Here is a 57,671-nt window from a genome sequence, read left to right on the forward strand (position 1 = left end):
CTTGTATTCTTAGCGACTCTCGCTCTATGCCACGTTTAATGCCTTTAACTGCATGTTGGTGCTCATTTACTGATAACGCTTCAAGTGCGTTAGCTAAATCATGTGTTGTCAAAAAATCTTTCCTCGGGCCACGTGGCTTAATCATAAGGTTATGGGGGCTAATTACTTAGACTCAAGATTAATACCAATTTTATTGAAAATATGATCATTCTATCGCATTAAATAGCGCACTCACTGCGTTAAAAATTATTCATATAGAACAACTACATGTCATAATTTTCGCCTTGTTATTGTGCTATTTTCTTAGCGCTATAATTGATCACTTATTTAATGCAACTGGTATAAATTGCTAGAACAATATAATTTTTCTAAGTTAATAATTATTTACCCACTCTATACATGCGCTCAATATGACCAACATCATTATATTAAGTCGTAATATTGCCATTGCTCTGGGCATTATACAAATGCTTTAAATGCGTATTTAAGTATAAATTAAATACGCAAAATATAAGCCTAAAATAATAGACCGGAACTTATTTAAAATGAGTTCAACTTAGCTACTCGATATTTAAATTTGATCTAGATCAATAAAAACAATTATTTGCCTTATGAGCATAAAAGGAAAGACGCTATTTTTTGCTTTGTAGTGTGTAACCAATATAATGACAGCAACAATAAAGGATGATAATAAACATAATGCACAATGATAAAAGCTTAAAAAATGAAGAAGTATACTTTGATGAGTCACAAGAGCTTGTTTCTACTACCGACCTCAAGGGTGTAATAACATACGTCAATCAAGAGTTTTGCTCTGTAGCAGGTTATAGCGTACAAGAGCTTATCGGTCAGCATCATAATATTGTTCGTCACCCTGATATGCCAAAAGCGGCCTTTAAAGAAATGTGGGCAACATTAAAACAAGAGCACTCGTGGCGCGGCATGGTTAAAAACCGCTGTAAAGATGGCCGTTATTATTGGGTAGATGCCTTTGTAACCCCTATTTTTGAGCATAGCCGACTTGTTGGTTATCAATCAGTAAGAACTAAAGCAAGCTCTCAACTTAAGCAACGTGCACACGCTCTTTACAACAAAATAAATGCCAATAAGTCATCATTTAAACTACGAGAACACACCACAATAAGACAAGGCATTACTTTTATATGCCTATTACTTTGGCTGATTTTTATTGCTGTTACGGGATCAATCTCTTTAGCTGTAATTAGCCTATTGATGTGCGCCTTAGTTATTGCGCTAAATTATGACGAACTGATTGTTACCCCTAAAATATTACGCGAACAAAAAGCAAAAGCCGATTCAATCTCTCGCTATATCTACAGCGGCCACACACCGCATAGCGTAAGTGATTATAGAGAGCAAATGCTAAGCGCAAAATTGCGTACAGTTCTTGGCCGTATGAAAGACTCTACATTAAGCTTTAATGGCATCGCGACTGATCTAGATAAACAATCTACGCTTACTGAAAAAGGCATTTCTTCGCAAGGTGAGCGTTTAGAACAAATTGCATCAGCGATGACTCAAATGAGCTCTACCATTGGTGAAATATCAGTAAATACCGCTCAAACAGCTGATAAAGTGAATAACACCCATCAAAGTTGCTCTGAAATAAAAGACCATATTGCAGATAATAGTAAAATGGTATCTGATTTAGCTTTTCAAGTAGAAAAGGCTGCAACCACAGCCACCAGCTTAGCCTCTGAAGCAGATAAGATTGGTAAAGTAATGAGTGAAATAGAAGGAATTGCCGATCAAACTAACTTACTTGCCCTTAATGCAGCGATTGAAGCAGCTAGAGCGGGAGAGCATGGTCGAGGCTTTGCTGTAGTAGCCGACGAGGTAAGGACCCTTTCGTCACGTACTCAAAATGCTACAACACAAATCCACAGTTCTATTAAAGAAATACAAGATACTTTATTTAGCTGGTCTAAAGTAATGCAAAGCACTAAAGCACAAGCCGATAATTGTGTGCTGACAACCGATAAAACTCAAGTTGAATTAGAGGGGATTTTTATCCAAATCAGTGAAATATCTCATTTAGCAATACAAATATCATCTGCTGCAGAAGAGCAACAAATGGTTAGTAATGATATTAGTAATAATGTTTCGCAAATTAAAGACTTTGGAGATAACAACTTAAGCTTAAGCTTTAATGTGGCAAAAGGAGCAGCTGAACTTGTTGAAGGTTCACGTAGGGTGAACGATTTATTACTAACTTTTAAAGTTTAACAAACATAAAAAAGCCGCTATTTTAGCGGCTTTTGAGTTTAATTATTTACAATTAACGCTTGGAAAATACAAGACCGTCGTCATTTGCATCAATAACGATCACGCAACCTGGTAAGTAGTCTCCATTAAGTAACTTTTGTGCCAGCGGGTTTTCAATCGTTTGTTGAATAGCACGCTTAAGCGGACGTGCACCGTACACAGGATCAAACCCACTTGCTGCAATTCGCTCAAGAGCAGCATCGCTTATTTCAAGCAGATACCCCATCTCTCTTAAACGCTCACGTAATTTCATTAACTGAATATCAGCTATTTCTTTTATATGCTCGTTTGCTAACGGGTGGAACACGACAGTCTCGTCTATACGGTTAATAAATTCAGGCCTAAACTCATTAATTAATACTTCCATTACTTTAGCTTTAAGGGTCGTGTAATCATTATTACCCGCTTGCTCTTGGATAATATCTGAGCCTAAATTTGAGGTCATGATAATAACGGTATTTTTAAAATCAACGGTTCTACCCTGCCCGTCAGTTAATCGGCCATCATCTAATACTTGCAGTAAAATATTAAACACATCAGGATGTGCCTTTTCTATTTCATCAAGCAATATCACTGAGTAAGGTTTACGGCGCACTGCCTCGGTTAAATAACCGCCCTCTTCGTAACCCACGTAACCTGGAGGAGCCCCTACTAGACGTGCAACTGAATGTTTTTCCATAAACTCAGACATGTCGATACGCACCATGGCATCTTCAGTATCAAACATAAAACCAGCCAGTGCTTTTGTCAGCTCTGTTTTACCCACACCTGTTGGGCCTAAAAATAAGAAAGAACCAATAGGGCGATTAGGGTCTGCAAGCCCGGCACGTGAGCGTCGTATTGCGTTAGAAACAGCAACAACCGCTTCATCTTGCCCTATTACTTTACTGTGTAACTTATCTTCCATTTGCAGTAGCTTTTCACGCTCACCTTGTAGCATTCTTGCAACAGGAATACCTGTCCAGCGAGACAGTATTTCAGCAATTTCATCCTCACCTACTTGGTTTTTAAGCAGGGTCATTTCTTGCATTTCAGCTTGTGAGGCTAAATCAAGTTTTCGTTCAAGTTCTGGAATTCGCCCATATTGCAGCTCTGACATACGCTGTAAATCACTTGCTCTTCGCGCTACATCTAAATCTAATCTTGCTTGTTCAAGCTCGGCTTTAATTACTTGCGTGCCTTGAAGTGATGCTTTTTCAGCATTCCATATCTCGTCTAGCTCACGATATTGCCCATCAAGGTCGGTGATCAACTCTTGCATTTCAGCTCGGCGTTTTTGACTTGCTTCGTCTTTTTCTTTCGCTAGCGCATTATCTTCAAGTTTTAATTGAATAATACGACGTTCGAGTTTATCTAATGACTCTGGTTTTGAATCAATTTGTAATCGAATTGAAGAACCCGCTTCATCTATTAAATCAATCGCTTTATCGGGTAACTGACGGTCACTAATGTAACGATGAGATAACTGCGCCGCAGCAACAATCGCGGGGTCAGTAATTTCTACTGAATGATGTAACTCATATCGCTCTTTTAAGCCACGTAATATTGCAATGGTATCTTCAACAGATGGCTCTTCAATAAGTACCTTTTGGAATCGACGCTCAAGAGCTGCGTCTTTTTCTATATATTTACGGTATTCATCAAGCGTGGTTGCGCCAACACAGTGTAATTCACCGCGTGCTAATGCTGGCTTTAACATATTGCCTGCATCCATGGCACCGTCACTTTTTCCTGCACCTACAATAGTATGTATTTCATCAATAAATAAAATGACTTGGCCTTCTTCTTTAGCCAATTCGTTTAATACTGATTTTAAACGTTCTTCAAATTCGCCACGGTATTTAGCACCCGCAACTAACGCCCCTAAATCAAGTGATAGTACGCGTTTATTTTTTAATCCTTCAGGTACTTCACCATTAATAATACGCTGTGCTAACCCCTCGGCAATTGCTGTTTTACCAACACCTGGTTCACCGATTAATACAGGGTTATTTTTAGTGCGGCGTTGTAGTACCTGAATCGTGCGGCGAATTTCGTCATCGCGACCAATAACAGGGTCAAGCTTACCTTGCTCTGCTCGCTCAGTTAGATCAATCGTGAATTTTTCAAGCGCTTGACGTGTTTCTTCGGCATTTGGGTCATCAACTTTTTGACCGCCGCGAATCGCTTTAATTGCAGTTTCAATTTTAGTCGAGGTAATATTTAACGACCTAAATATATCGCCAAGTGGACCTTTATCATCGCATGCCGCCAGTACAAATAATTCACTTGAAATATATTTGTCTTTGCGTTTTTGCGCGTACTTATCACATAGATTAATAAGTGATGCCATATTGTTTGATAGCTGGACGTCGCCACCTACACCTTCTACTTTAAATAATTTTTCTATTTCTTGTGAAAGCTTGGTGTTGAGTTCGTCAGCGCTGACACCCGTTTGTGCAAATAATGCACGTACACTAGAACCACTTTGCTTTAGCAATGAATACATTAAATGTACGGGTTCAATAAATTGATGATCGCGACCAAGGGCTAGCGATTGCGCATCAGAAAGCGCAGATTGAAATTTACTTGTAAATCTATCTAAACGCATGGTGTTACCTATTAAATAATCTAATTGCTTAATTAATGGGTATGTTTAGGTGTTTGTTCAAGGTGTAGGGGGAAATATAATGATTAAAGATGTGAATTACTTGCGCCAGATCAAACTAGCCATACGTCCAGTTTGTCCATCTCGTCGATAAGAAAAAAACAAGTCACTTTGAGAGACTGTGCAGTAGTCGCCACCCGTAATATTTTTAACGCCTTGCTGGGTAAGTAAAGTACGCGCGATACCATAGATATCAGCAAGATATTTACCATTAGTTTGTAGTGTAAATGCGTGAATAAATAAAGGGGACCTTTTTTGAAATAACTCAAACACTTCAGCCCCAACCTCAAATCGAGTTGGCCCAATTGCAGGCCCTAGCCACGCATTTATATTTTCACACTTTGAACTAAAACATTCCAAAGTATTTTTAATAATTCCCTGCTCAAGCCCTCGCCAGCCGCCATGTATAGCTGCAACTTCCTTTTCATCATCACTCACTAATAAAATAGGTAAGCAATCGGCGGTCATGATAGCCAAAGGCTGATTTAATAACTGAGTATAAAGCGCATCAGCATCGTGTAACTCATCAAAATCAAAATGTTCATCAACAATAACAACATTAGAGCTATGAACTTGATTTAGCCACACGGCAGGTTTAGGTAGGAGATTTGTTAATAATGAGCGATTTTTTGATACATGATTTTGATTATCACCAACATGGAATCCCAAATTAAAACTTTTAAATGGGATTTTTGAAACACCACCTCCACAAGTAGTACTTAACGTTCCTACTTTATGAAGGTTTTGCCATGTCGCTGACAATAAGTGCATTATCTATCGATATCAGGATTAGCTTTAGTATCTTCACGTAATGCGAGTGTCATAGCAACCATATCGTCTGGGATAGGTGCTTGCCATGTCATCATTTCACCCGTGATTGGGTGCGCAATACTCAATTTTACAGCATGTAGTGCTTGGCGTCTAAAGCTACGAAGTAACTCAAATAACTCAGGTGTTGCACCTTTAGGTGGACGCGGACGGCCGCCATAAGATTGATCGCCAATTAGCGGGTGATTTAAATGTGCCATGTGCACGCGAATTTGATGCGTACGACCTGTTTCTAAGCGCAGGCGTAAACGAGTATGAGCACGGAATTTTTCAGCAACACGGTAATGTGTAATTGCCGGTTTACCCAGTTCATGTACTGCCATATGCGTACGTTGAGTCGGATGTCGGCCAATCGCTTTTTCAACCATACCACCTGCAGTCATAGTACCATTACACAATGCTTCATATTCACGCGTGAAGTTTTCACGCTTTTGTAGCGCTGTTACTAAATGCGTTTGTGCTGGAATCGTTTTAGCTACAACCATTAAACCGGTCGTGTCTTTATCTAAACGATGCACAATACCCGCGCGTGGTACGTTAATTATTTCAGGGTAGTAATGTAGTAATGCGTTTAGCACTGTTCCATTAGGATTACCCGCACCAGGGTGAACCACTAGGCCCATTGGTTTATTAATTACCAAAATATCATCGTCTTCATAAACAATGTTTAATTTGATATCTTGTGCTTCGTATTCGCGTGGTGCTTCAATTGTTGTTTCAACACTTACAACTTCACCACCTAGTAGCTTTTCGCGTGGAGTGTTGAAAATTTCACCGTCTACGGTGATTTTATCATCCAATATCCACGTTTTTATACGAGAACGTGAATAATCAGGGAACAATTGTGCTAATACTTGGTCTAGACGTTTACCACCTAATTCGGTTGGAACGTCGGCTTGAAGAGAAATTTGCTCTGACATTAGTAACTTTACCCAATTTACCAGTGCAAGCTTTGCTCGACTGGGTTAGAATCGCTTTTAATAAAAGCATAATATAATACGCATAGTTTACTCGGTTTTACCGACTTGGCCTAGCCGAAGACATCGAAGGTAACAAATAAAATGATAAATAAAATAGGGAAACGTGCATTTGCCATTGTTTTTTCAGTTTCTGTACTTAGTTTAGGTGCTTGTTCGTCTGCTCCAGACCAAGAAGACATTCAACGTGTACCGAATAAGTCTGCACACGCTTTATATGAAGATGCAAAAGAAACACTAGATTCTGGTTTATATGCTCGCGCAATTGAACTTTTGAGTGCAATAGATTCTCGCTACCCGTTTGGCCCATTCTCTAAACAAGTACAAATGGACTTAGTGTATGCACATTACCAATCAGGTAATACTGAACAAGCACTTGCAACCATTGACCGCTTTATTCGCTTAAATCCAAACCATAAAGACCTAGATTACATGTATTACATGCGTGGTTTAGTAAACATTAAAGCAGATAAAAATGCGTTCCAAGAGTACTTTGGTGTAGATAGAGCCGACCGTGATGCAAACCGTACACGTGTTGCATTTACCGATTTATCGACACTAGTAAAACGCTTTCCGAAAAGTGATTACGCGCCTGAAGCTAAGCGTCGTTTAGTATGGCTTTTAAATCGTATGGCACGTTATGAATTAAAAGTAGCCACTTACTATTATGAGCGTGAAGCTTATTTAGCTGCTGCTAATAGAGGTAAGTTTGTTGTTGAACACTACTCACAAAGCAGTTACTTGGATCCCGCGCTTGAAATGATGGAAAAAAGTTACGACCAATTAGGTTTAACTGAGCTTAGTGAGCACGCAAAGCAAACACGAAGACTAAATAAAAGAACTAAATAAACAAAAAGGCGCTTAGTAAGCGCCTTTTTACTGCGTAGAAGAAAATCTTAAATAGCTTCTTCATCTTCCTCAGCAGTACGAATACGTATTACACGCTCAACATCAGTGACAAATATTTTACCGTCACCGATTTTTCCTGTTTGTGCCGTTTTTACAATAACTTCAATTGCACGGTCTACATCTTCATCAGTCAATACAATATCAAGTTTTACTTTAGGTAAAAAATCAACCATATACTCTGCGCCACGATATAACTCAGTGTGACCTTTTTGACGTCCAAAGCCTTTAACTTCGCTTACCGTCATACCTGTTATACCTACATCCGACAACGCTTCACGCACATCGTCTAACTTAAAAGGTTTGATAATTGCTTCTATTTTTTTCATATTAATTACTTTTGAAAGCTCCAGTTGCCTCGATTTTAGACAATCATGATGTTCATAGCAAACAAAGCGATTGAATTACGGTGATAAAACAACCGATCATGGTATAATTTATTGTATAAAAATAGCTATACTTAAATGACTAGCAGTAAATGAGATTAATATGAAAAACAAACAAAACGGATTCACTCTTTTAGAACTCATGGTAACCGTTGCTATCGTTGGGATCATTGCATCAATTGCGATTTGGAATAGCAGCGATATGCTAGAAGAAAATAGAGCTGAGAACTTTTTGTTGGAATTAAAAAGAAACATTGCATATGCCCGCTCACAAGCAGCAAGCACCGATGAAATAGTCATTGTGTGTCCTGTTCCCAGTGCAAAAAATCTTGGCACTTCCAATCTCACATGTAAAAGTGGGTGGGGCTCAACTAATACTGTGATCTTATTTATAGATGCTAATAATAATGATAACTATGATAGTGCAAATGATAGCCTACTACGCGTAATGTCGGATGTGTCTTCTAATGACAAAATAAAATTCACGGGTGATAGCTATCTTCGTTTTGATACTAGCGGACGAATTACAACAAATCTTATCGACCCAGAAGTTGATGAGTTGACCGGTTTTATTTATTGTCCTAATAGTGATAACAAAAGCAATAAAGCACTTAACGTATCTGTCTCTGGTACAGCTTTTTATCTTGGTGATACTGACGAAACGTGCGACTAAAAAACATACAAACTTATCTTGTCATATTTGTATCATTTACTAGACTGAGTTAATCATTTATTAACTCAGGTCTTCAAGGATGAGATTATCAATATCAAAAAACAAGGGAGTGACACTTCTTGAATTAATGGTTTCAATTGCTGTTGTCAGTGTAATCAGTCAATTATCGATGTGGTTTTATCCAGACTTCTTGGCTAAAAACCGATTAGATAACCATGTGAATCTGCTACACCGAAATATAAATTATGGCCGCCTTTACGCAATTGAAAATGGTACTTACGTCACGCTTTGCGCACTAAAAGGCAGTCAATGTACAAAGGACGAGTGGGATGGTCAAATGTCACTATTTATCGATAAAGATAAATCAACGACTCTAGATGATGATGAGTTACTCTTAAGCACTTTCGAGGATGTTCATGATGCTGATACTTTAGAGTATCCGCGCAACGCCATTACATTTCGTCCAGATGGTTCTTTAAATGGTTTTCAAAATGGGACTTTTATATATTGCCCCAATAGCAATAAAGCCAATCTCGAAGGATTGGCTTTATCTGTAAGTCAAACGGGTAGAATTCGCATCAAATCAACTGATAAATGCCAAAAAAGTAATTTTAATTATCTTCCCCAGCAGTAATCAATATCTGCTCCCTTGTTTGTTTTCCCCCCTAGTGCGCCTTTAGTACCTATATCAGTTATAGATAATGCAGTGCAATCACCATCTCCTTTTACCGGCCCTGCCACAGGTTTTGCAATGATTGTAAAAGCATTCTTATTCGTCACTTTAATCGTTAATTCAAAATGTTTATTCTCGGTTTTGTCTTGCAACCCTAAATCAGTAAATTTCTCTGTATATTCCCTATTATCAACAAAATACTGCTCTTCCTTGTTTGCTGCATCTAATAATGCTGCAACTGCCTCTGCACGTGAGGCACGTTTTACATATTCTGTATAATTAGGCAGCGCAATTGCTGCAAGTATGCCGACGATAGCAACGGCTATCATCAGCTCAATTAAGGTAAAACCACGTTGTTTTTTTATCATTTAAGCCTCCTTAATCGTCTTCATTCTGTATATTTTCATCATTCTCTTCACGCTTATATATATAAGTTTGCTGAGTTTTAAAACCAAACCCTAATGCTTTGTCATTAACAAGTTGTATTTTACCGTTAATAGCTTTTAATCCTGGCCCTGTTATTTCAAGTGGTTGCAGAGGGTTTTCTGCATTTTCACCTTTAATGCCTGGGCCAATTAAATAAAACTGACTTTTTACTTCCTCATCAGGATCATCATCGCATTTTCCGTTATCATCACTATCTGCACATGAAGAACCAAAATAAAGTTGGGGCGTATCTGGCACCTCTGTACTTGTAGCAAATTTCAGATCGTCATAAACTTTAGTACCATAGTGCAAATGAAATGCGTAAAGAGAGCCCCCTCCTCCACTTAATGAACATTGATTTTTAATTGATGAATCCAACGTCGGAGTAAAAGATGTAAAATAAGCAACACCACCAACAACGGTTGCCGCAGCTAACGACTTTTCACCAGTAGCGAGTTTATAACGCCACCCAACAAAATCATTCGCAAGTTCATCTTCTAATTTTACAAACTCAGTTACACTATTTAAAGCGCTGCCAAATTCATCATCATTCATCTCCATTAACATACTATGCGTTATAGCTTTAGGCGCAGATTCGAATAATTTAGTAACTGTATTTTCATCTCTAATCATAAATAATTCATCAGCAGTGCGTTCTCCATTAGGATTTGAACGATTACCACTACCAATCACAATTGCATCATAAGGTGTATCTAATCGAGTGACTACACCATCTTTAATAGTTACTTTACTAAACATAGTTCTCGCCACTACGGGCTTGTAAAAAAAACGTCTATCTGCATCATTACCAAGATCTGCTAACTGAAAATGACTAAATTTTCCTTCATCTGATATATCTATACGCCAGATACCTCCACCAGTATCTGCCGCATATATCCGGTCTGTATAGCCATCATAATTAGAATCCAATAACGTTACATCAGCAGCAACACTATATTTTCCTTTAAATTCGGCATCCTTAGATGCATCTCCCTTAGGTGCTAAAATCCAAACTTTTTCACCTGTTTTTGCATTAACGATATAAATGCCGCGGCCAACTTCGTCCTCAGTTTTTACATTAGCGTTATCGGCGTCATTCGAATCTTTATTGGTATCATAACCAGCCCCAAATATTAAAAGGGGAGTATTTCCTTTTGATTTTATATAAGCAACTTGGGGCTTAGACCACGTTTGGCCAAGGTTTTTAAATTTCCCTTCACCGCCTTTAATAGTCCACATTAAACTTGGAGAGTCTGGCTTTGTAATATCCAAACCATAATAATTACGACCACCTCTGCGCATACCTACAGCAGCCCAGACTTGGTCACCTTTAGTTGCGTTAATAGTTCCATCATTTAAACCTTCACCATTAAGGCTCTTATTGTTGAAATAAACACTAATAGGTCCATCTATGCCGTATTCTTTAGTACTATGTTCATCACGAAGAGGTTCAATAATTTTGTATAGTTCAGATGGAATAAACGCCCAGCTTTCACTAACTTTATTGTTAGTGTCATCATCTTTAAACATATGTAAAAAGCCAGCATTAGTACCAATTAGAATACGAATATCATCATTACCATAGTCTATCGCAACTGGTTTTGAGTGCAGTGGGTCACCAAATATATCATCGCGTAAAGCGTCAGATTCGCTATTTTGTTTATTATCATACCCGCGAGCCCAGTTAATAATATTTTTTAAGTCAGATTTATCAACATCAAAAGCAACCGCTGCTTTTTGCTTATTGCCATAGGCATTTTTAATCTTATTAAAATTAAAGTCTAATAATGTATTAGTATTTGCATTTGTAAGTATTTTACGAGCTTTGTCACTACTTATTAATGCAGCATTGACTCCACCCTCTTTTACAGAGCTACCATCGGAAGTTCCATCAGGACTCCAAAATGTATGCGCACTCGTCTTTATAAGGCCATCACTATCAAACGCTTCTATATCTTTGGAATCAATAACTTTGTTACCTGATAATTTCAGTTTTTTTAGATTACCACGCCATCTAGTATGCTTTTCAGGATAAAACATACCTAAGTATATGGCGTCTCGACTACGCGTTTGATCTACATTATTACTTGCAACAGAAGGGGCTGTAAAAGTACTATTTTCCTGTCTAATCTCCGCTACGGCATTATTTAAAGCTTCAGAAAGCTTTTCTGGTGTAGTTGCAGGTAAATTTTTACCGCCGCCTAATGTTGAGGCTTGTTTTAATAAGTTTTGACCATCTGCAGTCATACCAGAGCCAAAGCCAATCGTATATAGACGCCCTGTTTCATTAATATCAGGGGTAGATGGATACAAATCAACAATAGTGTCGCCTGTTCCATGAATTATTTTAGCTAATAGATGCAAACGGTTACTGTATACATAATCATCGATAGTTAAATAACGACCAAAATACTTATTATGCTCAACGCTAATGTCATAATCGCTCCCATTATCACTGCTAGGAGACGGATCACCATCAGTCATATAGATAATATTGACGGAATTATCACAACGCTTAGCTTCAGCTGCGCTATCAGCAAAAGGTGATATATAAGAATAGCTAGAAACAACATCTTCTAAAACAGATGTGCATTCCTTTTTAGTCCCCCAAACCCATCTTCCGTACCATCTATATTGATAAGGAACATCTTCGCATCTTTGAACTTGTTCTTGAGTAATAATTGCAGATTCTATACCTGTGTCTCTTTTGTTTCTACTCACATCAAAAGCATAGTCCAACTCTTTTCCTGTAATATATAAATAAGCCTCCCACAATGTTTCAGCTAATGGAGTCCCCCCACTTGCAGGAAGATCATTAATAGATGCTTTTATGGAATCGGGCGAACTACCGATGCCATTTAAAACATAACCTCCTTCGGTACCATTAAAGCGCATTAAGCCAAAATCGATTGAACCTGCATTGTCTGTTACCAGTTTATCCATAGCCCCTTGAGCTGCTTCAAGTCTACTATCAGGACAAAGAATATATGGGCCATTACGATACTCTTGCCCACAGTCGTCCCCTGTACTTGAAGAAAAAGCCATGCTCCCGGAGGTATCAAAAATTAATAGTACTCGCGGTTTTTCATCTGAGTTAGCATCTTTATTTACGTAAAGCTCGATATCCTCAGCGTATGCATGCATATTAATTGCTGATGTAAATAATAAAACTAGTGCTATATAAAGTTTAAACTTCATCTTAAATCCCCTTACCCGTACTGGCCATCTCTTGAGCTATACCTGTTACAATAGTTAATTGGTGCTTGCTTTTAGAGCCATATTCTATCGTAGTGGATACTTGAACCATGTTGCATGAAACACCCGCTGTAAAACTATAACTACGAGGGCAATTAAGTTCTAGCGAACCATTATTTAAGTTCGTCATTATGCTTTTCATTTCGTGTCCAGACTCTGTAATGTCCTTCTCTGGTATAGTGACTTTATTACCATCACCATCAAGCTTACCCGAATCTGTAGCGATCTCATCTGGAGTAAGAAAAAAGTCACTATCACCACCTTTTTTAGCTTCTGACGCAATAACTCTTAGCACCTCGCCAATCAATTGATTTTCTGCAACTTCTCGCTCTTGCGCTGCATTGGTAATCTTAATATCAATCGTACTACTACTCATAAGGGTAACTGCAATGCCGGTAACAGCTATCACCATAATTAATGCTGTGATAAGCACAACACCTTGTTGTTTAGTTGGTAAAGACTTTAAATTTTCCATAAATTTCCTCCAACATTACTTAAACGAATAGTTGTTGTAAAAACTGTTCTTCTATAGTTATCATCAAAATTTAATTCTCGCTTTCCAGCTCCCTCACCTAAAATATATTTTTGGTTTTTAAGTTTAATCCCTGGGTCTGGTTGAAGTGCACGGATTAATAAAAAAACTTGCACCGTTAAGATACCTTTGCGGTTTTCCCATTCAGCGGCAGTAATTGTGTTGGGGCTTTTGTAAGTATCAACTCGACTGTCGCTATTAGTGTCTAATCCAAACAAAAAACGCATATTTTCGACCCCTTCCATTATCGTTTCAGAGGTCATTTTTCCATTTACTAATCGTTTTCGTCTTAATACGGGAACTTTTATTTCTTGATTATTTACTACATATTCTTCTTCTTTAATATAATAAACATGATGGCTATATGGCCAAATAGTTGCATTGATATTTGTCGGGGTATATTTGCCAGTTACAAAGCGTGCTTGTTCTTGTTCTGCGATAAAATAATTTATTTTATCGCTAGTAGTATTAGTACCAGCAACAGCATCATATTGAGGGTCACCTTGTAAAAACTTTAGTTGAAGAATATCGGTCTCTTTATCATCAACAGGAATAATGCCATCGTTTATGCAATTCAGGTTATCTTTGCTCTTAGTAGTTTTTGCATAAATAGTGCGAAAATTACTACTACTGGTTAGATCTGGAAAGCTGCCATTATTAGCTCCCTCTGAGCAATCACCTGCTACCCCCGTCGCGGTAACCGTTGTGTTTGCTGCAGTAAATGAATCATCGTAATAAGTTCCCCAAAAGCCCACTTGCTCTATATCGCGCTGCATAATATTAATGGCTAAGCGGCCAGACTCTTGGAGTTCACCTATGCTCATCGTGTCTTTTGTGGTGACTTTCATACTAATAAAAGTGAACATGACACCACCTAAAATCAAACCACCAATAAATAGCGAAATCATAACCTCTACAAGAGTAAATCCTTTTTGCTTCATGCTAACTCCTCACATATATATAACTGGTTAAAACCACTAAACGGCGTTTATTGTTAGGTTCATCACCACAAGTTACTTTTCCTGTAACTGTATTTGCTTTAAACTCTTGTCGCCCTTGCCATGATATAATTACTTCAATGTTAAACCCTTTGCCTCCAGTATCTGCCACTGAGGTTGGATTTATACATATTGTCGCATCATCTAAAGTACCCGTATTTTCACTAGCTCGAATAGCACGTTTCCATTGTGTTATATCTAATTTTGCTATATCAGAAGAGCTACATATTGCACCAAAGCAACTTGAGTAAGTATTACTATTCGCTGAGCTTTGTATAACGCCTCCGTAATCTTTTATCATATCAATAGTGTCATTAGCACGAATACGTTGAATAATGTCATTTCCCAGAGCAACTGCAGCAGCGCGCTGCATAGAATCAAAGCTTGCTTGCTTTGCTTTTGCTTGCAAGGCAACTGCGCCTAAAAGGCCAAAACTAAGAATAATAAATGCAATTAACACTTCAATTAGAGTGAAGCCTCTTTGCACTTTTGTTTGAGATGACTGCATAGTAGAACCAAATAAAAATTATCTGATTATAAGTTTATGCTATTTATTTGAGGAATCAATGAGGACTAAGACAAGCGGTTATATTTGTTGATAAACGGTTAATTAAATCGGCTCATTCAACAAAACAGTAGTAATTAAGCGTAAATGTATTTAAGTCAGAGGCAACTTAATTGCGAAATAAGTCTAAAGCGTATTTTTAACTAATTTAAGCTCGCGGCGGCTCACTGGCAATAACTCACTGCACCCTTGTAGCTCAATCATATGATTGCCATTCCCTTTTGAATGCAAGGCTATTACTTTTTGTTTATTCACTAAAGTATTGCGGTGAATTCGTAAAACATATGCGGGATATTGCAGCTCTAATTGCTTTAGGCTTTGCTCCAGTAAAGCTTCTCCACCCGAGAATATCATTTTGGTATACTTTTCTTCGGCACTAAAATACAAAACATCATTTATATCAACACTACGTAGAGTACCCGCTAACTGATAAGATACTTTTACATTTTGTTGTTTTTGAATATGTACTTTATTTAAACGGCCTACTTGCTTAAGTACCTTCTGCAGTGATTGCTCTGAAATAGGTTTAACTAAATAACCTGCAGCGCTTAATTGTAAAGCATCGAAGGCATGTTCAGGGTGGGCAGTTATAAAAACAATAGCAGGCGGTAGAGCTAGACTATTGAGCTCATTAGCAACTTGTAAACCATTCATACCAGGCATATCAACATCTAAAAAAATCAGATCTGGCGTTTGCTTTTTAGCAAGTACTAGAGCTTCCTTACCATTACTTGCCTCACCTTGCACAACTATACTTTTATCGTGTGTTAACAAACGGATTAAGCGAGATCTCGCAAGAGGTTCATCATCAACAATGAGCACATTCATACACGGCCCTCAATTAGCTTAGGGATAACGACCTTGACCCTAAACACATCATTTTTATTAGTAATTGTTAGCTGCGCTTTATTTTTATAATAAATATTTAATCGCTGGCGAATATTTTCAAGCGCCATTCCGTTATTAGGCCTAGTTTGAGCATTAGAAATTGTTATAGGGTTAGAAACAATCATGGTTATATAGCCGGTAGTGATATGTAGCTCTACTTTTATTTCTGCACCATGCTCACTTGTTTCAACGCCGTGGCATACCGCATTTTCAATTAATGGCTGCAGGGTTAAGCAAGGAATGCTCAATGCGGGTAGTTCATTAGGTATTTGCCAATCAACTCTTAAGCGATTACCAAAACGCCACGTTTCAAGTGCTATATATTGCTTACTCAACGTTATTTCATCTTCAAGAGATACACTCTTCCCCGAGTGCATTGCAGCCTGCGATAAGGCGGCTAATGCTAAAATAGCCTGTTCTGCCGCATCGGCATCATGATGAGTAAGCTCTGCAGCAGTGTTTAAACTATTATATAAAAAATGAGGACGTATTCTAGCTTGTAGGGCATCAAGCTCTGCACGAGAAAGTGCTTTAGTTTGCTGCTCTTTTTCAAAATGAATTAATAAAAACTGGACGAATAAAGCAGCCAGTAAAGCCACTATAATACAATTGCGAAATGTGAAATAAATTAGGTTATTTGTATCATCTATATCAAAAGCAAAATGAGAAAATAAAATACTAAAAATACAGGTAGATAATAAAAAAAAGGCAAAAAATAGACTTAATTGAAAAGTTTGAGTACGTTTTTGTAAGAAAAATCTACAGAAGTATAAAGAAGAGGTACCGACTAAAACAATTAAATGCATAAACAAACTAATGATCCCAAGTCGAAGCCAAATATCTCCTTCTACATTAGGTGCAAAAGCTAAAACAATAGCAATAACTTGAGAAACAATAAGCGTGGCTAATACGCCTCGCTCATTAAAAAGAGCCGAAAAAAGCAAACCATCATTTTGAAGTGACTTGCTCATAACGACTCTCCTTTAATCTAAATGTTTAATATATTTAAATTAACGTAGCTCTACAGGAACAGCAAATACTATATTTTCTACTTCACCTGGGTTCTCAACAACCTGTGTGCCACCAAGCTCTTTTAATCGGCTTATTACTTGTTGTACAAGTACTTCTGGCGCAGATGCTCCCGCAGTTACGCCAACTGATTTAGAGCCTGAAACCCACTGCTCTTGTACATCAGTTGCGTCATCAATTAAATAAGCAACTGTGCCCATTTTATCTGCAAGTTCACGTAAGCGATTAGAGTTAGAGCTATTTTTAGCGCCAACAACTAATAGCACATCAACTTTATCAGCTAAGTCACGAACAGCGTCTTGACGATTTTGCGTTGCATAACAAATGTCATCTTTACGTGGTCCGTCAATTGATGGAAACTTATTGCGCAGTGCGTCAATAACATCTGCTGTGTCATCAACTGAGAGTGTTGTTTGGCTGCAATAAAAAAGATTTTCAGCATTTTTTACATTAAGCGCAACAACATCATCAACAGTTTCAACAAGATAAATGCCACCGGCTGAGTTATCATATTGTCCCATTGTTCCCTCTACTTCAGGGTGGCCATGGTGCCCAATTAAAATACACTCAATACCTTTACGACTCGCACGTGTAACTTCCATATGTACTTTAGTAACAAGCGGACACGTTGCATCAAATACTTTTAAATCACGACGTTTAGCCTCTGAGCGAACAGCTTGCGAAACACCATGTGCACTAAAAATAACAATGCTGTCGTCAGGTACTTGATCAAGCTCTTCAACAAATACCGCACCACGACTTTTTAATCCATCAACCACATAGCGGTTATGTACTACTTCGTGGCGCACATAAATTGGCTTTTCAAAAATATCTAGGGCGCGCTCAACAATACTAATAGCACGGTCAACACCAGCGCAAAAGCCGCGTGGATTAGCTAGTAATATTTCCATTAACCTTCCACCTCAATAATATCAACTTCAAACGTTAAACGTTGGCCAGATAAAGGGTGATTAAAATCAATCGTTACCGACTCACCTTGCACTTCGCGAACTAATCCAGGAAGCTCAGTACCGTCTGGTTGAGTAAACGCAATAATTGCACCTACTTTGGCTGGTGTTTCTGGGCCAAATTTACTACGGTCAACGTAGTAAATATTATCTGGATTTGGCTGACCAAACGCATCTTCAGGTTCTAATTCAAACGTTTTACTTTCGCCTGCAGTTAAACCTAATAAACACTTTTCGAAGTTTGCCGTTAAACTGCCATCGCCCATTGTTAATTTAGCAGGTTTGTTGTGCACCTTGGTAGAATCGGCGGCAGAGCCATCTTCTAATTTAATAGAAAAATGGAAAATAACTTGCGAATTTTCACCAATTACAGCTTGGCTCATGCTTTATGCTCCTTCGGACTCTCGCCGGTAAAGGCATCAAATAACAATAATGCTGCGCCAATACAAATAGCGCAATCAGCAATATTAAATACAGGAAAATGTGAGTCTTTATAAAATACGTGAATAAAGTCGATTACATAACCATACGCAATACGATCGTATAAATTACCAATAGCGCCTGCAAGTACCAGTGCATAAGCACCGCATAGTACTTTGTTTGTTGCAGGTAAGCGTTTTAGCCACCACACAAGCAAAGCACTAATAGCAATGGCAATCGCACTTAAAAACCAACGCTGCCAACCACCCGCTTCACTTAAAAAGCTATAAGCAGCACCATAGTTATGCACATAAGTAATACTAAAAACAGGGAGTAAGTTTATCGACTCTTGATAAGCCATAGTCCCTACAACAAGTGTTTTACTGGCAAAGTCTATTACTAGTAGTAATAGACTCAACCAAAGCCACACTAAACCACTTTTTTGGGCTAGTTTGCTCACTAAGAATAACTCCTAAGCGAATTGACGCTTTTCGCCTTCGCCGTCAACATTACTTACACAACGACCACAAATTTCAGGATGAGCAGGGTTAACACCTACATCTTCACTGTAATGCCAACAACGCTCACATTTAGCAGCATCTGTTGCAGCAACACTAATGAATAAACCTTCAATTTCGGTAGTTTGTGTATCAGCTGGCTGACTATCAACTTCAGAAACATTTACGGCCGATGTTAATAATACAAAACGCAGTTCATCACCAAGCGCATTTAATTTAGCGGCAAGCTCTTTACCAGTAAATAAATTAACCGTTGCTTGAAGCGTTGCACCAATGACTTCTTCTTTACGTGCAGCTTCTAATAAGCGGTTTACTTCGTCGCGTACTGTTAGAATTTCTAACCAGTCATCGTTACTAAATTGGCTATTTGTTGGCGCTTGTAAGCCATCATACCAAACAGATGTAAATACGTAGTCACTACGCTCACCCGGTAAAGCTTCCCAAATTTCTTGTGCGGTAAAGCTCATAATAGGTGCCATCCAACGCGTCATTGCTTCTGCAATATGATAAAGCGCTGTTTGACAAGAACGACGTGCATGGCTGTCACTCTTAGCTGTGTACTGACGATCTTTAATAACGTCTAAATAGAACGAACCAAGCTCACCCGTACAGAAGTTCATTAGCTTTTGCGTTACTAATAGCATTTGGTAGCTATCGTATGCGGCTAAAATTTCGTCTTGCAACTGAGCAGCACGACCAACAATCCACTTATCAAGCTCAACCATATCATCAACAGCAACTTGATCAGTTTTTGGATCAAAACCATTTAGGTTAGCTAGTAAGTAACGGCTAGTGTTACGAATACGGCGGTAGCGATCGGCAGAGCGCTTAAATATTTCATCCGACACAGTCATTTCTGCCGTGTAATCGGTAGAGGCAACCCATAAACGTAGAATGTCGGCACCTAGTTTATTCATCACATTTTGTGGTGAAATAACATTGCCTAGTGACTTAGACATTTTTCGGCCGTTTTCATCAACAGTAAAACCATGAGTCAATACTTGGCGGTATGGCGCATGACCATTAATAGCCACTGATGTCATCATTGATGACATAAACCAACCACGGTGTTGATCAGAACCTTCAAGGTATAAATCAGCTGGACCAACCAAGTCTTCACGTACGTCTACAACACATGCGTGTGAAACACCTGAGTCAAACCATACATCTAGCGTATCTTGCACTTTCATGTATTGCTTGGCATCTTCTTCACCAAGTAATGTAGCAGGGTCTAAATCGTACCATGCCTGAATACCAGATTTTTCAACTAACTGTGCAGCTTGCTCAATGAGTTCTTGAGTATTTGGATGAAGTGCACCGGTATCTTTATCTGCAAACAATGCAATTGGCACACCCCAAGTACGTTGGCGAGATATACACCAATCTGGGCGGCTTTCAACCATGTTCGAAATACGGCTTTCGCCCCACTCTGGCAACCACTGCGTGTTTTTAATTTCTTTTAAAGAATCTTCACGCAAGTTAGCCTGATCCATACTTACAAACCATTGTGGTGTAGCACGGAAAATAATCGGTGTTTTATGGCGCCAACAATGTGGGTAACTATGAGTTATAGCATGATGATGCATTAATGCACCGTGCTCTTTTAATACTTCAATTACGCTCGCATTTGCTTTAAATACATGCTGACCTGCAAAAAGTTCAGTATCTGGTAAATAAACGCCATTAGCGCCAACAGGGTTAGCTACTTCAAGGTTGTAATTTAAACCCGCCACGAAATCTTCTTGACCATGCCCTGGTGCTGTATGTACAACACCGGTACCTGAGTCAGTCGTTACGTGTTCTGCAACAATCACTGGTACATTAAAATCATAAAAAGGATGGGCTACTTGTAAGTTTTCAAGTGCAGCACCTTTTACATAACCTAATACGTGGAAGTGATTAAAACCAAAGCGGTCCATTGCATCTTTAACAAGCTCAGAGCCTAAAATTAGACGTTGTTGTACGCCTTCATCTTCAACCTGCACCAATGCATATTCTAAATCGGCATGCACAGCTACTGCGCGGTTTGCTGGAAGCGTCCACGGTGTTGTTGTCCAAATAACAGTACCAACACTGCCTTCACCTTTATGACCATCAGCCAAATCAAATGCACTTACAACAGCATCTTGATCAACAAATGTAAAACGTACATCAATCGCTGGTGATTGCTTATCTTGGTATTCAACTTCAGCTTCTGCTAATGCAGAACCACAATCTGTACACCAATGCACAGGCTTAGCACCTTTATGCAAATGACCTTTTTCAATAATACGACCAAGTACACGAATTGCATTCGCTTCAAAGTCAAAGTTCATTGTTAAGTAAGGCTTATCCCAATCTGCAAATACGCCTAAACGTTTAAAATCAACTTTTTGACCTTCAACTTGTTTTTTAGCGTATGCACGGCATTTTTCACGAAACTCGCTCGCGGTTACTTTTACGCCCGGCTTGCCTACTTTTTTCTCAACCATTAACTCGATTGGTAAACCATGACAATCCCAACCTGGGACTAATGGTGAATCAAAGTCAGATAATGTTTTAGACTTAACAATAATGTCTTTTAATATTTTATTAACTGAGTGGCCTAAATGGATGTCGCCATTTGCATACGGAGGGCCGTCATGCAAAATAAAGGTCTTTTTACCTTTCTTAGCGCTGCGAATTTGACCGTACAGGTCGTCTTCATACCATGCTTTAAGCATTTTTGGTTCACGTTGTGCCAAATTGCCACGCATTGGAAACGGTGTTTCCGGTAAGTTCAAAGTATGTTTATAGTCGCTCATTTATCCTACATTCCGTCTCTATCGGCTACCTGATTTAAACCAAAACACTGCTTAGCGGCAGCAACATCAGTTGCTATTTGCGCCGTTAATTGTGTTAATGTCTCGAATTTTTTTTCGTTGCGAAGTTTTTTTATTAACTCCACATGCATAAATTGTCCGTAAATATCCTGTGCAAAATCAAAAAGATGAACTTCTAATAATGCACGAGTTCCATTAAATGTCGGCTTATTGCCTACATTTGCAACTCCAAAAATCTGTTTTCCTGCAATCGTTGCTTGCACTGCAAACACCCCGTTGACAGGACACACTTGGCGTTTTAGGGCAATATTTGCCGTTCTAAAACCGAGTTCACGTCCTCTTTTCCAGCCGTGTATAACACGCCCAGAAATAGCATAATCGTGACCAAGCATTGTTTTAGCACTTGCTAAGTCACCAGATGCCAAAGCATCTCGTATTAAAGTGCTGCTTACTCTAGCATTTAATTGACGAAAACTCGCGGTGCTTTTTACGTCCATGCCCGCTTGCTTGCCCATGCTAGCAAGTAAGTCAAAGTTACCTTGGCGCTGCTTTCCAAACTTAAAATCATCGCCAACAGTGAGAGCTTTAACACCTAACTTTTTAATCAAAATATCATTAACAAATTGCTCAGCATGCATGTTTGCAAATTGCTGATTAAAGCTAATGCAAATAACTCGCTCAATACCTAAATCACTAAGCAAACGTAGCTTATCTCGTAAGCGCGTTAGCCGTGCTGGGGCATTTTTTTTAGCAAAAAATTCTTGTGGCTGGGGTTCAAATAGCATTACAGTGCTAGACAAACTATGCGCTTTAGCATCAGTAAGTAAGCCTTTTAGTACTTCTGCGTGGCCTAAATGAACACCGTCAAAATTACCAATAGTTAACACACAACCAAAGTGGTGTGGGCGAATATTGTGTATACCTCTAATTAACTCCATGCCACCTAATGCCTTGTTTAGCGAGCTATTAATTACGACTAAAAATTAATTAAAGCCGCAGAGTTGCCGATTATAATCTTTTTTTTAGTTTGATTCAGTAATTGCTACACTTTTTATCGTATTTAGTCTAACGCCCATCAAAAATAGCATTGCAAAGTAACTAATACCTGCCAAAGCCACGAGTGCTATTAATAAGACCACCTGCTGTGTAAAAGCCCATGTAGCCCAGTAATAGTAACTGCTCACAAACCATGTAACAGCTCCCATAACCATACTTGCAACAACACATTTAAGTGTAAAGCGCATACTCATTGATGAAAACTGATACACATTTTCTTTTTTAAGCTGCCTATACAGCAAAAATGCATTACAACTAGCCGATAGCGAAGTAGCGAGTGCTAATCCTAAATAACCAATAAAAGGAGCCAGCATAATATTAAATACCATATTCAACACTAAGGTAATAATACCAATACGCACCGGCGTTTTTGTGTCTTGGCGAGCATAAAAGCCAGGAGCAAGTACTTTAATCAGCATAAAGCTTACAAGCCCTACTGAATATGCGACTACGCCTAAACTTACTGCTTTAACATGATCAACACTATCTTCTTTAAACGCACCATGGTCGAACAATACGGTGATAATAAGCGGGCTGATGATCATTAGACCTATCATTGCTGGTAGGCCTAAAAATATAACAAAACGCACCCCCCAGTCGAGAGTATGCTGAAAGTCACTACTTTTTTTACTGCTATGTAACCTAGAGAGCGCCGGTAAAATAACTGTCGCAATACCAATACCAAATAAGCCCAACGGAAATTCAATTAAACGGTCTGAATAATAAAGCCATGCAATCGAGCCTGTCATCAGTAATGAAGCAATCATGGTATCAAGCAACAAATTAATTTGGCTAATAGATACGCCAAACAAAGCAGGAAGCATAAGTTTACGTACTTTTTTTACGTTTTCGTCTTGCCATGCCCAGCGTGGACGCGCCAACATTTTTGCACGGTATAAAAATGGAAGTTGAAACAATAACTGCACAACGCCACCAATAAATACGCCAATTGCGAGTGAATAAGCCCCAACACTAAATTTATCATGTAAAAAAATTGCACATGTAATGATAGAAACATTGAGTAAAACAGGTGTAAATGCAGCAACAGCAAAACGGTTATATACGTTCATTACCGCACCACTAAGCGCAACTAAGCTTACAAAAAACAAATAAGGGAATGTAAATTTAAGTAATGAACTTGCAAGTTCAAACTTTTCGGCATTGGGTCCGCCCTGCCACCAATCTATAAACCAACCGGTGCCAAACAATGCTGCAATAACGGGTGAAGCAACAACACCTATAATAGTGACAATCAGTAAAATGGTTCCTAATGTGCCTGCTGCTTGTGCAACAAAAAGTCTGACCTTGTCGTCGCCTTGCTGTTCTTTAATTTCACTCAGCACAGGTACAAATGCTTGTGCGAAGGCACCTTCTGCAAATAAACGACGTAAAAAATTAGGAATACGGTTAGCAAATAAAAAAACATCAGCCGCCGCACTTGCGCCTAATAAATTGGCAACAACAGCATCTCGAACGAGCCCTAAAATACGCGATATCATAGTCATACAACTAACAATCATACCGGAGCGAAATAAACCTTTTGACACCTTAAACCTACTCAAAAATCCTCAAGATAAGCGATTATGCCACAGTCTTTTTTATAAATCGCTTTAAAGCACTAGGCTGGGGGTCTGTGCTTTGTTACAATGTCGGTATTAACTGCTAAAGCGGCAAATTGATGCTCGTTATATGGTGCAGTTTTTCTTGGATTGTTAAATTTAAATTGACATCCATGATAGAAACAGGCATATTCCACGGCCTTTAATTTAAGCTTTATTTTAAGATTGTTAGGAGCAAACCTTGGCTAACATCAAGTCTGCAAAAAAACGCGCTATCACAAGCGAAAAAAACCGTCAGCACAACGCAAGCCGTCGTTCAATGATGCGCACTTACTTCAAAAAAGTAATTGTTGCTATTGAAGCGGGCGATAAAGAAGCTGCACAGCAAGCTTTTTCTGTTGCTACACCTATCCTAGACCGTTACGCAACTAAGGGTCTAATTCACAAAAACAAAGCAGCTCGTCATAAGAGCCGTATAGCAGCTAAGATTAAAGCTCTATAATTTGTTTTTGATAGAATATAAAAAACCGGCTTTTGCCGGTTTTTTTTTGTTTAAATTTTAAATGTACTTACTTTATTAGACATTTTCTAAATCTGGATAAAACTTCTTAAGCATTGCCGCTATTTTTTTAGGTGTAAATGGCTTTACTACAAACCCTTTAGCGCCTTTATCAATTGCATCCTTAACATTCTCAATACCTGAATGTGCCGACACCATAACCACATTTGTCTCTGGGCTTAATTCATTGATTTGTGCAATCAAATCTTTACCATCACCGTCTGGCAATTCAATGTCTAAAAAAATGATATTATAATTTGCAGCTTGGCACTCACTAATACATTGTGAGGCAGTAGATGCTTCCTTTACGTTATCTATCCCTAAGTGCATGAGCGTTTGGCTCAAAAAACTACGCACTGTGCTAACGTCATCTACAATTAAAATTGATAGCTGCGTATTCATCTTTATTCCTCGTAGGCTATAAGCTAACTTTAAGTTATCATAATAATTAGCTTAGTATATAAATTTACTCATTTAATTATAGAGACCTACGGAAAAAAGGCCAGATTTGCTTTATGTCTAAAACCCCAAATAAACAATCGTTGCTAGGTAAAGCACCGGCAAGAAAAAAAACAGCGCAAAAAAGAAAACCTCAGCGTTCTACTCAGCGCCCTTCACCTAGCGAGTTAAATTCCAGTGCAAAGAATGATATAAGCCAAAAAACAACGCAAAAAAAAGGACTGTTTATATCACTCGCTGTCGTTGCTGTAATAATTTTAGCTTTTCCAAAACCTACCTTACTCACCTATAAAAAATTAGGGATGGTAAGTGAGAGTGTTTACTGGCCCGGATTCTTTGGCAAGGGGGCTACTTTGATTGATTCAAACCTACACCCCACCTATGATTCTAGCCGTGAGTCCCTTTATTTATGCAGTGACTTACAAAAACCGCAGAGCTGCCAAAAGTATCAAGTAATTGCTGATAATGGTTTATTTTCAGCAATCGGTAGCTACTTTTAGCATTAAAAAAACTAATCTGAAAATTTAAAATTACTTGGTTGAAAGGTGCGCAAAAGATCAACATAATGGCGCTCCTTTTTTCAACAACTGAACTATTGAAACGACCATGCTAAACGAGCTAGATTGGCTTTTAAATACTACACTACTTGCACTAGGTTTAGGTGCATTCTTTATTAACCAGATAACACTGCTGCGCGTTGCCGCCATTAGTGCGTGTGGTTTATTATTCTTATCATTTAGCTTAGATCTTATGTCGTCGAGTGTTATTTCAAATATGAGTTTAGTGTTGATCAATACTTTTTACTTGTTTAAAGTTTATACATTTGGGCAATTTAATGTAACCCAAAGTTAACAACTTTTCCCTAGAATATTTAATAGCCCAGCATTGCTGGGCTTTTTTTTGTTAAGAATTTAAAAATATTAAAAAGCACTTTCAATCAAGATGAAAATTAGAGCTTCAGGGGCGCACAAGCACTACTGTGAAAATAATGCTTGTGTACTGCTAAAAAGAGTCACGAGAAGAAACACGAAAACAGAGGAATACATAGTAAGTAGGCTAGTCCGCTATTGTTAACTCGCTTTGGGTTTGTATTTTAGAAGGAGTATCCTCTGCATTAGCCTGATTAAACCAAGCTGAAACACCAAGTATAATAATTGAAATAATAACTAGGCTTAATTTAACGCCACTTTGACTCGATTTCATAACACCCTCTTTGTATTTTTTATTAGTGAGAATACCTTTTACACTAATGAAAATTACAAATGTTAACAAGCTGTTTTTTAAACTAATTAGCTATCAGCTAATAACCTTTAGTTCTATCTATTGGATTATTAAGTACTAACCCCTTATTCAAGCATTCAATATTATCGGCTATTTGCTCTATAACACTATTTAAATCAGAAATCGCCGCGCAATGTGGTGTAAGCGTTATTTTGGGGTTTCCCCAGTAAGGGTGATTCGACGCTAAAGGTTCTTGATCAAATACGTCGAGTGTAGCTGCGCGTAAGCTATCGTTATTTAATGCACTTAGTAAGTCTTGCTGAACAACATGAGCACCGCGTGCCACATTAATAACAACAGCATGTTTAGGTAGCTTTGCGAGCATTGAGTGATTAATAATGCCTGTCGTTGCTTGCGTAAGGGGTAATAGACATACAAGGTAGTCAACATCAGAAAGCATACTATTGAGGCCTTCCTCGCCATAAAAAATTTCGACATTAGTCGCGCTTTTATTACTTTGCGCCCAGGCACTTACCTTAAAGCCATTATTTATAAGCTTTTGCGCGCATGCTTTACCTAATTCACCAAACCCAAGTATGCCGACATGTTTATTACTATGCGCCCGCTTTGGCTCCCATGTTTGCTGTGTTTGTTTAATGTAATACTCTTTTAAACGTAACTTTTGAGCTAACACATGTGTCAGTACATATTCCGCCATATCTTCAGCTAGTTGCATGTCAACAATACGTACTACTTCAACACTTTCGTCGAGTAATGTTAAATCGATACTGTCTACGCCAGCACCAAATGACGACACAGCCTTTAAGTTAGGTAGCTGTGGCCACATAGATTCTGGCGCTTTCCACGCAAGTACAAAATCCACATCATGTGCGTTTTTGCAATCAGGCCATTGCTCTATCAGCGTATTTGGTAATCGCTCTTGTAACTTCGTTATTAGTTTTGTGTTGTCACGCCCAGTTATAGCCACCAATACCGACATAAATTCTCCTAACAATACACAGTTTATAAGTTAGCACTTTAAAAAGTCACACTACTGCAAAGTAACTGTCACACCCTTTTTTTAATCTTACATGTATGGCGAATAGGCCAAACGGAATATGAGGTTAATATGATAAGTGTTGATAAAGTAATTGCTGCAAACTTACCACAACTAGAGAACTCTCCAAAAGTAAAAGGTTTAGTAAAAAAAGGCCTAGGCTACTTATTACATGAACAAGAGTTTGTTGCTTTTGGTGATGCCTACCCTCACCTACAAGGATTAGAATTTGTTGAACAAGTGCTCGATGAACTCAATTTTGATACGCGCTATAAACCTAAGCAGATAGAACATATTCCTAATGAGGGTAAACTTGTTATCGTTGCTAACCACCCTATTGGTTCATTAGATGCTTTAGCACTGATTAAAGTACTTTCAACTGTAAGACAGGATTTAAAAGTAGTGGCAAACCGCATGTTGATGTCGGTTACTCCAATGCACTCACTTTTACTCCCCGTAGATAACTTATCAGGCATGAGTAAGAAACAAGAGCTTAGTAATATACAAAACCATTTAAAGGATGAAGGCGCATTACTTATATTTCCGGCAGGAGAAGTATCGCGATTAGGGCCAACAGGTATTAAAGACTGCAAATGGAATAGTGGCTTTTTACGTATGGCAAAAAAAGCTAACTGCCCTATTTTACCTATTTATATTAAAGCCAAAAACAGTCCACTTTTTTATGGCACATCAATGATTTATAAACCTTTGGCAAGTTTACTATTAGTGGCCGAAATGTTTAAGCAGCGCCAAAAATCTTTAGAGTTTGAGATTGGCGCCTCTATCCCTCCTGAATCTTACTTAATAGAAAATCTTAAAGATAAAGAAGTTGTAAACCTCATCCGTAAACAGCTTTATAGGCTTACAACAAAAAAAGCTCTGCCGCTAAAAACACAAACACCTATCGCTGTTCCCGAGTGCAGAAAAGAGCTAAAAAAAGCAGTTGAGCAATGTAAGCTTCTTGGTAAAACGCAAGACGGTATGCATATTCATCTATACCAATATGCAGGTAGCTCACCTATTTTTAGAGAGTTAGGGCGTCTGAGAGAAATAGCATTTAGAGCAGTCGGTGAAGGTAGTGGTAAGCGTCGTGATATAGATAAATACGATATGGATTACCAACACCTTGTACTATGGGACCCAATGCAGCTAGAGCTGGTAGGTGCTTATCGATTAGCCTGTGCACAACAGATAATACAAAAACATGGCCGCGAAGGTTTGTATACTGATAGCTTATTTTCTTATACCGACGCTATGACGCCCTATCTAAAACAAGGAATTGAGCTTGGTAGAAGCTTTGTACAGCCTAAATATTGGGGGCGTAAGAGCCTAGACTATTTATGGTATGGCATTGGCGCTTTTATAAAAAGCTATCCACAGTACAGATACTTGTTTGGTGCTGTAAGTGTATCAAATGCTCTACCCGAGCAAGCAAAAGCCATGCTCGTTTATTACTATCAGCATTACTATAAAAGTGGTATTGAATTAGCTACGCCTAATAATGAATTTAAATTAACTGAGCAACAGCTAACCCAGTGCAATACTCTTTTTTGCGGCAATGACGTAAAAGAAGATTTTGTAGAGTTAAAGCATGTGTTAGCTAATATGGGGGCTCAAGTCCCTACTTTATTTAAACAATACACTGAACTTTGTAAACCAGGTGGCGTGCAATTTTTAAGCTTTAGTATTGATCCCGATTTTAATAATTGTATTGATGGATTGGTATTGGTCGATCTTGAAAATGTAAAAGAAAACAAAGCCAAACGTTATTTGGAATAACCAATAATAAGAGAGTGCTTTATATTTATAAAGTACTCGATTTATATTTAATTATTTATAAATATCTGCTCTAGTAAAGTTGTATAAATAGCTTCAATTTTAAGTAAATCACTAATAGATACGTGTTCATTAGCTTGATGAATCGTATTGTTTCGCACACCACATTCAATAACTTGAGTATGGGGGCTGGCAAAAAATCGTCCATCTGATGTCCCTCCATTTGTACTTAGTAATGGGTAACTTGAGGTGTTTTTGTAAATAGCCTGCTCAATATGAGTAAGTAAACTCCAACCCGTATTATGGCTTGTATAATAAGGCTCGCATGGGCGTTCCCACTCAATTGTAAAATGCTCAGCAAACTTGTTTAGGGTATTCATTAATTGCGTTTTAACTGCTGTGCTACTGTAACCGTGGCTATAACGTACATTAAATGTAATCTCACAATGACTTGGCACTAAATTATCGACCACATTATTTATGTTAATTCCAGTCACTTGCAGTGTGGTTTTTGAGCTAGCCACATCGAGTAACCAAATCTGATCACTCAAGCTATTTACTATTTTTGCAGCAATATGAGCAGCATTGAGTGTGTTTTGAGGATAAGCTACATGACCTGCCTTACCAGTAACTAAAATCCGAGCTGAAAGCGCACCACGACGGCCATTCTTAACCGTATCGCCAACTTGTGCCACACTTGATGGCTCCCCTACAATACAGCCATCTAATACAACACCTTGCTTCGCAAGCTTATTAACTATTTCTTGAGAACCAAATTCAGCTTCTCCCTCTTCATCTGACGTGATAAGCCAGTAAAGTGTCCCTGCTTTAGCGGATTCACTATTAATTAACTTTTTTGTGGCGCTAAGCATGGCGGCAACACCCCCTTTCATATCGGCCGCCCCTCTACCGTATATTGCATCATTGCGCACTCGCCCTTCAAAAGGAGGACTTAACCAACCGCTACTTGTTGCTGGTACTACATCAATGTGCCCTGAAAAAGCAACACATGGGCCATCTTTGAATTTTATGCAGGCAATTAAATTGGTTACACCATTTATAGTAAATTGCTCGCAACTTAAACCTAAATCCACCAATTTATCTGCAAGCCAATCAATTGCACCCGCTTGGTTAGGGGTTACTGATTCAAAGCGAATTAGTGTTTGTAAGTGCTCTACAACTTCTTTTTGAATATCCGTTGTTTTTGATTTTTTTTCGAATGCTTCTAAAAACATGTTAAACACACTTTATTATTTAATGTGCCTTTATTAAAACGTGAGTTTATGACTAAGCGATGTCAGCCTTAATACATTCATATGACTGTTGATGAAATAAATATGTCAATCTTTTCAAAAGCAGAACGACGCTAAATTTAATCTAAATCAATAAAGCATTCCACAAGGTTAAAATGTTTTTTAAACTTTGATCTAGAACAGGTTTTCATTTTTATTGCTCGGTAATAATAGCGCCAATCAAACAGTAGTTCTTGGAGAACAACATGAAAACTCAAATTAGCATCGCATTATTAACCTCTTTATTAGCACTATCTCCAGCTGCACACGCTAACTTTAGCGTAAATGTTGGCGCTATTAACGTAAACCCTGATAATAGTAGCTCAGCAATTAATGAAGCACCTACGCTGGGCCTTAAAGGTGATTCAGATACTCAACTAGGTATCACTGTAGATTATGCATTTAACGATCAATGGGTGTTAGAACTAATAGCAGCAACACCTTTTTCACACGATGTGAATGGCGCAGGCGGCTTAGCAGGCAACAAAATTGCAGATATAAAACAGCTTCCTCCTTCTTTAGTTGCGCAATACCACTTTTTAGACACAAGTTATGCGCTAAGACCTTTTATAGGCGTAGGCATAAACTACACTGCATTTTTTGATGAGCAACCTTCTCAAGCACTTAAAGCGACGCTAGGAACAGACGATGTAGAAGTAAAATTAGATGATTCGTTTGGCTTTATGGCTCAGGTAGGTGCTAACTATAAAATTGATGCAAACTGGGGTCTACACGCCATGGTATCAATTATGGATATTGATACCGATGCCACTGTTTATGCTAATGGTGCAAAAGCACTTACATCAACTGTTGAGCTTGACCCCGTTGTTGCTATGTTCGGTGTTAGATACAGCTTTTAAAGCATATATAAAGTAGTACGTAGTTACCCAATTACAATGTGTGTTAAAAGGCCGAAAGGCCTTTTTTTCATTTGTAGAGATTAGGGCAGGTTACTTAACTTTTTCTGTTCTAGCATTTCTTTCCAGTGCATAACTTCACTTGGCAATATAGGTGTTTGGCCATCAAAACCAGCCACTTCAAGCATTTCTTCAATACTTATAATCCCTTTTTTACTTTTAAATACACCGCGTACATAAGCAATAGCATGTAAGCCTCGTTCTGAGTGAAACTTTTGCTCAATATAAAAGTATTTATGATCCCATCCAACTAACTTAGTACTTATTGTATATCGCTGCATAGGCTTAATATCACGAATATAAGTAATAGCAGTTGCGTTAACAATCGGAAACCAGCGACGCTTCATTATTTGTTTAAGCAAGCCAACGCGCTCAGTCATCCAAGTTCGAGATAAATCCATCATCGCGAGGTAACGTGAGTTTGTTAAATGTAAATTAATGTCACAATCAGTAGGTAGAGCTTTGTAATCAATATCTACCGTATCAAGTAAATTTTGATATTGCTTGTTACGTTTAATTTTAAAAAACAATAATAAAAGTCGAATATATAAGTTCACAAAAAAGGTCTTACCAGTTAAATTTATTCGAGTGTAGCATAGCCCCTTGCGAAGACGAATATTCTACTTTAATCTTAAATCATTATTACAATAAAAAGATAACTAATGAAATCAAAACTAAAAATTATCGCTTCACTGGCCCTATTAGTACCTAGCTACAATGCTTTTGCCGATTTTTCGTTACCAGGTAAAGGCTCTATTACTTACCCTACTGGTGTAGTTAAAGAATTTAAATTTGGTTTTGAATGGCAGCAAAAAGCTGAAAAATTCACTATTGGCTCTAAAAGTTACAATATGGAGCAGATCCCTAGCTCTTACTCGGTAGCTATAACGCTTTCAAAGGATGACAGCCAAATATGGGTGCAAGAATTTAATAATGGATTTATTGAAGAGTTTGAATGGCAAATTGGCGAACATAAGATCACTTTAAAAAAGCAACAATTTAGCGACCCCGTAAAAGGCGATTATGTTATTGAACTTAATGGCCGTAGCTATTTTTTCACTCGTAATAACGCCAGCATTGTAATGAACTTTAACGAAGAAGGTATCGAGACGATTGCAATTGACGGGGTAACAAAAAATATGGGCACTAAAAATTAGTCCCCATATTTTAATTTATTTAGGCCAATTACACTTTTACTGTTTTTCGGTTAATACCGTAATCACGTAACTTATTAGCTACCGCGGTGTGACTTAGGCCCAATCGCTTAGCTAACTGACGTGAGCTTGGATAAGCTGGGTAGAGTTTGCGAAGTAAAGTCGCTTCAAAACGTTTAACAGCTTGATCTAGTGAGCCTTCAAAATCAGACTCTAAATACCCTAAATCATGGGTAAAAGTTGGTAACTGTAAATGCTCTACGCGAAGCTCGCTATCATCTAGTAACGACACTGCGCGGTAAATTGCATTTTCCAGCTGACGAACATTTCCTGGCCACGGATACTCTTGTAAAAAGCTCAAACACTCTTGTGATAAAACAGGAATTGCATGACCATTTTGTTGCGCATATTTTTGAATAAAATGCTCTGCAAGTGGTCCTACATCTGCTTTTCTATCTCTTAGTGGCGCTATTTCTAAAGTAAGCACGTTTATACGGTAATATAAGTCTTCTCTAAAAACCCCTTCTTGTACCATTGCAGGTAAGTCTTTTTGAGTAGCGGCAACAATACGTACATTTACTTTAACTTCGTTCTCATCGCCTACTTTTCTAAACGTACCATCTTGTAAAAAACGCAGTAACTTAGTTTGTAGTTGAGTCGACATTTCGCCAACTTCATCTAAAAATACAGTTCCACCATCGGCTTGCTCTAATACACCGCGCTTTGGCGCTGCATTTTCTTCGTACCCGGCATAACCAAATAACTCAGACTCAGCAACATCATCAGGAAGTGAAGCACACGACAGTGCAATAAAAGGTTTAACAGAACGATTAGATGCGTAATGGCACGCTCTAGCTAATAACTCTTTACCTGTTCCTGTTTCACCAGTAATCAAAATAGGGGCTTCTAGTTGCGCCATTTTGCGTGCTTCGCGCACAACTCGGCGCATTGCCGTACTAAAGTTATGGATAGTAGCAAAGCTTTCTTGCCCGTAACGTCTAAATGCACTGACTTGCTGCCCTAACCGACTTTGCGATTTAATGTTAATAACCGCACCAGCAAGCACATCACCTTCACTACCTTGAGGCACTGCAATTGGCAAAATGTCTGCAATAAAATCCTCACCAGCCACTTCAACGCGAGTGGTTTGTCCGAGTACTTCTTTACCTTCTAACCAGCGTGTAAAGTTAAAGCCTTTAAGCAGGTTATTAATATTTGCACCAATCACGTCTTTTTCAATTAGCTGTAAGTCTTTACATGCTGCATCGTTACATAAACGTACCCAACCTTTGGCATCAATAGAGATAACCCCATCAGGCAATGCACGTAGTAAAGTATTTAATTCGTTGTGTTCACGCTCAGATGGTAAAAATGCAGTGGTACGCACATCATGTACACCGTCGATTAAACGTATCGATGGCATAATTTTTTGGAATTGTTCAAATTCTATTTCGGGAAAACTAACGTACATACGACAATTTATAGAATCGACTTCAATTCCTTTCAAATCAACGCTGTAGTTAACTAATATATTAAGGATTTCTTGAGCAATACCAATTCGATCAGCACAGTGAATATCTAGACGCATACATCCTCAAAGAAGGAAAAACTATATTAGCCGAATAATACGCTAAGTCGCTTTGAGAAGGTAGTTTATTGTAAACATTTTTGGACAAAATAGCTTTTAGAGCCAAAGGGTGGGATGTAATTAAACGAAGAAAAACAGCACTGATATCTATATTTAACTATACCAGTGCTGTTTATTAAATCTTATTATGAGACTACTTACCTTGTGGGTAAGCTGACCAATCACCACCATCTAATTGTATGAATGGTCTTTGGTTAACATACATCATTATTGTGCCTTCATTTTCAGCAACTTTAGGTGCTTTAGGTAGGTTTTCAAGTAAATTAGCAACACTATTATTCCCACCAAACACATCAGTTTGCAGCGTCTTACTTACCAGCTCTGAAAGCGCAAAGTAACTTGTTGAATCATCAACCACAATTTGCGAGTAGTTTTGTACGTCTGGGCCTATAAATTTAATCGCTACAGGTACAGACACAATTGCAGGACTAGGGATTTCACGTAATCCTGCAAATTGTACTTTATCACCTTTTAAGTTAGCGCCGTGTTCAGGCACTATCATTAACATAACGTTGCGACCACGCTTTTCTAATTTTTTTACAAATTGGTTAATATCAGCAAACAAGTTTTTATGTCTGATTGGGTATGTCTCTTTACTATTCACCCTTGGTTGATTCTCTAGCTGATTACCGTCATGTAAACTTGTGGTGTTGTAGTACATCGCACACGGCTTACAATCATCAGCTTGCTCTAACCAACCATCCAGCACAGCTTCATCTGAGTAAATAGGGCTATTATCAAAACCTCGAAGCGCCACTGGCATTGAATCGATATTAAATGGCGTGCTATCTAGGCCACCGTACTTATTTATTAAACCTTTAAACTCATCAAAATGTCCGTCGTGATTCATCACAACATTATTTTGATAACCTAGTTTTTCTAGGTTTTTAAACAAGTGACATTGTTCAGGTGCCTCTTTAAATAATGCCGTTTGACTAGTTTGGCCACAACTAGCGCGCAGTAGCCTTACCGCAGCTGGTCCGCTGTATGATGTAGCCGAGTTAAAGTCTGAAAACACCACATCAAAGTCTTTATACATATCAGTAACACTTACACCAATAGCATTTAAATCAGCAACAGCCATTGAGCATATGTTCAAAATAATTACATCAAACAGTTCACCATTTACTTGGCTTGGAAAGTGACTCATTAATAAGCTTTGTTGTTGATAAAAATCAGCTAATTTTTGATCAGGAGATTGTGCTGCCTGAGTGATCACTTGTGTTTGAGGATTACTTTGACTCTGTGTAACCGGCCCAGGGTTAGCCACATTGTTAACAAATTGTGATTGAGAGTTACCCCCTTGCCATCCTACAACTAACAGCCCAACGATAGTGACTGTTGTAAAGCGTATCCATTGCGATGTATACCAAAAACACACACTAATTACGAACAAAGCCAATAACATATCAATGTTAATAACACGGGTTAATAACTCAATAAAATAACCAAAACTAAAATCTTGAACGTTACCCGCTTGTTTAGTCAACCTGTTTATTGGTGGCAACCATGAGTCTTGGTAAAGTAATACCACAGCAAACACAGCACCTACTATATGTTTTGCCTTCTCTATTAATGGCTGTTTAAATTTAATTGCAAGCAACGCAGCAAAAGCCGCATTAGTTAATACGTTAAAATCAATTGCACCATAATAAAACAGAGCAAACTTAACTAAAAAATAAAGGTTCCAAACCCCTAAACCTGATAATTTCACTTCTTATCCTTTTTTACTGTATTTGGTATATAAGGCTCTAGTACTTCATGTTTAAAAGTAAGCTTATAATAATATTTTGTTATTTGAGATAAAATGTATTTGCCTAGCATACAAAGCACCGCGCCAAGCACCATTGCAAGAAACACGGTAATTAAAAGCTGATTCATACTCATAAGTTATCTCTTAATTTCATTATAAAAGGCTTAGCATCTGGGCGGCTTTTGCTAGAAAATTCAGGTGTGTTAATATTTTCAGTAACGCTGTTTGCTATATCAGGTGCAAATTTATAGCTATCATTCTCGGCAAGTTTTTTCGAGAAATCTACAACACTCTTACCTTTATAAAAACGCCTTAATTGTTTACATTCTTGTTGAATGTAAAAGTGATCAGAAATTACATTTTGCTGTACAAAAAAATCGCTTGTTTTTAATTTAAACAAATGCTTAATCGCATTATCAACGTCATTCTCTCTACAAGCATGCAAATATAAATAAACTGTATTATCTGCAATACTAAATACATCACCTTCGCGTTTAATATGAAATAAATGCAAAGGGTGTATTGGGTCGATTCGTGGCAGTAATTCAAGCTTTACTAGCACACCACTCACACCTAAATTAACGGCTGAGTCACTATGAATTTCTACTTGTTTTGTAAACTCAATGAAAGGTAAATATCCTTTCGAAAAAGTGTTTTCGGTGTATTTCAATACGTCCTCAACTGAGGGAGGTAAAGGCCTAGAAAACTGAAAACCTTGAATAGATTGAATTTGTGAGAGCAACCGAGAAGGCTCTGAAAAACTATATAGAATAAGGTTTACACCCAATGTTAAAAATAAACATTCATCTTGATGGCGAATAACACCATCAACATTTTGAATAACAAGCTTTAACCAGCGCCCACAGTTTTTTCTAAGTTCAAAACACTGCTTACCTAATAACGCTAAATCAGTGTAACGCGTTACTGCAAAAATTAAGGTGGCTGCTTCTACCTTTGGGCCTTTATTAAATAAGTCATTATTATCTTTTACACTTTTATAGTGCATTGGTAATTTAGTACCTTCGGGCACCGCACTTTGTACAAGCCAAACATCGTCTTCATCGGAAAAGTCTGAACTTTTAGGTGCTTTGCTCTCGCTTATTATTCCCTTTTGAACAACAAACTGATTATTACTTAATAATAACGGGTAATGTTCACCAGCAATAACACCCGTGCTATGGCGCCAATAATCATATTCAAGAACTCGCATTGCAGAATCATTATCAACAAAAACCAGCCCATCAAATACATTATTTAATCGTCTAACTAAAAAACGGTAGTTAGCAATATCAGGCCCAGATATTAAAAATAGTAATGTAGCTCCGGTACGACGAACAAAGTCGTTGTACTCATTCATCATCAGCTTTAAGCTTTTTTCGCCAACACTGTTTAACTGTGTTGTATTAAAATGAACAAAAATGAGCGCTTCGTTTAGACGTTTATAAGCACTTATCTCTTTTATAATACCTGAATTGATTCGCTCAATTGAATAGTGTTGTGTTTCTGGGGCCAACGAAAAAGGATGTACTCGATTATGTTCATAAGCATAATTTAACGATGCAGAAAAAGAAGAATCAAAAAATGATTCAGCCTCTTGAGAAACTATATATATATCATTAGCCAAACTTTGGTTAATTGAATGTAACGCTAATTCGATTGCAAAATTGTCTAAAGGCGCTAAAACAGCATAACTTGAAGCCGATTTTAACTCTTTTGCAGCAGGCTCTAATCCCGTTATGTTAAAGTTATGCACTTAAAATGCCCTATAAAAAATACTTTTTTACTAGTTTTAACCGTTATTCTATATATAATAGCCAAATATTGTCCACTTTTAATCAAAATAATTAAAGTAACTGTAAAGGTAAAGATGAACAACTTAACATCTAAAAACTCACAAACGTTAACATCGAGTGATATAGAAAACCTTACACTGCGTTTTGGTGGAAAGAGTGATGACTACATAGAAATAGTGAACAAGCAGCAAAATAATAATACAATTAATAAATATGCATTGCTTAAAGAGATAAACAACGAACTAAACACATACACTAGTTAAACTAAGGATAGGTAACCCCGTTGCAAAGAGTTTTCATTAAAGGTATCAAAGGCGGTTTAGGCAGTACTTCTGTAGTTGCCAATCTTGCATGCGTGCTAAAAAAGTCTGACGTTGACGTTGTTGCTATCGATTTAGATGCAAAAAGTGACTTAGGTTTACATTTTGGTTTACCGTGGAAATACACCAAAGGCTGGAGTAATGAAGTGCGCTTTGAAGATGCACTTACGCATTTTCACCAAGATAACGATGGCATTATATTTTTACCATTTGGTGATAACGACGACACTAGCACCGATAACATCACTAAAATGGTTAATAAATGCAAAAACCTAAATTATAACAACGAAGCCTGGATACTTTTTGACTGCCCTTCACATATTAACCTTTCTCACTACCCATTAGAGAAAGACGATATTGTAATTGAACTTGTTAATTGCGACGCTATTTGTCACAGCTTAATTTATAGGCGCCTGCAAAGACTTAAAAATTCAGATACCAATTGGAAACATTACTTTTTAGTTAACCGCTATAACTCTGCATCAACGCTAGAATTTGACTTATTTTCCCTATGGCAATCGACACTCCCCCTTATGGCTCCCTTTTTTATTAATAGTGACGAAGTTATTAAAGAGTCAACCGCATACAGAAATGTAGCACTTAATTGCGCGCCATATAGTGTCGCAAACGATGACTTTGAAACACTAGCTGGTTGGCTAGTTAGTAAAGCGGCCTTATAAAATGAGCATTACACTATTTTATCAGCGCCCTATTCACAGCACTTTATACTTGCTGCTGAGCATTTTATTTACTGATAAGTTAGTTCGGTACATTTTATTCAAGTTTCATAGCTACTTTAATCAACATAAAGTAAATGTAATTGAAGCTTTCTTAATGCCTTTTATTACGCTTTTAAGCTCGCTATTTATAAACATTAAACAGCATAAAATCAGCTTTGAGTTTACCCTTTATGACTACTACCCTCATTTAAGGTTGCCTTACCGAACCTATATTTACTCAAATATATTACGCTTTATTATTCAAAGTGTTTTTTTAGTGTTTTTTAAAAACCAGCTTAAATCTAGTTCAGTAAAAGAAGATGCAGTTAATTATTTCTATGATGGCGTTAGCTACCTTTTAAGGCAATTACGTTGGTTTGATTTAAAGTTAGGTAAATTATTAAAACGCCTACTATCAAAAAACAAAAAAGGCCCTAAAAAAAGTGCATTTAAAGCCATGGCTGATGCACGTGTATGGCAAAATAAATTAGTTAAATACGTCATCCTCGCGTTTATTTTATTTTTATTAGCAATATTCATTACAATTCCTTTTAGCTTGGAAGCTCAAGCCGTATTTATAAGCTTTATTTTATTAGTTGCGTATGCACTTAAACGAGTAAAAGGCCAAATGGCAACCATTGTCATGATCACCTTGTCAGTAACTACCTCTTCTCGTTACTTATGGTGGCGTTACACTGAGACTTTAAACTGGGATGATCCGCTTGCACTTGCACTAGGTGGCGGCTTACTACTTGCTGAAACATATGCATGGCTTGTACTGATTTTAGGTTTTTTTCAAACAGTTAATCCGCTTGAGCGAAAACCAGTGCCTTTACCTAAAGACACTGACCTATGGCCAACTGTTGATGTATATATTCCAACTTATAACGAGCCGTTAAGCGTTGTAAGACCCACTACTCTCGCTGCTTTAAGTATCGATTGGCCTGCAGACAAGCTAAATGTTTATATATTAGATGATGGTAAGCGCTCAGAGTTTAAGGATTTTGCAGCCGAGATTGGAGTGGGTTATTTAGCGCGTTCGGATAACAATCACGCTAAAGCCGGCAATATGAATAGCGCTATGCGTTATACCGATGGCGAATATATCGCAATTTTTGATTGTGACCACGTTCCTGCTCGCTCGTTTTTACAAATGACAATGGGACAGTTTTTAAAAGACAGTAAAGTGTGTTTGGTCCAAACACCGCATCACTTTTTTTCTGCCGATCCATTTGAGCGAAATCTTAATAATCACAGTCAAATCCCTAACGAAAACATGTTGTTTTATGGACTAATTCAAGACGGTAACGACATGTGGGATGCAACCTTCTTTTGTGGTTCTTGTGCCGTATTAAAACGAGAAGCGCTTGATAATATTGGTGGTTTTGCATTTGAAACAGTAACTGAGGATGCTCACACGGCCCTTCGTATGCAGCGCGCAGGTTATAAAACTGCATATATAAACATCCCACAAGCCGCAGGCCTTGCAACCGATAGCCTGTCAGCGCATATAGGCCAACGTATTCGCTGGGCGCGTGGTATGGCACAAATATTTAGGCTTGATAATCCATTAATGGGTAAAGGTTTAAGCATTCCTCAACGATTATGCTATATAAACGCAATGTTGCATTTCCTTTCGGGTATTCCTCGTATTGTATTTTTAACAGCTCCTTTAGCGCTAATATATTTTAATGCCTACATAATTTATGCTCCTTTTATTGCTATTTTTATCTATGTGGTACCGACACTAATTCAAATAAAAGCGACTAACTCACGCATTCAAGGTAAATACCGTTACTCTTTCTGGGGTGAAGTGTATGAGTCAGTACTTGCTTGGTACATACTAAAACCAACTACCGTTGCTTTATTTAATCCTAATAAAGGTAAATTTAACGTAACCGAAAAAGGCGGTTTAAATGATGAAGAGCATTACGACTGGGGGATTTCTAAACCGTATTTAATTCTCTTACTTATTAACTTACTTGGAATAATAGTGGGTGTATTACGTCTTTTTTTAGGTGATTCAAGCCAGATTGGCGTACTTATAATAAGTATGGGTTGGGCTTTTTATAATATTATTATTTTGGGTGCTGCGGTTGCGGTTGCTGCTGAGGCTCGCCAAGTGAGGCACTCGCATCGTATAAAGGCAAACTTTCCTGCCGGCGTTCGTTTAGCAAATGGTCATACTTTAAAAGTAAAAATAACGGATTATTCAGATAACGGTGTAGGTATAGAGACTGAACACGCACATTTATGCCGCGTTAACGATAAAATCGAATTATTAATGAGTCGCGGTAACAAGCAATTTTCGTTTACAACGTATGTATGTAATACCCGTAAAAAACAAATTGGCCTTACACTTAAAGATTTATCTCTCGAAAAGCAAAGAGCTTTTATACAATGTACTTTCTCCAGAGCAGATGCTTGGCTAGATTGGCAAAATAACTTTAGACATGACCGTCCATCGTATAGCTTCAAAGAAGTGCAAAAAACCAGTTTACGGGGCTTTAGTAATTTATTGTTTCATGCCCCAAGAGCGTTACAACCTATAATTAAGTTTATGACTAATACTGTCATTTACATAAATTCATTTACTCCAAAAAAACCGATAGTGCATAATAATTATGATTAAAAAGTTACTTAATACATTTCTAACATTGTTACTTATTAGTAGCGCATATCAAGTGCTCGCTATCGAGCCTATGCACGACAAAACTATGTTTGTAAATGGCTACCCTGAGAGCGCTCAGGTTTCTAGTTTACGTCTTAGCTTTGAAAAGTTAGGGTTTAACGACTATAAACTCGACGGCGTGAATAATAATTCTCGAGTCGATTTCACAAATAGAATTGATAAATTAAGCACTAATCTAAAGCTTAACTTTTCGTACACCAACTCACCTTCATTGCTGGCTAATGTATCGCATTTAAAAGTTTATTTTAACGATAACTTAGTTACTGTTTTACCTATTAATGAGCAATTAAGTATTGTAAAAAATACGGTAAGTCATAGCCTAGACCTAAATGCTAAATACATTCAAGACTACAACCAAATTCGCTTTGAACTAGTTGGCTACTACGACTTACGATGCCAAGATTACTTTAGCCGCTCAATTTGGACTGAAATAAACAAATCAAGCCACATCACGCTTGATCAAAAACAGTTAGCAATTGATAGCCGCCTTGAATATTTACCAGAACCATTTTTTGATGCTAAAGATTACAACAAATTAAACTTACCTTTTGTATTTGCAAGCACACCTAATACACAAGCAATAGAAGCTGCAGCCACTTTATCTAGTTGGTTTGGCGCACAAGCTGACTGGCGTGGCGCTAACTTTCCAGTAGTTTTAAATAAAGCACCAGAGCAGCATAGCGTGGTGTTTATTACTAATGACTCAAAACCTGATTTTTTAAAAGATTATCCAGATGTTGAAAAGCCAACCGTCGAGCTAATTTCAAGCCCTATTCACAGATACAATAAAATGCTGTTAATTTTGGGGCGTGATGAAAAAGACTTAAAAACAGCGGTCACTGGTCTTGTATTTGGTCATAAAATTATGACTGGCCGAAGTGCAAGCATCGAAGCAATTAACAAACTCCCACTGCGTAAAGCTTATGATGCGCCGAGATGGCTAAGAAACGATCGTCCCGTGCACTTTGACGAGCTTATTGACTACCCAACTCAGTTACAAGCTGAGGGTCTTAACAACGGCCCTATAAAATTAAATGTTCGTTTTGCACCTGATTTATTTACTTGGCGTGAAAAAGGTATTCCTATTACTTTGCAATACCGTAATACGCCAGAGAGCGAAACATTAAATTCACGTTTAAACATGTTAATAAACCAAGAATTTATAAGTGGTTTTTTACTTGATAAAAAAGACACATCGTTAACTACCGCTAAAACGTTGCTGCCTTTAATTGCTAATACAGACACAACGCAAAGCGCTGAAGACTTTTCATTAGACGGTATTAATCTTGCCAGCCGAAATGAGTTAAATTTTGACTTTAGATTTGCAGTACTTAAAAAAGACGAGTGTGCCGTTGCTCCACCTGGTGGCGAGTACGGGGTAATTGATGGAAACTCTAACATTGATGTAAGTGGGTTTGATCATTACATGGCTTTACCTGATTTAAATGTATTTGCAAACAGCGGATTCCCATTTACAAAATACGCAGACTTACAACAAACTTTAGTATTGATAGATGAAGTTCCATCACCTAAAGCACTATCTGTATTGTTTAATTTAACAGGCCACTTTGGTGCTATTACAGGCTACCCCGCTCATAGAATAAGTGTTGCTCATTTAAATGAAGATGCCAACTTAGATGATAAAGACATCTTAGTAATCGCAAAACCTAATAGCATTGCTAATAACTTAGATGAAGATGCGCAAACTAATATCCTGCTTGATAATAATCAGCGCGCTATAAAACAAGCCATATACAACGGTGCTTACGATGAGCAGACAACAGATAAAGTCCAAGTAAGTATAAAAAGTAGTGGTGATATGGCCGTTATTACTGGCTTTCAATCACCGTTTGATTCAGAGCGTTCAATTGTATCGCTTAGTGCAACATCACAAAAAGCCTTTACTCTACTTGATGATGCGTTAATGAGTTCAGAAGCTCTTGCGCAAATTAAAGGCAGTGCTGCGGTCATAAATTCTCAAGGCATTAAGACAATTAAAACTGATGAACAATATTTTGTTGGTCACATTCCTGTGCATACCCTAATTTGGTTCCATTTATCGGATCACCCATTTGTACTGGCGCTATTGTCTATTTTAACACTACTGCTGATCTCATTTATTATATGGCGATTACTACAAGCATTAACATACAAGCGCTTAGCTGAAGGAGATAAGTAATGAAGTCACTCATTAATGTATTTTTTACCGTGATTGCATTATTTACCTTTAATGCCAATGCACAAATAGAGCAATGCCAACCATGGGATGCATGGCAAACGTTTAAAAGTAACTTTATAAGCCAAGATGGTCGCGTTATTGATTTGGGGAGTGAGCAAAAAGTCACAACCTCTGAAGGCCAATCTTATGCCTTATTTTTTGCTGTCGTAGCAAATGACAAAGCAATGTTTGACCTGGTCCTGGATTGGACGCAAGAACATTTATCAGAAGGTGATTTAAGCACTCGTTTACCGGCATGGCAATGGGGTGTTAACAATCAAAATGTTGGCGGAATTTTAGATTCAAATCCAGCGTCTGATTCTGACTTATGGATAGCATACAGTTTATCGCAAGCTGCTATTCTTTGGGATGACCGCCGCTACAGCATATTAGCAGCCGTACTTGCGAAGCGAATAATGCGTGAAGAAACCGCCTATATTTCGGGCCTAGGTTTATCATTACTACCCGCCCCTACTGGTTTTGAATTTGATAATGAACGTTTTAAGTTAAACCCAAGCTACTCACCGTTATTTATTTATCAGCAGTTTAAAAAGCTTTATCCACACTCGCCTTGGCATCAACTGCACGAAGGCTCAGCAAAGTTGATTTTAGATACAGCAAAGCAAGGTGTTAGCCCTGACTGGGTAATGTTTGATGCAAATAACGGTTTTTACTACGATAAAAAAACGAGCGACTTGGGCAGTTACAACGCTATTAGAGTATATTTATGGGCAAGTATGATGGCAGACAACGCACCTTATAAAAAAGAGCTATTAGCGCAATTTAACCCTTTTATAGAAACAATTAATAAACGTGGTTACGTGCCTTTAAATACTTTTGCTAAATCAGGAAAATCTGAAAAAAGAGGCCCTCTAGGCTTTAACTCAGCTCTATTACCTTTACTAGCGACTAATAACGATAATTCTACAGTAATGGCTATTCAGCAAAAACTAATGATTGATAAATCATTTACCCAGACTCGTTATTACGACAGCGTACTTAACTTGTTTGGTACAAGTGCTTTAAATAAGCGTTTTTCAATTACAGCAGATGGGACGCTACAACCGGTATGGAGCACTGAATGCCGTTAAGGTTTGCCCTCGCTTGCACATTAGCGCTTAGCTCTGGATTAAGCGCTAACACAGTCAACGATATTGATACGCAATCTGTTGATTGGTTACTAAGCCAAATAGGTATTGGTGAAGCACAGCAAAATAAAAAACTAGTTGAAGATAGCTTGCGAAAGCTAGTCGCTATTGCCCCTGCCCGTATAGAAACACAGTGCGCAATAGCGCGTTATGATTTTGCCAATGGCGAATCAGTGAAAGCCAACCAATTACTAAGTAAAATAGATAATGGACTCACTAAGCAAGCCCCTTGTGTTGAAAAACTTAAAATACTCTCTCGTATTGAGGGTAAAGATAAATCTTTAATTCATGAAGCTAGGCTACTTTCTCGAGCTGGACGTTATGAACAAGCCCGTGAAATATACAATAAAATATTTAAAAACACCTACCCTACACTTAATTACGAGCTTGAGCATTTAAGCTGGTATGGGCAAGACAGCGACCAATGGAAAAGTGTTAAAAAAGGCTATGAAAAGTTATTAAAAAGCTATTCTAATATCGCTCAAGTAGAAATACCTTATGCTCGCCATTTACTGAGGAAAAACCCAGCAAATAATAAAGCTTTAGATATTTTAAGTAATTACGGAACTAGCCCTTCTTTTATTAATGAAGTTGAGTTTATTTGGCTTGCAGCTCTTAAGAGCATGGATCTTACTCAAAATACAGTTGAGCAATACCAACGATACTTCTCTGTGTACCCATTTAGTAGTAAAGGTAAGTTACAATACGAAGATTTCCAACGAGATTTTAAAGCAAGGCAAGCATTACTTTCCGATCCTGCGTATCAGCTTTGGCTCAAAGGTGATCGTTTACTCAATAATAAAAAATTAAAAGAAGCTGAGCCCCTACTATTAAATGCTTTAAAAGGGCGGCCAACCGATAAAGAAATTATGCGCAGCTTAGGGTATTTGTATTTAGCGAAAAGCGACTACAAAAAATCTTATTACTATTTTTTTACCGCGCAAAAATATACACCTAATTTTGATGAGCGTGAAGGACTTAAAGAACTCGCAACAGTTGCGAAGTTTTGGCTGTACATGTCTGAAATGGAAGATGCTATAGAGCAATCTGATTTTAAAACAGCACAATTAAAACTAAATCTAGCTGAGCAATTAAATCATGACCAAGAAGCTTTTCTTTATAACAAAGGCCTATTATTAGTAGCTCAAGGAAATTACACACAAGCTGCTACCGCCTATCAAGCTGCCCTAAAAACCAACCCTTTATATGAAAATGCCTTACTTGGCTTATTAAATATCGCGCAACTAGATCAAAACCAAAAATCAATTCGCAACTTTTATAATTCATTAAATGCAAAGCAACGAGATTTAATCTACCCCTCATATGCACTAGCTACCAGTAATACTCTAAGAGATAAAGCAAGTCAGTATACTAATGGTGGAGAGCTAGAAAAAGCAGAAGAATTACTTAAGCAAGCTATTGAGCTTTCACCTGAGCAACCTTGGTTATATTACGATTTAGCTTTTATATACCAACAAAAAGGCCTCACTCAACAAGCACGTAATTTATTTAATAATGTATTGTGGCAATTTCCGCTAAACCCCCAAATTAGATATAGCCATGCTTTATTTTTGCGCTCTATAAATGATTATGAAGGTGCTTTAGATACACTTAAATATATTCCTTTTAAAAATCGAGATACAGATATTATTGCTTTAGAGCAGCAATTGTTGCTTAACGAGTCTCTTACGCAAAGTCAGCAATATCTTGATTTAAAAAATAAATCTGTCGCTATCTACCATTTAAGTAACTTAGAAGCGAGAGAGCTAACACCTGAAATGCAAGCTGAGCTTTCTAATAGTTGGTACAAAATTGATGAAAAACGACATGCTATTAAATTACTTTCAAGTGCCCTTTCATCTGACTCATCTTTGTCGCCTTATTGGCACCTTTTACAAGGCCAGTGGATACTAGAGCAAGGTAACCAAGTTGAAATAAAACGCTGGTTTGAGGGTTACATGTTACCCGAAAGCGCTTCTGAAAACGAAACGACTCAATATGTTCAGTTACAAAATAACTACCTAAACCAGTTTTACACTGGCAGTGATTTAATCGCTAAGCTTAACCAGCTGGATCAAAAATATAAAAATACTCCAGCAACAACTACTGCCCTTATTAATGCAAATTTAGCACTTGAACAGCGCGAAGCGGCCGTTATTTTGTATCAGCAAAAAGTACAAAATAAACAAACCATAGAGCCTCAGGCACTACTCGCTATTGCTAATGCATACATAGAACTTGGGGACGACTTTCAAGCAAAAGAAGTTACGCAAAAAGCGATTACGCAAACCACATCGCAAGAAGGTTATTTGCAACGCCTAATCATGTCATCTCTCAATGAGTTTAATTACTCAGGGGATGCACTTTACTTAGCTAAGCAACTTGTTGAAAAATCACCCAACGATCAAGAACTACGTTATTTAGGCGCTCAAGTAGCCAGCAAATTCAACGAAACCGAACAAGCACAATCTTGGTACGCGCAAACCCTATTTCCTAATCGTACATTAAATGAAAAAGAGCTTTACAGAGCGCTTTCAAAAATAGATGAAAACGATGAATGGTATGTAAACGGTGCTAAACGTGAGCTAATAAATGAGCAAAACAAAAACCAAGCATACATTGCTATTGGTGTTGACTTTAGTGGGCAAACAAGTACCGAAAGCGAAGCAACACTTGGTGCGGGCTTAGTCCCGATTGAAGCTTACTTTCCGCTTTGGCAAGGCCAAGGGTTTATTAAACTAGACCCGACTACTATTAGCGCACAAACAACGCGCTTTGATGAGCAATTTGCTGGCAGCCGCTATGGACAAGGTGCTTTATGTATTTTCACTTGTTCAATCGATGAAGTGACACCTGAGGAAAGTGGTGTAGATGTAGGTATTGGTTGGCAAAACGAAAACTGGCGTGTAGATGTAGGTACAACTCCACTTGGCTTTTTAATTGAAGATATTGTATGGGGTGTAAATTACGCAGACAGTTTTGGCGATTTTGGATACAGCCTAGAACTTGAAAAACGCCCAGTTACGAGCTCAGTACTTTCTTATGCAGGTCTTAAAGATGTAAAAACAGGTGAAGTTTGGGGTGGTGTACGCTCTACAGGCCTAACTGCTAATGTATCACACGACTTAGGCGGAAAATGGGGTTTTTGGTCAAGCGCCGACTTTACCCTATATAAAGGCAAAAATGTAAAAGACAACCAACGCTATCGTATGATGGGCGGTACTTATTACCGTGTAATTAGCAATCAAGAGCGTGAATTTACCGCAGGCGCTAGCTTATTACATTGGGCATACAAGTATAATTTAAGTGAAGAAACATGGGGCCATGGTGGTTATTACAGCCCACAAAACTATGTAGGTTTATCTGTGCCACTCACTTATGACGCGCGTTGGGGCGATGATTTTGTTTATCGATTAAAAACCGGTGTTTCGTACTCGCAAACAAAAACTCAATCTGTTGATTTCTTCCCTAATGATGGCGATTTGCAAATAGCTGCATATGATAGAGAGTCAATAACAGGTGTTGATCCTGTATTTGAAGGTGAAACAAGTTCTGGTGTTTCATATAATCTTGAAGGTAGTTTTGAGTATAGAATAACGCCGAATTGGTTCTTTGGTGGTTACTTAGCCATCGATCGTTCTGACTTTTACGAACCAAATTTTGGTCAGCTTTATATACGTTACTACTTTAATCCTGTGTACGGAACACTTGAGTTTCCAGGCACCCCTATTGTTCCTTATGCTGAGTTTTAACTTGGCATAAGGTGATACACCGCGAACACTTCCCCTAGCACTAAGGTATATGTATACTTGAGCGCAATTGTAACTAGGATAAGGGTGTGTCTCTTACCTTGTGGTGTTACTGCCATATAGCAAATCATTATCTTAGCTACAAATAATATACTGATGGTCGAGCATTTTAGTGGTTACAAATTCTAAAATAGCTAAAGCAAAAAATTATAAGGCCATCATAACAATACTTAAAGTTAGGAAGTAAATATGAGTTCAGCTCCAGATAGTGGCTGGTTTGGCCACCCTAAAGGACTTTCAACATTGTTCTTCACTGAAATGTGGGAACGAATGAGTTATTACGGTATGCGAGCTATGCTCGTATTATTCATGACAGCAAGCTTACAAGAAGAAGGTTTAGCCTTTACTGTTGCCTCAGCTGCTGCAATTTATGGTTTATACACAGGTGCGGTATACTTTTTAGGTTTACCAGGTGGCTGGCTAGCAGATAGATTGTTTGGTGGTCAAAAAGCAGTATGGTATGGCGGTATAATCATTATGATTGGTCATATTATTTTGGCTATTCCACATGATTATTCTTTCTTCATTGGCTTAATATTTGTAGCGACAGGTACTGGTTTGCTAAAACCAAATATCAGCGCAATGGTCGGCCAACTATACAGTGATGCTGATGAGCGTCGTGATGGCGGTTACGCTATTTACTACATGGGTATTAACTTAGGCTCTTTAATTGGTTACTACGTTTGTGGTTACTTTATGGAAAACGTAGGTTGGCACTGGGCGTTTGGTGCAGCAGCTGTTGGTATGGCTATTGGTTTGGTGCAATATAAGCGCTCACTTAATAACTTACCAGAGCATAGCGCTTTACCAGCAAATCCATTAGGTCCTAAAGGCACTTCTCGCGCATGGGTTGGTATTGCTGCGTTTGTAATTGCAGCGGCTGCAGTTACTACGGCTGCAATGACCGGCGCAATTGTAATCAATCCAACAGTGGTTGCAGGTTACACAGCGATTGTATTTACTATTATCTTTTTTGTTTATTTTGGTGTTATTTACTTTACAGGTAAATTAACAGATGCCGAAAAACAAAGAATGTGGGCACTATTTTTAGTCTGTATTGCTTCTGCATGTTTTTGGTCTGGCTTTGAACAAGCCGGTTCTTCATTAAACCTATTTGCCCGTGATTACACCGACCGCCTTATTGGTACTTTTGAAATCCCTACAACGTGGTTTCAATCATTAAACTCACTGTTTATTATTGCTTTATCGCCATTTTTTGCAGCGCTTTGGATTAACTTATCTAAAAGCTTAGTATCACCTAGCTATAGCGTTAAGTGTGCAATTGGTTTAATTATCATGGCATCAGGCTTTTTAGTTATGTTTATGGCGGCTCATTACGCAGCTGAAGGTTTAAAAGTAGCGCCTTACTGGCTTGTTACTACGTACTTTTTACATACAGTGGGTGAGCTTTGTTTAAGCCCTGTAGCGTTAAGTGCTGTAAGTAAGTTATCGCCTAGACGTTACACAGGTCAAATGATGGGTGTATTTGTATTAACTTACTCAATCGGTAATATTATTGCAGGTTTACTTGCTGGTAATTTCGATCCGAATAATGTTTCTGAAATTCCTAACTTATACTTACAAATTGCATTATTTAGCATTGGTGTTGGTGTTGTTTTAGTACTAATGACTTTTAAAGCTAAAGTATGGGAAAAACAAGGGTTAGAAGAGAAAGTCTCTTAATTGTTGTTTATTTTTAATATAACAACATAACCGATACATTCCTCCATAGCGTCTATGGGGGAATTTTTTATTCAACTTTGCCCCACTCTCGTTAACTGATATTATGTCCTGATTGATTATTGAATAGACTCAGGGACATCCGTAGATGCAAGCGTTAACGATATCACGTGTTATTATATTTATATTTCTTAGCTTTGTTTTAACTGCCTGCGGTGGCGGCGATGAAGTGACGGTTAATCCAAACGATCCTGTTGAGCCTGAACCTAGTAAATTAACACTATCAAGCGCTAATGGCTTAAACGTTACATTAGACGAAGGCAATTTTATATTTAATGCACCTTCCAGTGCTATTTCTAGTGATGTAGAGCTTACCTACGAGAAAACATTATTAGACGAGACGAATATTCAACAAAATATAACTTCTGATTTACATGCACTTACGCCCTCCACACTTACCCTTGAAAAACCTATTACCATTACAATAAAAATCCCTGATGACTATGCATTAGGCGGACAACTGTTTATCGCAAAGCTATCGGGCGCTAATTGGGACACTGTTACAAATTCAATCGTTTTAGATGGATTTGTTAGCGCTCAAGTAACAACACTGGGCACATATGCAATACAAATGCAGCGCAATGAAGCTTTCGCAAATATCGGCCCAACTTGCGATGCTAACGCAACAGAGCAGTCAGTAAGGTTTGTCCACGTTGCAGACTTACATGCTCGCTTTGGCTATGAAGAGCAATATTTCAGTCGTATAAAAGCCTACTACAATCAAGTAGCAAGCCAAACCCCGCACACCTTATTTACAAACGGTGGTGACGACTATGAAAAAGGCACTGTTGCTGAGCAATTATCACAAGGTACTGCAACAGAAAAAGCTATTAAAGCAATGCAGTTTGACCTACGAGTCGTTGGAAATCATGATTATGCTTGGGGCCCAGAAAAATTACTAAGTTATTCCCAAGACGAGAATGCAATCGTACTCGCTAGTAATACTCGTTATGAAGGAGAGCAACTACAAGATTTTGCAGGCGTAGGATTTGCAAAAGTACAAGTAGGGTGTATTACACTTGGTGTGTTTGGCATGACTTCTGTGCCGTGGAATGAGCTAGATGAACCAATTCAAGATGATCCGATCCCTGATTTTATTAAACAATTTAAAATGAGCTGGCAATGGCAACAAATCGCACAAAGCATAGTAAACCAATACAGTGGTGATGTAGATTACATAATTATGTTGAGCCATTTAGGTGTAGGCCTAGATACTGATATGGCAACAAACGTATCCGGTATCGACTTAGTACTTGGCGGCCATACACACGGTGGGGAAAGCTACACAACCCTTGATAACGGCGCTATTGTTTTACAACCGGACTTTTACGCTAAAGGTATTACTGACTTAACGCTTAATTTTAATTTAGCTGATAAATCATCTCCAGTTGTTGATTACAAAACGATTGAAACCGATACAATTGATGAACGCGATGAGACAACAAAACTAGCAATAGATGAGATAATGGGGCGTTATGCTCCCGATGCAGAAACTGAAATCGCTATTTCTGAAAACTATCCAACTGATGCGCAGCTAGCCGAAATCACCGCCTTAGCCGCAAAACATTCAAGCACAATTAGCGCAGCATTACTTAATCCTGAACTAGTACAAAAACGCTGGACACCCGGCACGCTTACTCAAGAAGACTTCCATAAAGCTTTTTACGTAGAAAGGCAGCCATCAAATACGTCTGGGTTTAACTCGATTTATAAAGTCACAGTATCAGGAAGCGACTTAACAGCGATGTTTGCAAGTCAACCAGATTGGTTTTTACTTAAACCTGAAGATATACAACCCACAAATAATTACGAAGTTGCACTATTTAAAGGAGCAGCTTTAAACCCTGATTTATTTTTTAATGGTGTTACATTCTCAAACGTAGAACCGATAGCCGAAGCTTGGTGGCTACTTGATAAATATGCACGTGCTAGAACAAGTCAGTGCCTACACCTTGACACTGACACCGAACTTTATTCATGCAACAACTTAGCAAATGTAACCGTATGGAATTTTGACGATCCAACAAACCCACTGACCCCGGACTTTGGTCCATCGGTTTTAAACTACTTTGACCCAGAAAATGACGGTTGGGGCCCCGAAGACACCCGCTATGAGACAACCACTGATCTTAATATTGGGGATTTAACTGATGGTCCTTCTGGTGTAATGGCGTTTTCTCGCCACGCTCCAACAGAAGGTTTACTTATTGACTTAAACACACCAGCAAATGGTGACTTTGCAAATGAAGGAATGGTGTCTGACTACACCTTAGTAATGGATTTATACTGGCCCGCAGAAGGTAAAGATATTTACCGTGCAATTATGCAAGCAAACACAACTGATTATCTTAATGATGATGCCGATATGTTTATTGACCCAAGCGGCGGCTATGGACAAGCAACTAGCGATAGCGGCTATTTTGGCAATACACAACCCGACTCTTGGCATCGTATAGCTTTTGTATTTTATACAGCACCTACCAACGGGGTGTTTGAAGTCTATATAGATGGAGAACTTGCTGGCGTAAAAGAGGATGGCGAAATCGATAGTCGCTGGGCACTCAATCAATCTGTATTGCTTTTTACAGATAACAATTACGAGACAGTACCAGGGTACTTAAACTCGCTGCTTTATGCTGGTCGTGCTATGACTCGCGGTGAAATTAAAAGTATGGGCGGCGCACAAAAAAAGTTGTCCTTTGAGCAACCAACGCGAGTGTTAAATCAAACGATTGAACGTCACTATCAAGCTGCGCCAGCGATAAAAACAAACCAATGGATTGAGCAACGTAACAAGTTCTTTGGTAGCAACTCTAAAAGTGTAAACAATTAAATACAACTAAGCTTTTTCTTGTTCATTCTAAAAGGAGGCTTCATGCAGGTGAACCCTCCTTTTTATTATTTAAAAACAACGAATTAAGAATAAAAACCACTATTCAATCCTATGGCGTATAACTTCATTTTACTTAACTGTATTACAAACACGTAACTTTATAATAACCGTCTTATAAAATTTACACATACACTACACACTAAATAGTGCCTCCCCCTTCCCCAAATCAAAAATCTGGTTGATTATCTACTGCAATATGACAACAACACATAATCGCAGTGCTTAATTGCGGGAGTAATAATAATGAGTGAAGTAAATAACTATTTAGGTTTAGTCGGTATTGAATTTACCGAATACGCAACACCTGATGCTGATTATATGGATAAAGTATTTACTGATTTTGGCTTCTCTAAGCTTAAAAAATTCAAAGGTAAAGACATTGTTTATTACAACCAAAACGATATTCATTTTTTACTGAATAACGAGCGTGAAGGTTTTTCTGCAGAATTTGCTAAAAGCCATGGTCCTGCTATTTGTTCGATGGGTTGGCGTGTTGAGAATGCGCAAAAAGCATTTGAAACTGCAGTAGAGCGTGGTGCAAAACCAGCTACTGATTCAACACATAAAAACATGCCTTACCCTGCAATTTATGGCATTGGCGACAGCCTAATTTACTTTATTGAAAATTTTGGCGACAAAGGCACTATTTACGAAAGTGATTTTGAAGATTTAGAAACGCAAAATGTTGTAGAAGATAAAGGCTTTATCCGAATCGATCATTTAACCAATAACGTTTATAAAGGCACAATGGAAAAATGGGCTAACTTTTATAAAGACGTATTTGGTTTTACAGAAGTACGCTACTTTGACATTAAAGGTCAAAAAACAGCGCTTATTTCGTATGCACTAAAATCACCTTGTGGCACCTTCTCTATTCCAATAAACGAAGGTAAAGGTAACGATAACAACCAAATTGATGAATACCTTGGTGAGTACAACGGCCCAGGCGTTCAACATTTAGCGTTTTTAACAGATGACCTAGTAAGTTCTCTTGATAAGCTTGATAAATCAACAATTGCAACGTTGGATATTATCCCAGAGTACTACGATACTATTTTTGACCGAGTACCTTGGGTAGCTGAAGATAAAGACAAAATTCGTCAGCACCAGATACTCGTAGATAGCCAAAGTGAAAATTGTTATTTATTACAAATTTTCTCTAAAAACTTATTTGGTCCAATCTTTATAGAAATGATCCAACGCGTTGATGATGGTGGCTTTGGTGAAGGTAACTTCCAAGCATTATTTGAATCAATCGAACGCGACCAAGAGCGTCGCGGCGTTTTATAAAATATTTGAGTAAATTAAAAGCAGCGAACTTCGCTGCTTTTTGTCGTTTTAATATTTAAAAAGTATGGCGCCAAGTACAAGTATGATTAAATAAACTATACCTTGTCGCCATACAGTAAAATCCAAAGGAAATGTAATGAGCCTAATTAACGAAACCCACGATATTAATTTAACCAGCTGGGTAGAGTCAGCTAATGTTGATAATTGCGACTTCCCTATTCAAAACTTACCGTTTGCAGAGTTTCGCCGTAAAGGGTCTGATGAGGCCTTTCGTGGTGGTGTTGCAATTGGTAACCAAGTAATTGATTTAGCAAAACTGAGTAAATTAAATGTTTTAACAGGTGACGCTAAAACAGCCGCTGATGCAGCAAGTGAAGCAACTCTAAATACATTTATGGGTTTAGGGGGGCAGTATTGGTCAGCACTTCGTTTAGCCCTTTCAAAAGCACTAAGAGCAGGCTCTGAGCACCAACAAGCACTTAGCGATACATTGGTTGCACAGTCTGATATAGAGTTTTCTTTGCCTTGTCGCATCGGTGATTACACTGACTTTTACACTTCTATTTATCATGCTACAGCTGTGGGTAGTTTATTTCGCCCTGATAACCCATTACTACCTAACTATAAATGGGTACCTATTGGTTATCATGGTCGCTCTTCATCTATTGACGTATCGGGTCAAACATTTCATCGCCCTAAAGGCCAAACTAAAGCGCCTGATGCAGAAGTGCCGTCATTCGGTCCTTGTAAACGTCTTGATTACGAATTAGAGCTGGGTATTTACTTAGGTAAAGGCAATGCACTGGGCGATGCAATCGCTATCGAAAATGCAGAAAACCACGTATTTGGCTTTTGTGTATTTAACGATTGGTCAGCTCGCGATTTACAAGCTTGGGAATATCAACCGCTTGGTCCTTTTTTAGCTAAAAACTTTGCCTCAACTGTATCGCCTTGGATTGTTACAACCGAAGCGCTAGCGCCTTATAGAACAAGCTGGACGCGTGATGAAAACGATCCACAGCCTATGGACTATTTAGAGTCAAAAGCGAATCGCGACCAAGGTGCTTTTGATATTCAAATGGATGTTAAAATCCAAACGCAAAAAATGCGTAGCGAAGGCCATAACCCAACGCGTGTATCAACATCTAGCTTTAAGCACTCTTACTGGACTGTGGCACAAATGGTTACTCACCACACAGTAAATGGCTGTAACTTTATGCCAGGTGACATGTTAGGTTCGGGCACTCAGTCTGGTCCAACGCACGAAGAAGCGGGTTCTTTACTTGAACTATCTCGTGGCGGTAAAGAAAAAATTACGCTAAGCAATGGCGAACAACGTAGCTTTTTAGAAGATGGCGATAACGTTATTATGCGCGGCTGGTGTGAAAAAGAAGGCTATGCACGCATAGGTTTTGGCTCTGTAGAGAGCACAGTACTGCCTACAAAGTAATACGAGTATTAAAAATAATTATTAAAAGGGCTGCTTACTAAAAGCAGCCCTTTTTTATTAATTTTTGAACAGTTACAATTTTTTTCTAGCTTTTTTAACTCAAATTGCTATCTTAATTCGGTTAATAGCCAGTGTTTATATGCCATGTCAGTATTTATAAAGTCTTTTTATCATAAATTTTTCCCAGCTCGTCAGCTACTTATTCGCCAAAATGGCGAAGTTAAGCATGTTGTTTTAGCCTCTTGGTTTCAACTTCTTGTAGCATCGCTTATTTTAGCCACTTTTATTTGGCTGAGTATTTCGAGCTTTCGTGTTTATACACAAACAAATAAAATATCTGACATAGAACAAAATCAAATAACCGAGCAAACGCTATGGCAACAAAAAGTCAGTGAGCAACAAGCCCTTCAAGCAACGCAGTTAGAGCAACTTGCAATACTTGAGCAAAAGCAGGCGCTACTGCAAAGCATGATAGAGTCCCTTCCCGCTTCGATTAGCAAAGACGTTATTAAGCTTGATACAGATCTTGACGTGCCAATCAATGAAAGCAGCAATGAATTTCACGAACCATTAGTCGATGAAAATCCAAAAAGTAAGCAGGTGCAGTTAATCGTTCCAATTACATTCGCAACAAGAGTGGCCAACTTAAATAATCATTATGAACAAAGCTTTACCTATTTAGATAACCAAATTAGTGAACGTCATCAAGCCATTTTAGCTATGGTTAAAGGCGCAGGAATTGAGTCTGCGCTTGAGCAACACTTAATATTAAGTGCCCAAACAACCGCACAAGGTGGCCCACTTGATACATTTAACGAAACAAAAATTCCAAGCCACTTTTTAGCCATCGTTGATAAGTTATTAGCATTAAATAATTTAGAAAACTTTTTAACTGAACTACCAAACACCCTCCCCTTAGCTAAAGCTAAATATTATATTTCGAGTAGTTTTGGTCTTAGAAAAGATCCAATGAATAGTAATCATGCCTTTCATAAAGGAATTGATTTAGCCGGTTGGCATAAAACCGAGATATTTGCCCCAGCAGACGCTGTAGTGCTTCGTGCCGGTCGCAATGGTGGTTATGGTAACTTTATTGAGCTTGAACATAAAAATGGCTTAGTGACTCGATTTGGACACTTAAATAAAATTAAAGTAAAAAAAGGTCAGTTAATCACTAAACATGACGTAATTGGTTTAATGGGCAGCACCGGCCGAAGTACAGGTACTCATTTACACTACGAAGTATTACTTAACGGTAAACAAGTCAATCCTCTAAAAATAACAAAGGCGCTTTCTCGTGTTTGGTAGAAAAAAACAAAAAACAGTTAGCTCTAATTTAAAAAGAGTAAATCACACACCGTCTATTATTTCT

Annotated in this window: 48 protein-coding genes (2 of these 48 running past the window's edge); 22 read left to right on the top strand and 26 right to left on the bottom strand. The window is 38.1% G+C overall.

From position 1 onward, the window contains the following. On the bottom strand, positions 1 to 112 hold the 5' portion of the coding sequence (gshA, locus tag I6E70_RS10390) for a glutamate--cysteine ligase (RefSeq protein WP_010554628.1). Its footprint begins 1,466 nt before the window's first position; only the first 112 of its 1,578 coding nucleotides appear in the window; its start codon is at positions 110 to 112; the stop codon falls past the left edge of the window. 587 nt (positions 113 to 699) lie between these two features. Between gshA and I6E70_RS10395 the strand changes: the two genes are divergently transcribed. After that, on the top strand, positions 700 to 2,247 hold the full coding sequence (locus tag I6E70_RS10395; RefSeq protein ID WP_197188649.1) for a methyl-accepting chemotaxis protein: 1,548 nt from the start codon (positions 700 to 702) through the stop codon (positions 2,245 to 2,247). A 52-nt stretch (positions 2,248 to 2,299) separates the two neighbouring features. Here I6E70_RS10395 and clpB read toward each other — a convergent pair whose 3' ends face one another. The 3 genes from clpB to rluD form a co-directional block, all read right to left on the bottom strand. Continuing rightward, positions 2,300 to 4,876: an ATP-dependent chaperone ClpB gene (gene clpB / locus I6E70_RS10400; protein ID WP_197188650.1), complete on the bottom strand. Its 2,577-nt coding sequence runs from the start codon at positions 4,874 to 4,876 to the stop codon at positions 2,300 to 2,302. 96 nt (positions 4,877 to 4,972) lie between these two features. Then, positions 4,973 to 5,704 (bottom strand): peptidoglycan editing factor PgeF, encoded by a 732-nt coding sequence (gene pgeF, locus I6E70_RS10405; RefSeq protein ID WP_197101537.1) that lies wholly within the window; start codon positions 5,702 to 5,704, stop codon positions 4,973 to 4,975. Then, the gene (rluD, locus tag I6E70_RS10410) at positions 5,704 to 6,681 is read right to left on the bottom strand and encodes a 23S rRNA pseudouridine(1911/1915/1917) synthase RluD (RefSeq protein ID WP_007581384.1); all 978 of its coding nucleotides are present in this window, start codon (positions 6,679 to 6,681) and stop codon (positions 5,704 to 5,706) included. The genes pgeF and rluD overlap by 1 nt, the downstream gene beginning before the upstream one ends. 141 nt (positions 6,682 to 6,822) lie before the next feature. Between rluD and I6E70_RS10415 the strand changes: the two genes are divergently transcribed. After that, positions 6,823 to 7,587, top strand: coding sequence for an outer membrane protein assembly factor BamD (locus tag I6E70_RS10415; protein ID WP_007581382.1), 765 nt, complete (start codon positions 6,823 to 6,825; stop codon positions 7,585 to 7,587). 47 nt (positions 7,588 to 7,634) lie between these two features. On the opposite strand, the gene glnB is transcribed toward I6E70_RS10415, so the two are convergent. Continuing rightward, positions 7,635 to 7,973 (bottom strand): nitrogen regulatory protein P-II, encoded by a 339-nt coding sequence (gene glnB / locus I6E70_RS10420; protein ID WP_002962211.1) that lies wholly within the window; start codon positions 7,971 to 7,973, stop codon positions 7,635 to 7,637. A 160-nt stretch (positions 7,974 to 8,133) separates the two neighbouring features. On the opposite strand from glnB, the gene I6E70_RS10425 reads away from it, so the two are divergent. After that, complete coding sequence (locus I6E70_RS10425) at positions 8,134 to 8,703, top strand: GspH/FimT family pseudopilin (RefSeq protein ID WP_197188651.1); 570 nt, start codon at positions 8,134 to 8,136, stop codon at positions 8,701 to 8,703. Positions 8,704 to 8,782: 79 nt separating this feature from the next. Beyond that, positions 8,783 to 9,337, top strand: coding sequence for a GspH/FimT family pseudopilin (locus tag I6E70_RS10430; RefSeq protein WP_197188652.1), 555 nt, complete (start codon positions 8,783 to 8,785; stop codon positions 9,335 to 9,337). Here I6E70_RS10430 and I6E70_RS10435 read toward each other — a convergent pair. From I6E70_RS10435 to murJ, 13 genes are all read right to left on the bottom strand, one after another. Continuing rightward, positions 9,319 to 9,744, bottom strand: coding sequence for a type IV pilin protein (locus I6E70_RS10435; protein WP_231620095.1), 426 nt, complete (start codon positions 9,742 to 9,744; stop codon positions 9,319 to 9,321). The two genes, I6E70_RS10430 and I6E70_RS10435, sit on opposite strands and share 19 nt — an antisense overlap. Before the next feature lie 10 nt (positions 9,745 to 9,754). Next, positions 9,755 to 13,000 (bottom strand): PilC/PilY family type IV pilus protein, encoded by a 3,246-nt coding sequence (locus tag I6E70_RS10440; RefSeq protein WP_197188653.1) that lies wholly within the window; start codon positions 12,998 to 13,000, stop codon positions 9,755 to 9,757. A gap of 1 nt (position 13,001) precedes the next feature. Further along, positions 13,002 to 13,532, bottom strand: a complete 531-nt coding sequence (locus tag I6E70_RS10445; RefSeq protein WP_197188654.1) for a pilus assembly PilX family protein — start codon at positions 13,530 to 13,532, stop codon at positions 13,002 to 13,004. Beyond that, positions 13,520 to 14,530 carry a PilW family protein gene (locus I6E70_RS10450; RefSeq protein WP_197188655.1) on the bottom strand — a complete coding sequence of 337 codons (1,011 nt, stop codon included), beginning with the start codon at positions 14,528 to 14,530 and terminating at the stop codon, positions 13,520 to 13,522. Before I6E70_RS10450 ends, I6E70_RS10445 begins: the two co-directional genes overlap by 13 nt. A 1-nt stretch (position 14,531) precedes the next feature. Next, entirely contained in the window at positions 14,532 to 15,095 is a 564-nt protein-coding gene (pilV, locus tag I6E70_RS10455; RefSeq protein WP_165726460.1) for a type IV pilus modification protein PilV, read from the bottom strand. Positions 15,096 to 15,278: 183 nt separating this feature from the next. Next, the gene (locus tag I6E70_RS10460; protein ID WP_197188656.1) at positions 15,279 to 15,980 is read right to left on the bottom strand and encodes a LytR/AlgR family response regulator transcription factor; all 702 of its coding nucleotides are present in this window, start codon (positions 15,978 to 15,980) and stop codon (positions 15,279 to 15,281) included. After that, positions 15,977 to 17,011 carry a sensor histidine kinase gene (locus tag I6E70_RS10465; protein WP_197188657.1) on the bottom strand — a complete coding sequence of 345 codons (1,035 nt, stop codon included), beginning with the start codon at positions 17,009 to 17,011 and terminating at the stop codon, positions 15,977 to 15,979. The genes I6E70_RS10460 and I6E70_RS10465 overlap by 4 nt, the downstream gene beginning before the upstream one ends. A 39-nt stretch (positions 17,012 to 17,050) precedes the next feature. Further along, positions 17,051 to 17,980, bottom strand: a complete 930-nt coding sequence (ispH, locus tag I6E70_RS10470; RefSeq protein WP_007581370.1) for a 4-hydroxy-3-methylbut-2-enyl diphosphate reductase — start codon at positions 17,978 to 17,980, stop codon at positions 17,051 to 17,053. Further along, complete coding sequence (fkpB, locus tag I6E70_RS10475; RefSeq protein WP_002958231.1) at positions 17,980 to 18,420, bottom strand: FKBP-type peptidyl-prolyl cis-trans isomerase; 441 nt, start codon at positions 18,418 to 18,420, stop codon at positions 17,980 to 17,982. The genes ispH and fkpB overlap by 1 nt, the downstream gene beginning before the upstream one ends. Then, positions 18,417 to 18,917 carry a signal peptidase II gene (gene lspA / locus I6E70_RS10480; protein WP_007376920.1) on the bottom strand — a complete coding sequence of 167 codons (501 nt, stop codon included), beginning with the start codon at positions 18,915 to 18,917 and terminating at the stop codon, positions 18,417 to 18,419. The genes fkpB and lspA overlap by 4 nt, the downstream gene beginning before the upstream one ends. A 12-nt stretch (positions 18,918 to 18,929) precedes the next feature. Continuing rightward, positions 18,930 to 21,758 (bottom strand): isoleucine--tRNA ligase, encoded by a 2,829-nt coding sequence (ileS, locus tag I6E70_RS10485; protein ID WP_197188658.1) that lies wholly within the window; start codon positions 21,756 to 21,758, stop codon positions 18,930 to 18,932. A 5-nt stretch (positions 21,759 to 21,763) separates the two neighbouring features. Then, on the bottom strand, positions 21,764 to 22,714 hold the full coding sequence (gene ribF, locus I6E70_RS10490; RefSeq protein ID WP_197101517.1) for a bifunctional riboflavin kinase/FAD synthetase: 951 nt from the start codon (positions 22,712 to 22,714) through the stop codon (positions 21,764 to 21,766). Between the two features lie 84 nt (positions 22,715 to 22,798). Further along, complete coding sequence (murJ, locus tag I6E70_RS10495) at positions 22,799 to 24,337, bottom strand: murein biosynthesis integral membrane protein MurJ (RefSeq protein WP_033012718.1); 1,539 nt, start codon at positions 24,335 to 24,337, stop codon at positions 22,799 to 22,801. A 295-nt stretch (positions 24,338 to 24,632) separates the two neighbouring features. On the opposite strand from murJ, the gene rpsT reads away from it, so the two are divergent. Further along, a complete protein-coding gene (gene rpsT / locus I6E70_RS10500; RefSeq protein WP_002958225.1) occupies positions 24,633 to 24,893 on the top strand; it encodes a 30S ribosomal protein S20 in 261 nt (86 codons plus the stop codon). Between the two features lie 75 nt (positions 24,894 to 24,968). Here rpsT and I6E70_RS10505 read toward each other — a convergent pair whose 3' ends face one another. Continuing rightward, on the bottom strand, positions 24,969 to 25,352 hold the full coding sequence (locus I6E70_RS10505) for a response regulator (protein ID WP_002958224.1): 384 nt from the start codon (positions 25,350 to 25,352) through the stop codon (positions 24,969 to 24,971). Positions 25,353 to 25,465: 113 nt separating this feature from the next. On the opposite strand from I6E70_RS10505, the gene I6E70_RS10510 reads away from it, so the two are divergent. Beyond that, a complete protein-coding gene (locus tag I6E70_RS10510) occupies positions 25,466 to 25,909 on the top strand; it encodes a hypothetical protein (protein ID WP_121954439.1) in 444 nt (147 codons plus the stop codon). Positions 25,910 to 26,015: 106 nt separating this feature from the next. Beyond that, the gene (locus I6E70_RS10515) at positions 26,016 to 26,261 is read left to right on the top strand and encodes a hypothetical protein (protein WP_002958222.1); all 246 of its coding nucleotides are present in this window, start codon (positions 26,016 to 26,018) and stop codon (positions 26,259 to 26,261) included. A gap of 204 nt (positions 26,262 to 26,465) precedes the next feature. Here the strand turns inward: I6E70_RS10515 and I6E70_RS10520 are convergent, their stop codons facing one another. Together I6E70_RS10520 and I6E70_RS10525 are read right to left on the bottom strand one after the other, a co-directional pair. Then, positions 26,466 to 26,612 carry a hypothetical protein gene (locus I6E70_RS10520; RefSeq protein WP_010555113.1) on the bottom strand — a complete coding sequence of 49 codons (147 nt, stop codon included), beginning with the start codon at positions 26,610 to 26,612 and terminating at the stop codon, positions 26,466 to 26,468. A gap of 97 nt (positions 26,613 to 26,709) precedes the next feature. After that, positions 26,710 to 27,630: a 2-hydroxyacid dehydrogenase gene (locus I6E70_RS10525; protein ID WP_197188659.1), complete on the bottom strand. Its 921-nt coding sequence runs from the start codon at positions 27,628 to 27,630 to the stop codon at positions 26,710 to 26,712. 129 nt (positions 27,631 to 27,759) lie between these two features. On the opposite strand from I6E70_RS10525, the gene I6E70_RS10530 reads away from it, so the two are divergent. Beyond that, on the top strand, positions 27,760 to 29,466 hold the full coding sequence (locus tag I6E70_RS10530) for a GNAT family N-acyltransferase (protein WP_197188660.1): 1,707 nt from the start codon (positions 27,760 to 27,762) through the stop codon (positions 29,464 to 29,466). Positions 29,467 to 29,513: 47 nt separating this feature from the next. Here the strand turns inward: I6E70_RS10530 and dapE are convergent, their stop codons facing one another. Next, positions 29,514 to 30,698: a succinyl-diaminopimelate desuccinylase gene (gene dapE, locus I6E70_RS10535; RefSeq protein ID WP_197188661.1), complete on the bottom strand. Its 1,185-nt coding sequence runs from the start codon at positions 30,696 to 30,698 to the stop codon at positions 29,514 to 29,516. A gap of 263 nt (positions 30,699 to 30,961) precedes the next feature. Between dapE and I6E70_RS10540 the strand changes: the two genes are divergently transcribed. Beyond that, positions 30,962 to 31,615 (top strand): OmpW/AlkL family protein, encoded by a 654-nt coding sequence (locus tag I6E70_RS10540; protein WP_002958218.1) that lies wholly within the window; start codon positions 30,962 to 30,964, stop codon positions 31,613 to 31,615. A gap of 80 nt (positions 31,616 to 31,695) precedes the next feature. On the opposite strand, the gene I6E70_RS10545 is transcribed toward I6E70_RS10540, so the two are convergent. Continuing rightward, positions 31,696 to 32,229, bottom strand: a complete 534-nt coding sequence (locus I6E70_RS10545) for a thioesterase family protein (RefSeq protein ID WP_002958217.1) — start codon at positions 32,227 to 32,229, stop codon at positions 31,696 to 31,698. A 105-nt stretch (positions 32,230 to 32,334) separates the two neighbouring features. On the opposite strand from I6E70_RS10545, the gene I6E70_RS10550 reads away from it, so the two are divergent. Then, positions 32,335 to 32,829, top strand: coding sequence for a hypothetical protein (locus tag I6E70_RS10550; RefSeq protein ID WP_197188662.1), 495 nt, complete (start codon positions 32,335 to 32,337; stop codon positions 32,827 to 32,829). 28 nt (positions 32,830 to 32,857) lie between these two features. On the opposite strand, the gene tyrR is transcribed toward I6E70_RS10550, so the two are convergent. From tyrR to bcsE, 3 genes are all read right to left on the bottom strand, one after another. After that, a complete protein-coding gene (gene tyrR / locus I6E70_RS10555; RefSeq protein ID WP_007581355.1) occupies positions 32,858 to 34,414 on the bottom strand; it encodes a transcriptional regulator TyrR in 1,557 nt (518 codons plus the stop codon). A 193-nt stretch (positions 34,415 to 34,607) separates the two neighbouring features. Beyond that, on the bottom strand, positions 34,608 to 36,188 hold the full coding sequence (bcsG, locus tag I6E70_RS10560) for a cellulose biosynthesis protein BcsG (RefSeq protein WP_197188663.1): 1,581 nt from the start codon (positions 36,186 to 36,188) through the stop codon (positions 34,608 to 34,610). Between the two features lie 169 nt (positions 36,189 to 36,357). Beyond that, positions 36,358 to 37,980 (bottom strand): cellulose biosynthesis protein BcsE, encoded by a 1,623-nt coding sequence (bcsE, locus tag I6E70_RS10565; protein ID WP_197188664.1) that lies wholly within the window; start codon positions 37,978 to 37,980, stop codon positions 36,358 to 36,360. 114 nt (positions 37,981 to 38,094) lie between these two features. Between bcsE and bcsR the strand changes: the two genes are divergently transcribed. The 12 genes from bcsR to I6E70_RS10625 form a co-directional block, all read left to right on the top strand. Then, entirely contained in the window at positions 38,095 to 38,283 is a 189-nt protein-coding gene (gene bcsR, locus I6E70_RS10570; RefSeq protein ID WP_007581346.1) for a BcsR/BcsP family cellulose biosynthesis protein, read from the top strand. A 20-nt stretch (positions 38,284 to 38,303) separates the two neighbouring features. Continuing rightward, a complete protein-coding gene (gene bcsQ, locus I6E70_RS10575; RefSeq protein ID WP_165721319.1) occupies positions 38,304 to 39,020 on the top strand; it encodes a cellulose biosynthesis protein BcsQ in 717 nt (238 codons plus the stop codon). A gap of 1 nt (position 39,021) precedes the next feature. After that, the gene (bcsA, locus tag I6E70_RS10580; RefSeq protein ID WP_007581342.1) at positions 39,022 to 41,691 is read left to right on the top strand and encodes a UDP-forming cellulose synthase catalytic subunit; all 2,670 of its coding nucleotides are present in this window, start codon (positions 39,022 to 39,024) and stop codon (positions 41,689 to 41,691) included. After that, positions 41,684 to 43,930 carry a cellulose biosynthesis cyclic di-GMP-binding regulatory protein BcsB gene (bcsB, locus tag I6E70_RS10585; protein ID WP_197188665.1) on the top strand — a complete coding sequence of 749 codons (2,247 nt, stop codon included), beginning with the start codon at positions 41,684 to 41,686 and terminating at the stop codon, positions 43,928 to 43,930. Before bcsA ends, bcsB begins: the two co-directional genes overlap by 8 nt. Further along, a complete protein-coding gene (gene bcsZ, locus I6E70_RS10590; protein ID WP_165721317.1) occupies positions 43,930 to 45,060 on the top strand; it encodes a cellulose synthase complex periplasmic endoglucanase BcsZ in 1,131 nt (376 codons plus the stop codon). The genes bcsB and bcsZ overlap by 1 nt, the downstream gene beginning before the upstream one ends. Beyond that, entirely contained in the window at positions 45,051 to 48,869 is a 3,819-nt protein-coding gene (locus I6E70_RS10595; protein ID WP_197188666.1) for a cellulose synthase subunit BcsC-related outer membrane protein, read from the top strand. Before bcsZ ends, I6E70_RS10595 begins: the two co-directional genes overlap by 10 nt. A 246-nt stretch (positions 48,870 to 49,115) precedes the next feature. Next, positions 49,116 to 50,609, top strand: coding sequence for a peptide MFS transporter (locus tag I6E70_RS10600; protein ID WP_197173512.1), 1,494 nt, complete (start codon positions 49,116 to 49,118; stop codon positions 50,607 to 50,609). A 145-nt stretch (positions 50,610 to 50,754) separates the two neighbouring features. Next, on the top strand, positions 50,755 to 53,499 hold the full coding sequence (locus I6E70_RS10605; protein ID WP_197188667.1) for a metallophosphoesterase: 2,745 nt from the start codon (positions 50,755 to 50,757) through the stop codon (positions 53,497 to 53,499). 303 nt (positions 53,500 to 53,802) lie between these two features. After that, positions 53,803 to 54,849 carry a 4-hydroxyphenylpyruvate dioxygenase gene (gene hppD, locus I6E70_RS10610; protein WP_197188668.1) on the top strand — a complete coding sequence of 349 codons (1,047 nt, stop codon included), beginning with the start codon at positions 53,803 to 53,805 and terminating at the stop codon, positions 54,847 to 54,849. Positions 54,850 to 54,985: 136 nt separating this feature from the next. Beyond that, positions 54,986 to 56,299 (top strand): fumarylacetoacetase, encoded by a 1,314-nt coding sequence (gene fahA / locus I6E70_RS10615; protein WP_197188669.1) that lies wholly within the window; start codon positions 54,986 to 54,988, stop codon positions 56,297 to 56,299. Between the two features lie 144 nt (positions 56,300 to 56,443). Next, a complete protein-coding gene (locus I6E70_RS10620) occupies positions 56,444 to 57,607 on the top strand; it encodes a M23 family metallopeptidase (RefSeq protein ID WP_197188670.1) in 1,164 nt (387 codons plus the stop codon). Next, positions 57,597 to 57,671: the 5' portion of a bactofilin family protein gene (locus tag I6E70_RS10625; RefSeq protein ID WP_007581324.1), read on the top strand. The gene runs 408 nt beyond the window's last position; the window shows 75 of its 483 coding nt (coding positions 1-75); it begins with the start codon at positions 57,597 to 57,599; the stop codon falls past the right edge of the window. Before I6E70_RS10620 ends, I6E70_RS10625 begins: the two co-directional genes overlap by 11 nt.

This window comes from Pseudoalteromonas sp. NGC95 (assembly GCF_015864705.1).
GTDB classification, from domain to species: domain Bacteria; phylum Pseudomonadota; class Gammaproteobacteria; order Enterobacterales; family Alteromonadaceae; genus Pseudoalteromonas; species Pseudoalteromonas arctica.

Coding starts and splice junctions, on each gene's coding strand:
- glnB (WP_002962211.1), bottom strand. CDS start 7,973: ATGAAAAAAATAGAAGCAATTATCAAACCTTTTAAGTTAGACGATGTG.
- ribF (WP_197101517.1), bottom strand. CDS start 22,714: ATGGAGTTAATTAGAGGTATACACAATATTCGCCCACACCACTTTGGT.
- I6E70_RS10440 (WP_197188653.1), bottom strand. CDS start 13,000: ATGAAGTTTAAACTTTATATAGCACTAGTTTTATTATTTACATCAGCA.
- I6E70_RS10415 (WP_007581382.1), top strand. CDS start 6,823: ATGATAAATAAAATAGGGAAACGTGCATTTGCCATTGTTTTTTCAGTT.
- I6E70_RS10600 (WP_197173512.1), top strand. CDS start 49,116: ATGAGTTCAGCTCCAGATAGTGGCTGGTTTGGCCACCCTAAAGGACTT.
- I6E70_RS10460 (WP_197188656.1), bottom strand. CDS start 15,980: ATGAATGTGCTCATTGTTGATGATGAACCTCTTGCGAGATCTCGCTTA.
- clpB (WP_197188650.1), bottom strand. CDS start 4,876: ATGCGTTTAGATAGATTTACAAGTAAATTTCAATCTGCGCTTTCTGAT.
- I6E70_RS10525 (WP_197188659.1), bottom strand. CDS start 27,630: ATGTCGGTATTGGTGGCTATAACTGGGCGTGACAACACAAAACTAATA.
- fahA (WP_197188669.1), top strand. CDS start 54,986: ATGAGCCTAATTAACGAAACCCACGATATTAATTTAACCAGCTGGGTA.
- I6E70_RS10395 (WP_197188649.1), top strand. CDS start 700: ATGCACAATGATAAAAGCTTAAAAAATGAAGAAGTATACTTTGATGAG.
- I6E70_RS10595 (WP_197188666.1), top strand. CDS start 45,051: ATGCCGTTAAGGTTTGCCCTCGCTTGCACATTAGCGCTTAGCTCTGGA.
- I6E70_RS10505 (WP_002958224.1), bottom strand. CDS start 25,352: ATGAATACGCAGCTATCAATTTTAATTGTAGATGACGTTAGCACAGTG.
- fkpB (WP_002958231.1), bottom strand. CDS start 18,420: ATGAGCCAAGCTGTAATTGGTGAAAATTCGCAAGTTATTTTCCATTTT.
- pgeF (WP_197101537.1), bottom strand. CDS start 5,704: ATGCACTTATTGTCAGCGACATGGCAAAACCTTCATAAAGTAGGAACG.
- I6E70_RS10425 (WP_197188651.1), top strand. CDS start 8,134: ATGAAAAACAAACAAAACGGATTCACTCTTTTAGAACTCATGGTAACC.
- I6E70_RS10515 (WP_002958222.1), top strand. CDS start 26,016: ATGCTAAACGAGCTAGATTGGCTTTTAAATACTACACTACTTGCACTA.
- I6E70_RS10605 (WP_197188667.1), top strand. CDS start 50,755: ATGCAAGCGTTAACGATATCACGTGTTATTATATTTATATTTCTTAGC.
- I6E70_RS10465 (WP_197188657.1), bottom strand. CDS start 17,011: ATGAGCAAGTCACTTCAAAATGATGGTTTGCTTTTTTCGGCTCTTTTT.
- I6E70_RS10520 (WP_010555113.1), bottom strand. CDS start 26,612: ATGAAATCGAGTCAAAGTGGCGTTAAATTAAGCCTAGTTATTATTTCA.
- hppD (WP_197188668.1), top strand. CDS start 53,803: ATGAGTGAAGTAAATAACTATTTAGGTTTAGTCGGTATTGAATTTACC.
- I6E70_RS10435 (WP_231620095.1), bottom strand. CDS start 9,744: ATGATAAAAAAACAACGTGGTTTTACCTTAATTGAGCTGATGATAGCC.
- rluD (WP_007581384.1), bottom strand. CDS start 6,681: ATGTCAGAGCAAATTTCTCTTCAAGCCGACGTTCCAACCGAATTAGGT.
- I6E70_RS10510 (WP_121954439.1), top strand. CDS start 25,466: ATGTCTAAAACCCCAAATAAACAATCGTTGCTAGGTAAAGCACCGGCA.
- I6E70_RS10620 (WP_197188670.1), top strand. CDS start 56,444: ATGTCAGTATTTATAAAGTCTTTTTATCATAAATTTTTCCCAGCTCGT.
- bcsA (WP_007581342.1), top strand. CDS start 39,022: ATGAGCATTACACTATTTTATCAGCGCCCTATTCACAGCACTTTATAC.
- I6E70_RS10445 (WP_197188654.1), bottom strand. CDS start 13,532: ATGGAAAATTTAAAGTCTTTACCAACTAAACAACAAGGTGTTGTGCTT.
- bcsR (WP_007581346.1), top strand. CDS start 38,095: ATGAACAACTTAACATCTAAAAACTCACAAACGTTAACATCGAGTGAT.
- ispH (WP_007581370.1), bottom strand. CDS start 17,980: ATGGAAATATTACTAGCTAATCCACGCGGCTTTTGCGCTGGTGTTGAC.
- I6E70_RS10550 (WP_197188662.1), top strand. CDS start 32,335: ATGAAATCAAAACTAAAAATTATCGCTTCACTGGCCCTATTAGTACCT.
- dapE (WP_197188661.1), bottom strand. CDS start 30,698: ATGTTTTTAGAAGCATTCGAAAAAAAATCAAAAACAACGGATATTCAA.
- ileS (WP_197188658.1), bottom strand. CDS start 21,758: ATGAGCGACTATAAACATACTTTGAACTTACCGGAAACACCGTTTCCA.
- I6E70_RS10540 (WP_002958218.1), top strand. CDS start 30,962: ATGAAAACTCAAATTAGCATCGCATTATTAACCTCTTTATTAGCACTA.
- tyrR (WP_007581355.1), bottom strand. CDS start 34,414: ATGCGTCTAGATATTCACTGTGCTGATCGAATTGGTATTGCTCAAGAA.
- I6E70_RS10530 (WP_197188660.1), top strand. CDS start 27,760: ATGATAAGTGTTGATAAAGTAATTGCTGCAAACTTACCACAACTAGAG.
- murJ (WP_033012718.1), bottom strand. CDS start 24,337: ATGACTATGATATCGCGTATTTTAGGGCTCGTTCGAGATGCTGTTGTT.
- pilV (WP_165726460.1), bottom strand. CDS start 15,095: ATGCAGTCATCTCAAACAAAAGTGCAAAGAGGCTTCACTCTAATTGAA.
- I6E70_RS10430 (WP_197188652.1), top strand. CDS start 8,783: ATGAGATTATCAATATCAAAAAACAAGGGAGTGACACTTCTTGAATTA.
- bcsB (WP_197188665.1), top strand. CDS start 41,684: ATGATTAAAAAGTTACTTAATACATTTCTAACATTGTTACTTATTAGT.
- I6E70_RS10450 (WP_197188655.1), bottom strand. CDS start 14,530: ATGAAGCAAAAAGGATTTACTCTTGTAGAGGTTATGATTTCGCTATTT.
- bcsZ (WP_165721317.1), top strand. CDS start 43,930: ATGAAGTCACTCATTAATGTATTTTTTACCGTGATTGCATTATTTACC.